This is a genomic window from Novosphingobium gossypii, from assembly GCF_050433305.1.
Taxonomy (GTDB): domain Bacteria; phylum Pseudomonadota; class Alphaproteobacteria; order Sphingomonadales; family Sphingomonadaceae; genus Novosphingobium; species Novosphingobium gossypii.
In genome coordinates, this window is the sequence record NZ_JBNPXM010000005.1 from 54,488 (window position 1) to 111,143 (window position 56,656).

At 66.8% G+C, this 56,656-nt stretch carries 50 protein-coding genes and 2 tRNA genes (2 of these 52 cut by a window edge); 35 read left to right on the plus strand and 17 right to left on the minus strand.

What is annotated here, in order from left to right; all coding sequences use genetic code 11:
* The 3 genes in view from GGR40_RS11135 to GGR40_RS11145 are tightly spaced (at most 22 nt apart) and all read left to right on the plus strand, a layout consistent with a single transcriptional unit that may run on beyond the window.
* On the plus strand, nt 1-148 hold the 3' end of the coding sequence (locus GGR40_RS11135; RefSeq protein ID WP_429276311.1) for a hypothetical protein. The gene continues 530 nt to the left of window position 1, outside the view; the window shows 148 of its 678 coding nt (coding positions 531-678); the start codon falls outside the window, past its left edge; it ends in the stop codon at nt 146-148.
* Nucleotides 149-170: 22 nt separating this feature from the next.
* Complete coding sequence (locus GGR40_RS11140) at nt 171-809, plus strand: MarC family protein (protein ID WP_429276312.1); 639 nt, start codon at nt 171-173, stop codon at nt 807-809.
* A 10-nt stretch (nt 810-819) separates the two neighbouring features.
* Complete coding sequence (locus tag GGR40_RS11145) at nt 820-1,149, plus strand: YnfA family protein (protein ID WP_429276313.1); 330 nt, start codon at nt 820-822, stop codon at nt 1,147-1,149.
* Nucleotides 1,150-1,160: 11 nt separating this feature from the next.
* On the opposite strand, the gene GGR40_RS11150 is transcribed toward GGR40_RS11145, so the two are convergent.
* Together GGR40_RS11150 and GGR40_RS11155 are read right to left on the minus strand one after the other, a co-directional pair.
* Nucleotides 1,161-2,231, minus strand: a complete 1,071-nt coding sequence (locus tag GGR40_RS11150) for a glycosyltransferase family 4 protein (RefSeq protein WP_429276314.1) — start codon at nt 2,229-2,231, stop codon at nt 1,161-1,163.
* Nucleotides 2,228-3,127, minus strand: a complete 900-nt coding sequence (locus GGR40_RS11155; RefSeq protein ID WP_429276315.1) for a UDP-2,3-diacylglucosamine diphosphatase — start codon at nt 3,125-3,127, stop codon at nt 2,228-2,230. The genes GGR40_RS11150 and GGR40_RS11155 overlap by 4 nt, the downstream gene beginning before the upstream one ends.
* A 252-nt stretch (nt 3,128-3,379) precedes the next feature.
* Here GGR40_RS11155 and GGR40_RS11160 point away from each other — a divergent pair, with 252 nt between their 5' ends.
* A complete protein-coding gene (locus GGR40_RS11160; protein WP_429276316.1) occupies nt 3,380-4,054 on the plus strand; it encodes a response regulator transcription factor in 675 nt (224 codons plus the stop codon).
* A gap of 6 nt (nt 4,055-4,060) precedes the next feature.
* Here the strand turns inward: GGR40_RS11160 and GGR40_RS11165 are convergent, their stop codons facing one another.
* On the minus strand, nt 4,061-4,669 hold the full coding sequence (locus GGR40_RS11165) for an LON peptidase substrate-binding domain-containing protein (protein WP_429276317.1): 609 nt from the start codon (nt 4,667-4,669) through the stop codon (nt 4,061-4,063).
* A 5-nt stretch (nt 4,670-4,674) separates the two neighbouring features.
* Complete coding sequence (locus tag GGR40_RS11170) at nt 4,675-5,577, minus strand: tetratricopeptide repeat protein (RefSeq protein ID WP_429276318.1); 903 nt, start codon at nt 5,575-5,577, stop codon at nt 4,675-4,677.
* Nucleotides 5,578-5,792: 215 nt separating this feature from the next.
* Here GGR40_RS11170 and GGR40_RS11175 point away from each other — a divergent pair.
* The 3 genes from GGR40_RS11175 (at nt 5,793) to GGR40_RS11185 (ending at nt 6,484) form a co-directional block, all read left to right on the plus strand.
* Nucleotides 5,793-5,867, plus strand: a tRNA-Gly gene (locus GGR40_RS11175).
* A 98-nt stretch (nt 5,868-5,965) separates the two neighbouring features.
* Nucleotides 5,966-6,310, plus strand: a complete 345-nt coding sequence (locus tag GGR40_RS11180) for a VanZ family protein (protein WP_429276319.1) — start codon at nt 5,966-5,968, stop codon at nt 6,308-6,310.
* Nucleotides 6,311-6,409: 99 nt separating this feature from the next.
* Nucleotides 6,410-6,484: transfer RNA gene (locus tag GGR40_RS11185), tRNA-Gly, on the plus strand.
* An 18-nt stretch (nt 6,485-6,502) separates the two neighbouring features.
* On the opposite strand, the gene GGR40_RS11190 is transcribed toward GGR40_RS11185, so the two are convergent.
* The 3 genes from GGR40_RS11190 to GGR40_RS11200 form a co-directional block, all read right to left on the minus strand.
* Nucleotides 6,503-7,351, minus strand: a complete 849-nt coding sequence (locus GGR40_RS11190) for a class I SAM-dependent methyltransferase (RefSeq protein WP_429276320.1) — start codon at nt 7,349-7,351, stop codon at nt 6,503-6,505.
* Nucleotides 7,352-7,431: 80 nt separating this feature from the next.
* Nucleotides 7,432-8,778, minus strand: coding sequence for a TldD/PmbA family protein (locus tag GGR40_RS11195; protein ID WP_429276321.1), 1,347 nt, complete (start codon nt 8,776-8,778; stop codon nt 7,432-7,434).
* Between the two features lie 103 nt (nt 8,779-8,881).
* Nucleotides 8,882-10,126, minus strand: coding sequence for a polyhydroxyalkanoate depolymerase (locus tag GGR40_RS11200; protein ID WP_429276322.1), 1,245 nt, complete (start codon nt 10,124-10,126; stop codon nt 8,882-8,884).
* Nucleotides 10,127-10,345: 219 nt separating this feature from the next.
* Here GGR40_RS11200 and GGR40_RS11205 point away from each other — a divergent pair, with 219 nt between their 5' ends.
* The 14 genes from GGR40_RS11205 (at nt 10,346) to GGR40_RS11270 (ending at nt 24,967) form a co-directional block, all read left to right on the plus strand.
* Nucleotides 10,346-12,190, plus strand: coding sequence for an ABC transporter transmembrane domain-containing protein (locus tag GGR40_RS11205; RefSeq protein ID WP_429276323.1), 1,845 nt, complete (start codon nt 10,346-10,348; stop codon nt 12,188-12,190).
* A gap of 166 nt (nt 12,191-12,356) precedes the next feature.
* The gene (locus GGR40_RS11210) at nt 12,357-14,492 is read left to right on the plus strand and encodes a M13 family metallopeptidase (protein ID WP_429276324.1); all 2,136 of its coding nucleotides are present in this window, start codon (nt 12,357-12,359) and stop codon (nt 14,490-14,492) included.
* Nucleotides 14,493-14,615: 123 nt separating this feature from the next.
* Nucleotides 14,616-15,428, plus strand: coding sequence for an undecaprenyl-diphosphate phosphatase (locus tag GGR40_RS11215; RefSeq protein WP_429276325.1), 813 nt, complete (start codon nt 14,616-14,618; stop codon nt 15,426-15,428).
* Nucleotides 15,429-15,444: 16 nt separating this feature from the next.
* On the plus strand, nt 15,445-16,233 hold the full coding sequence (gene ppk2 / locus GGR40_RS11220) for a polyphosphate kinase 2 (RefSeq protein ID WP_429276326.1): 789 nt from the start codon (nt 15,445-15,447) through the stop codon (nt 16,231-16,233).
* 156 nt (nt 16,234-16,389) lie between these two features.
* Entirely contained in the window at nt 16,390-16,557 is a 168-nt protein-coding gene (gene rpmG, locus GGR40_RS11225) for a 50S ribosomal protein L33 (protein ID WP_068089980.1), read from the plus strand.
* Between the two features lie 42 nt (nt 16,558-16,599).
* Nucleotides 16,600-17,256: a LolA family protein gene (locus GGR40_RS11230; RefSeq protein ID WP_429276327.1), complete on the plus strand. Its 657-nt coding sequence runs from the start codon at nt 16,600-16,602 to the stop codon at nt 17,254-17,256.
* Between the two features lie 297 nt (nt 17,257-17,553).
* A complete protein-coding gene (xth, locus tag GGR40_RS11235) occupies nt 17,554-18,342 on the plus strand; it encodes an exodeoxyribonuclease III (RefSeq protein WP_429276328.1) in 789 nt (262 codons plus the stop codon).
* A gap of 26 nt (nt 18,343-18,368) precedes the next feature.
* Nucleotides 18,369-19,400: a GTP cyclohydrolase II gene (gene ribA / locus GGR40_RS11240; RefSeq protein WP_429276329.1), complete on the plus strand. Its 1,032-nt coding sequence runs from the start codon at nt 18,369-18,371 to the stop codon at nt 19,398-19,400.
* Nucleotides 19,401-19,439: 39 nt separating this feature from the next.
* Nucleotides 19,440-20,252: a bifunctional DNA-formamidopyrimidine glycosylase/DNA-(apurinic or apyrimidinic site) lyase gene (gene mutM / locus GGR40_RS11245; RefSeq protein ID WP_429276330.1), complete on the plus strand. Its 813-nt coding sequence runs from the start codon at nt 19,440-19,442 to the stop codon at nt 20,250-20,252.
* A 143-nt stretch (nt 20,253-20,395) separates the two neighbouring features.
* Nucleotides 20,396-20,656 carry a 30S ribosomal protein S20 gene (rpsT, locus tag GGR40_RS11250; protein WP_429276331.1) on the plus strand — a complete coding sequence of 87 codons (261 nt, stop codon included), beginning with the start codon at nt 20,396-20,398 and terminating at the stop codon, nt 20,654-20,656.
* A 561-nt stretch (nt 20,657-21,217) separates the two neighbouring features.
* A complete protein-coding gene (dnaA, locus tag GGR40_RS11255; RefSeq protein WP_429276533.1) occupies nt 21,218-22,654 on the plus strand; it encodes a chromosomal replication initiator protein DnaA in 1,437 nt (478 codons plus the stop codon).
* Between the two features lie 223 nt (nt 22,655-22,877).
* The gene (locus GGR40_RS11260; protein WP_429276332.1) at nt 22,878-23,729 is read left to right on the plus strand and encodes a GGDEF domain-containing protein; all 852 of its coding nucleotides are present in this window, start codon (nt 22,878-22,880) and stop codon (nt 23,727-23,729) included.
* Between the two features lie 69 nt (nt 23,730-23,798).
* On the plus strand, nt 23,799-24,203 hold the full coding sequence (locus GGR40_RS11265) for a DUF983 domain-containing protein (RefSeq protein ID WP_429276333.1): 405 nt from the start codon (nt 23,799-23,801) through the stop codon (nt 24,201-24,203).
* Nucleotides 24,200-24,967 carry a HesA/MoeB/ThiF family protein gene (locus GGR40_RS11270; RefSeq protein ID WP_429276334.1) on the plus strand — a complete coding sequence of 256 codons (768 nt, stop codon included), beginning with the start codon at nt 24,200-24,202 and terminating at the stop codon, nt 24,965-24,967. Before GGR40_RS11265 ends, GGR40_RS11270 begins: the two co-directional genes overlap by 4 nt.
* 19 nt (nt 24,968-24,986) lie before the next feature.
* Here GGR40_RS11270 and GGR40_RS11275 read toward each other — a convergent pair whose 3' ends face one another.
* A complete protein-coding gene (locus GGR40_RS11275) occupies nt 24,987-25,697 on the minus strand; it encodes an NAD-dependent deacylase (RefSeq protein WP_429276534.1) in 711 nt (236 codons plus the stop codon).
* Nucleotides 25,698-25,792: 95 nt separating this feature from the next.
* Here GGR40_RS11275 and dapB point away from each other — a divergent pair, with 95 nt between their 5' ends.
* From dapB to GGR40_RS11290, 3 genes are all read left to right on the plus strand, one after another.
* A complete protein-coding gene (gene dapB / locus GGR40_RS11280; protein ID WP_429276335.1) occupies nt 25,793-26,521 on the plus strand; it encodes a 4-hydroxy-tetrahydrodipicolinate reductase in 729 nt (242 codons plus the stop codon).
* On the plus strand, nt 26,521-27,180 hold the full coding sequence (gene nth, locus GGR40_RS11285) for an endonuclease III (protein ID WP_429276336.1): 660 nt from the start codon (nt 26,521-26,523) through the stop codon (nt 27,178-27,180). Before dapB ends, nth begins: the two co-directional genes overlap by 1 nt.
* Before the next feature lie 83 nt (nt 27,181-27,263).
* Nucleotides 27,264-27,650 (plus strand): hypothetical protein, encoded by a 387-nt coding sequence (locus GGR40_RS11290; protein WP_429276337.1) that lies wholly within the window; start codon nt 27,264-27,266, stop codon nt 27,648-27,650.
* A 36-nt stretch (nt 27,651-27,686) separates the two neighbouring features.
* Here the strand turns inward: GGR40_RS11290 and GGR40_RS11295 are convergent, their stop codons facing one another.
* Together GGR40_RS11295 and dapE are read right to left on the minus strand one after the other, a co-directional pair.
* Entirely contained in the window at nt 27,687-29,006 is a 1,320-nt protein-coding gene (locus GGR40_RS11295) for a dicarboxylate/amino acid:cation symporter (RefSeq protein WP_429276338.1), read from the minus strand.
* Nucleotides 29,007-29,200: 194 nt separating this feature from the next.
* Nucleotides 29,201-30,358: a succinyl-diaminopimelate desuccinylase gene (dapE, locus tag GGR40_RS11300; RefSeq protein WP_429276339.1), complete on the minus strand. Its 1,158-nt coding sequence runs from the start codon at nt 30,356-30,358 to the stop codon at nt 29,201-29,203.
* Nucleotides 30,359-30,463: 105 nt separating this feature from the next.
* Here dapE and msrB point away from each other — a divergent pair, with 105 nt between their 5' ends.
* Nucleotides 30,464-30,859, plus strand: coding sequence for a peptide-methionine (R)-S-oxide reductase MsrB (gene msrB / locus GGR40_RS11305; protein ID WP_429276340.1), 396 nt, complete (start codon nt 30,464-30,466; stop codon nt 30,857-30,859).
* Between the two features lie 118 nt (nt 30,860-30,977).
* Nucleotides 30,978-33,218, plus strand: a complete 2,241-nt coding sequence (locus GGR40_RS11310) for a PBP1A family penicillin-binding protein (RefSeq protein ID WP_429276341.1) — start codon at nt 30,978-30,980, stop codon at nt 33,216-33,218.
* Between the two features lie 680 nt (nt 33,219-33,898).
* Here the strand turns inward: GGR40_RS11310 and GGR40_RS11315 are convergent.
* The 3 genes from GGR40_RS11315 to hflK form a co-directional block, all read right to left on the minus strand.
* Nucleotides 33,899-35,437, minus strand: a complete 1,539-nt coding sequence (locus GGR40_RS11315; protein WP_429276535.1) for a Do family serine endopeptidase — start codon at nt 35,435-35,437, stop codon at nt 33,899-33,901.
* Between the two features lie 169 nt (nt 35,438-35,606).
* Nucleotides 35,607-36,461 carry a protease modulator HflC gene (gene hflC / locus GGR40_RS11320; protein WP_429276342.1) on the minus strand — a complete coding sequence of 285 codons (855 nt, stop codon included), beginning with the start codon at nt 36,459-36,461 and terminating at the stop codon, nt 35,607-35,609.
* Nucleotides 36,458-37,630, minus strand: a complete 1,173-nt coding sequence (gene hflK, locus GGR40_RS11325) for a protease modulator HflK (RefSeq protein WP_429276536.1) — start codon at nt 37,628-37,630, stop codon at nt 36,458-36,460. The genes hflC and hflK overlap by 4 nt, the downstream gene beginning before the upstream one ends.
* 258 nt (nt 37,631-37,888) lie before the next feature.
* Between hflK and GGR40_RS11330 the strand changes: the two genes are divergently transcribed.
* From GGR40_RS11330 to GGR40_RS11355, 6 genes are all read left to right on the plus strand, one after another.
* Complete coding sequence (locus GGR40_RS11330) at nt 37,889-38,914, plus strand: Mrp/NBP35 family ATP-binding protein (protein ID WP_429276343.1); 1,026 nt, start codon at nt 37,889-37,891, stop codon at nt 38,912-38,914.
* Nucleotides 38,914-41,184: a xanthine dehydrogenase family protein molybdopterin-binding subunit gene (locus GGR40_RS11335; RefSeq protein ID WP_429276344.1), complete on the plus strand. Its 2,271-nt coding sequence runs from the start codon at nt 38,914-38,916 to the stop codon at nt 41,182-41,184. The genes GGR40_RS11330 and GGR40_RS11335 overlap by 1 nt, the downstream gene beginning before the upstream one ends.
* Complete coding sequence (hemH, locus tag GGR40_RS11340; protein ID WP_429276345.1) at nt 41,181-42,215, plus strand: ferrochelatase; 1,035 nt, start codon at nt 41,181-41,183, stop codon at nt 42,213-42,215. Before GGR40_RS11335 ends, hemH begins: the two co-directional genes overlap by 4 nt.
* Nucleotides 42,216-42,276: 61 nt before the next feature.
* Nucleotides 42,277-43,251 carry a MarR family transcriptional regulator gene (locus GGR40_RS11345; RefSeq protein WP_429276346.1) on the plus strand — a complete coding sequence of 325 codons (975 nt, stop codon included), beginning with the start codon at nt 42,277-42,279 and terminating at the stop codon, nt 43,249-43,251.
* Nucleotides 43,252-43,328: 77 nt separating this feature from the next.
* The gene (locus GGR40_RS11350) at nt 43,329-44,948 is read left to right on the plus strand and encodes an NAD(P)/FAD-dependent oxidoreductase (protein ID WP_429276347.1); all 1,620 of its coding nucleotides are present in this window, start codon (nt 43,329-43,331) and stop codon (nt 44,946-44,948) included.
* The gene (locus tag GGR40_RS11355; RefSeq protein WP_429276348.1) at nt 44,945-46,150 is read left to right on the plus strand and encodes a BaiN/RdsA family NAD(P)/FAD-dependent oxidoreductase; all 1,206 of its coding nucleotides are present in this window, start codon (nt 44,945-44,947) and stop codon (nt 46,148-46,150) included. Before GGR40_RS11350 ends, GGR40_RS11355 begins: the two co-directional genes overlap by 4 nt.
* Nucleotides 46,151-46,156: 6 nt before the next feature.
* On the opposite strand, the gene GGR40_RS11360 is transcribed toward GGR40_RS11355, so the two are convergent.
* The 4 genes from GGR40_RS11360 to GGR40_RS11375 form a co-directional block, all read right to left on the minus strand.
* Nucleotides 46,157-47,809: a hypothetical protein gene (locus tag GGR40_RS11360; protein WP_429276349.1), complete on the minus strand. Its 1,653-nt coding sequence runs from the start codon at nt 47,807-47,809 to the stop codon at nt 46,157-46,159.
* Nucleotides 47,810-47,833: 24 nt separating this feature from the next.
* Complete coding sequence (locus GGR40_RS11365) at nt 47,834-49,540, minus strand: Hsp70 family protein (protein ID WP_429276350.1); 1,707 nt, start codon at nt 49,538-49,540, stop codon at nt 47,834-47,836.
* A 117-nt stretch (nt 49,541-49,657) separates the two neighbouring features.
* Nucleotides 49,658-50,713 (minus strand): LacI family DNA-binding transcriptional regulator, encoded by a 1,056-nt coding sequence (locus tag GGR40_RS11370; RefSeq protein WP_429276351.1) that lies wholly within the window; start codon nt 50,711-50,713, stop codon nt 49,658-49,660.
* A gap of 59 nt (nt 50,714-50,772) precedes the next feature.
* Entirely contained in the window at nt 50,773-52,101 is a 1,329-nt protein-coding gene (locus GGR40_RS11375; protein ID WP_429276352.1) for an MFS transporter, read from the minus strand.
* Nucleotides 52,102-52,284: 183 nt separating this feature from the next.
* On the opposite strand from GGR40_RS11375, the gene GGR40_RS11380 reads away from it, so the two are divergent.
* From GGR40_RS11380 to GGR40_RS11390, 3 genes are all read left to right on the plus strand, one after another.
* Nucleotides 52,285-53,451, plus strand: coding sequence for a glycoside hydrolase family 68 protein (locus GGR40_RS11380; RefSeq protein ID WP_429276537.1), 1,167 nt, complete (start codon nt 52,285-52,287; stop codon nt 53,449-53,451).
* 5 nt (nt 53,452-53,456) lie between these two features.
* On the plus strand, nt 53,457-54,359 hold the full coding sequence (locus tag GGR40_RS11385) for an ROK family protein (RefSeq protein ID WP_429276353.1): 903 nt from the start codon (nt 53,457-53,459) through the stop codon (nt 54,357-54,359).
* Nucleotides 54,360-54,534: 175 nt separating this feature from the next.
* Nucleotides 54,535-56,656 carry the 5' portion of an NAD-glutamate dehydrogenase domain-containing protein gene (locus tag GGR40_RS11390; RefSeq protein ID WP_429276354.1) on the plus strand. It continues 2,636 nt past the right edge of the window, so the window shows 2,122 of its 4,758 coding nt (coding positions 1-2,122); its start codon is at nt 54,535-54,537; its stop codon lies off the right edge, out of view.

The following is a 56,656-nucleotide window of genomic DNA, read 5'->3' on the forward strand; positions in this document are numbered from 1 at the left end:
CTTCACCGGCGGAAACTCGCAGGACGGCACCCTGCGCTGGAATGTCACGGTGCTGGGCGGCAACGATGCCCGTTCGGTCAGCGTACAACTGTGGAACGGCACCAAATTCGACACGATCGTGCAGGACAACGTGGTTCCGCCCCAGTAGAACATGCTCTAGGGTCCGGCGCATGTACGAACTTTTCATCAGCGCCTTCGTCACCCTCTTCGTCGTCATCGACCCGCCGGGCTGTGCGCCGATCTATGCGGGCCTCTCCGCCGGAGCGAGCCGTGCGCAGGCCTTTTCCATGGCTGCACGCGCCTGCATCGTGGCGGCGATCATCCTTGTCGTCTTCGCCCTGTTCGGCAAGAAACTGCTGGGCGCGCTGCATATCGAACTCGACGCCTTCCGCATCGCCGGCGGCATCATGCTGTTCATGATCGCCATCGACATGGTCTTCGAAAAGCGCACCCAGCGGCGGGAGGAACGCGCCGAGAAGATCATCGCCCACAACGCCAGCACGCCCGAGGTGGAGGACGTGTCCATCTTCCCGATGGCGATGCCGATGCTGGCCGGGCCCGGGTCCATCGCCACGATGATGCTGCTGACCAGCCGCGCGCATGGCAGCCAGCAGACGATCACCATCCTGGGCGCGATGGTGGCGGTGATGCTGCTGGCCTTCGCCGCGCTGGCTGCGGCCGGGCCGCTGATGAAGGTGCTGGGCGACAAGGTGGAGGCGGTCATCACCCGCCTGCTGGGCGTGCTGCTGGCCGCGCTGGCGGCGCAGTACGTGATCGACGGAGTCAAGGCCACGCTGCTGCCAGCATGATCGAGGCCGCATGATCCAGACCGCTGCCGTCTATGTGCTTGCGGCGCTGGCCGAGATCGGCGGCTGCTTCGCGTTCTGGGGGTGGCTGCGGATGGACAAGCCGGTATGGTGGCTGGTGCCCGGCTGCCTGTCGCTGGTGATCTTCGCCTGGCTGCTGACGCTGGTGGACACCTCGCAGGCGGGCAGGGCCTATGCGGCTTACGGCGGGATCTACATCACGGCGGCGCTGGTGTGGCTGTGGCAGGTGGAAGGCGTTCGGCCCGATCGCTGGGACATGTTGGGCGCGATGCTGTGCCTGCTGGGTGCGGGCGTGATCCTGCTGGCGCCGCACAAGGCTTGAGCGGACACGGCTCAGGCTGCCGAGCGAAATCCTCCACCAACATTGTCCAGCGCGCTTTCGATGGCGGCAAGGAACTGGTCCGTCGCCCGCTCCCACGAATAGAGCGAGCCGAGCGCAGCCGCGTCCGGCCGCTCGACCGTCAACGCACCCTGAACTGCCCGCGCCAGCGAGGCATCGACGGCGCCTGCGGCCCAGCCCACGCGATGATCCACGCCGCGTCCGTCCGACCCCAGGATGTCGATCGGCCCGGTCACCGGGAACGCCGCCACCGCGGTGCCGCAGGCCAGCGCTTCGATGACGACGAGGCCGAACGTGTCGGTCAGGCTGGGGAATACGAAGCAGTCGGCACTGCGATAGGCGCAGGCCAGCGCCTCTCCGGAAAGCGCGCCGAGGAACAGCACCTGCGGATAGCGGCGGCGCAGCGTTTCCAGCGCCGGGCCATCGCCGACCACCACCTTGCTGCCCGGCACGTCGAGGTCGAGGAACGCCTCCAGGTTCTTTTCCGGGGCCACGCGGCCGACGTTGAGCAGGACCGGCCCTTGCAGCGTCGTCATCTCGGCAAGGCGCGGGCCGTCCGGGCGAAACAGGGCATGATCAATGCCCCGGCTCCACGCCCGCGTCGGCCCGATGCCGCGCGTTTCCAGTTCCGCGGCAAGGCTGCGGGTAGACACCATCACGGCCTGGCTCTGCGCGTGAAAGCGCTGCAGGATCGGCCAGAAGTATTCCGCCGACAGCCCCGTGCGCACCGCACAATATTCGGGAAAGCGCGTGTGGAAGGCCGAAGTGAAGGGCACACCGCGCGCCAGGCACCAGCCGCGCGCGGCCCAGCCGATCGGACCCTCGGTGGCGATATGAACGATTTCGGGTTCGGCCTTGTCCAGCATCCGGCGCACGCCGAAGCGGGGCGCCATGGCCAGCCGGATCGAGGCATAGCCCGGCATCGGTACCGTGAGGAACCGGTCTGGCGTAATCGTTTCCACTGCATGGCCGCGCTGGACCAGGTGATCGACCGTTGAGGTGAGGGAGCGGACGACGCCGTTGACTTGCGGCAACCAGGCGTCGGTTGCCAGCGCCAGCTTCACGCTACGGCCTCCGCTCCGACCTCTATTTCCGCCCCTTCGCCCAGGGTGCGTCCTCCGGTCTCGGCGATCCAGTCCACGATCGCCATGTGGCCGTTGAAATCCTCGGTCAGCGCGGTGCAGCTTTCCACCCAGTCGCCATCGTTGTAATACGTGATGCCGCCAAATTCGCGGATTTCGGCACAATGGATGTGGCCGCACACGACGCCGTCGAACCCGCGCGAGGTGGCTTCGGTGGCGACCGCTTCCTCGTAGCTGCCGATGAACTGGACGGCGTTCTTGACCTTCTTCTTCATGTAGGAGGACAGCGACCAGTACGGCATGCGCAGGCGGCGACGCACGGCGTTGAAGACGATGTTGGCGCGCAGCAGCATCGAATATGCCTGGTCGCCCAGGAACGCGAGCCACTTGTGATAGAGCACAACACCGTCGAATGCATCGCCGTGCGTGACTAGAAGACGGCGGCCATCTGCGGTGGTGTGCACCGCTTCCAGCGCCAGTTCGACGCCGCCGAAGCTCATGCCCGCATAGTCGCGCAACATTTCGTCGTGGTTGCCGGCGATGAAGATCACGCGGGTTCCACGATGCGCCATCTTGAGGATGCGGCGGACGACTTCGTTGTGCGCGTCGGGCCAGTACCAGCCCTTGCGCAGTCGCCAGCCGTCGACGATGTCGCCCACGAGATACAGCGTCTCGCATTCATGGGCGCGCAGGAAGTCCACCAGCATCGCGGCATTGCATCCGCGCGTGCCGAGGTGGATGTCGGAAATCCAGATGGTGCGGCATTTACGCTTGGGGCGAAAGCCCTTGGGGTCGGGAAGATCGAGCCAGGCCGGGATCCTGTTGCCGGGTCCGGTACCGGTTGCTCGTTCGAGAAGGTGTCCGATGTCTTCGCGCATGGCCGTAAGTCCCCGATTCCCTGCGATTGCCGGGCCTATGACAGCGCGGCGTTGCGTGGTGGTGACGGTTGCGGGTCACTTCGATGACAGCGTTCGATCGTCTGTCGATAACCCGGATCGGATGCATCGTTTGATCGTTCGGGGCCTCATTCACCCGCATGTCATCGATATGTCACCGCGTCGTCACACTGGGGAGGCAAAAGCCGCGCCGATACTCAGGGGCACCTCATTCGAAAGGCGGACAACGGGGCGATGCGGCGGATCGACATTTTGCTGGCGAGCGAACTTTCCGGAGGACTCGCTCCGTTTCGGCATGACCAGTTCGAGGTGGTGCTCCATCGCTGGACCGATTTCGCGGAACTGCCGCTGATCGAAGGGGCGCTATGGGTCTTCATCGACTGGGTGCTGCCGGACATGTCTGGCTTTGAGCTCTGCCGTCGCCTGCGGGCAGACAGCCTCACGGCCCACGCGCATGTCACCATGGTGCTGGAAGAGGACAACCAGGAAGACCGCAAGCGTGCCCTGCGCATGGGTGCCGACGACTATATGGTCGGCCCGCTGACGCGCAATGCGCTGCTCGACCGGGTGCTGGGGGCCAACCTGGGGGAACAGGACAACGCCGGGATTCGCCTTGTCACGCAGGGCGAGCTGATGGTGGACGTGGCCGCTTTCCAAGCCCGTTTCCAGGGCAAGCCGATTTCGCTGATGCCCAATGAACTGCGGCTGCTGCGTTATTTCATCGAGCATCCGGGCCGCGTGTTCAGCCGCACCCAGCTGATCGCCGCGCTGGGCAAGCAGGAGCCGCCGGTCGATGAACGCACGGTGGATGTGTGGATCGGGCGCCTGCGCCGCGCGCTCAAGGGCGTGGGCGCGGGTAACCCGCTAAGGACGGTGCGCTCGCTGGGGTATGTCTTCGATACGCTTTGAGGGCGTTTACTGCAGGGTTGCGCCGTCTTCGTCGCCATCGCCCGCGCGACCGAAGAACTGCATCAACTGCACCAGCAGTTCGCACCTTGCGGCCAGCCCTTGCGCTTCCAGCAGGGCCTGCTTGGCGGCCGCGTCGAACGGGGCGATTTGCGACACACCGTTGATCAGCGAAGTGTCGTCCAGCCGCCCAACCTGCTCCCAGTCCACAACGTAGCCTTGCGCTTCGGCAAACCGGCGAGCCTCACGCTCGAAGCTGGCGCGTTCGATGGGGGCAAGGATCTCGTCCGGTTCGTTCAGCAACTCGGCCTCGACCTGCCGAAAGGGGGTGGTGACGTCCAGCTCGCGCAGGATGCGAAAGCGCGTCTCGCCCTCCAGCACGATGTTGAAGCGGCCGTCCTCCAGCGCCTCGACGTCGCCGATGCGGCCAAGGCAGCCGACGGAAAACAGCGGTGCGCCATCGACCGGCTTCTGCGGCTGGATCATGCCGATGCGCCGGTCGCGGGCGAGGGCGTCGCTTATCATGGCGCGGTAACGCGGCTCGAAAATGTGCAGGGGCAGTTGCAGCCCCGGATAGAGCACCGCGCCGGTCAGCGGAAAGATGGTGATCCGCGTCAACCGGGTCAGCCGAACAGGACGGTCGACAGCTTGCGCCGGATGGCCGAAACCCACGGATCCTCAAGCCCGATGGACTCGAAGATCTGCAGCAGCTTGGCGCGCGCGGCGCCTTCGTTCCATTCGCGGTCGGCAGCGATCATGCGCAGCAGCGTCTCGGCGGCGGCATCGCGTTCACCGGCGGCGAAGGCTGCGCCGGCGAAAGCGAACTGTGCCTCAGGATCGGCGGGTCGTTCTGCAGCGGCAGCGCGCAGGGCTGCCAGTTCGCTGTCTTCCGGTTTGTCCTTGGCCAGTGCCAGCGTATTGCGGGCGCGCTCCACATGCGGATCTGTCGACAGCGGCTCGCCCAGCGAATCGAGCACCTGTTCAGCTTCCTCGATCCGGCCCGCCGCCACGAAGGACCGCACTAGCCCGGCCAGAACCTCGCCATTGTCCGGCGCCATTTCGAGAATCTGCATGAAGATGCTGGCGGCGCGTTCACCGTCGCCTTCGGCCAGCGCTTCTTCGCCCATGGCGATCAGCGGAACCACATCGACCTGCGGCTCCGCCCCGGCGGGTTGCACCGGCAGCTTTTCCAGCAACTGGTCGATCAGTCCCTTGAGCTGCGATTCGGTGCGCGCGTTGGTCAGGTCCGCCACCGGCTGGCCCTGGAAGATCGCGTAGACGGTGGGGATGGACTGTACGCGGAACTGCGCGGCGATGAACTGCTCCTCGTCCACGTTGACCTTGGCGAGGACCACGCCCTTGTCCGCGTATTCGGCGGCGACCTTTTCCAGCACCGGCGTCAGCGCCTTGCACGGGCCGCACCATTCCGCCCAGAAATCTAGGATGACCAGCTGGGTCATGGAAGGCTCTGCCACTGCCTTGCGGAACCGGTCCACTGCCTTCTGCTCGTCGAGGTTGAGACCCATGCTGGCCAAGATTCGTGCTCCGCTTTGCGTAAATTCGAATGTCTTAGATTGGCCTTTCGCACGCGTTTGTGAAGGGACAATGCGCCGTTTCGGTGCGTTCTGCGGGCCAAGCAAAAAACTTTGCGTTTTGTGCTTGCGGGGTATGCGACCCGCTGCTAGTGGGCCGCCTCCACCCCGGACGGGCCGCTTTCGCAGCCCTTTTCCGAAGCGCCAGAGCGGGCGTAGCTCAGGGGTAGAGCACAACCTTGCCAAGGTTGGGGTCGAGGGTTCGAATCCCTTCGCCCGCTCCAGTTTCCATACATCGCGACCATCTTCACCTTCGGGTGACTATCCGCACTTGGCGGAACTACGCATTGTGTCCGGTGCTTGCCGCCCGCACAGTCGATGCATGCAGAATGTCTTGCGAATCCTGTTCTGGCTGGCGCTTGTCTTTGCAGTGACGATGGCCGCGCTGCCGCATCCTCCCGATCTTCCCGTACCCGGCAACGACAAGGCGCAGCACATGCTGGCCTTCGCGACACTGGCGGTGCTGGCCGTGCTGGCGTACCCGCGTGTGCACAAAGGTTGGGTCGCGGCGGGGCTGGTAATCGTGGGGGCAGGGATAGAGATCGTGCAGATGATCCCGGCACTGCACCGCGATGCCGATGTGATGGACCTTCTGGCAGACAGCCTGGCCATCGGGGTTATGCTGGTGCTGGCGGCCCTGTTCCCGGGGCTTCGCAAGGCGCGTTGAATTTTGTTGCATCGGGGCCTTGCACGCTTCGGGAAGCGCTGCTAGTGGCCCCTCCACCCGATCGGAAGCGGTTATTCGCCCGGTCAACCAAACGCCAGAGCGGGCGTAGCTCAGGGGTAGAGCACAACCTTGCCAAGGTTGGGGTCGAGGGTTCGAATCCCTTCGCCCGCTCCAGTTTGCCTTTCCTTACATCTATGGATTTAGCGCGGACACGATCCACGCGGCGCCCTCTATCATCACCGATCGATCGCCCGGACATGCCGCAAAGGCTGCTCGCACAGCACCGGCTGCCTGCGCGCGCAGATCGTCCGGCTGACCTTCCAGAGCACGCGACAGCGGGCCGACCGCGAATGCCATGTCCAGGGCATCCTCCACCGCATCGTGCCGGTTTGCTCCGGCACCGAAAGGAATGGCGTGGTCGAAGGCGGTGACGGTAATGCCCGTGAACCCTGAGGCGTCCAGGATACGCGTCACGCGCTGGGCATCGCCGAAGGAGAACGGACCGGGCGCTTCAGGGTCAGGCTGGGGAAGCGGCGGCACGATCCCGTGAACCGCGTCCAGCGGCAGGCGGATCCAGTCGTTTTCGCCAGCCCCGCGCCAGCACACGAATACGAGCCGGCCACCGGGCTTCAATGCCCGACGCAAGGCGGCGAAGGCGGCTTCCGGATCGTCGAAGAACATGACGCCGAAGCGGGAGAAGAGCAGATCGTAGCCGGTGTGCTGCGGATCATGGCTGGCGGCGTCGCGGACGGCGAATGCAACCGGGCTGCCAGTCGGAACCAGCGCACGCGCACGCGCGACCAAGGCATGCGAGATGTCGAGGCCAAGCACTTCGCCTGCCGCACCAACGCGATCGGCGAGGGCAAAGCTGCTGGCGCCCGCGCCACAGCCGATGTCGATCACCCGCTCGCCGGGTTGCGGTGCAGCGGCCTCCAGCGCGGCCTCTCCGAAGACGGCGAGCATCGCATCCAGACGCTGCTGGTTGGCGACCCAGCGATCGCCGCTGCGGCCATTCCAGTCTTTTACCTGATGGGCATTCATGCTGTGCGCGACCTCGTTTTTGCGAGTAAATCGCAATAACGAGGTCGCGCGTGAACGACAAGCATCGTCAGTAAGGGTCGTCAGTCGCCCGCGACTGTCATTCCATCGATGCGCAAGGTCGGCACGTTTATCGCGCGATGCCATTCAAGGTCGCTGGCGGGCGTCAGGGCCGCGAACATGCGCAGGAGATTGCCGGCCACCGTAAATTCCGACACAGGTCCGGCCAGTTCGCCGTTGACGATGCGGAAGCCCGCAGCGCCCCGACTATAGTCGCCTGTAACGCCGTTCACGCCCTGCCCGATAAGCTCGGTCACGTAGACGCCGTCAGTGACATCAGCCATCAACTCTGCCGGGGAGAGGGCGCCCGCAGCAAGGTGGACGTTGCCAGTGGATACGCCCGGCGCACCGCCGCCGTTACGCGCCGCATGGCCGGTGGGCATCAGGTTCAGCTGACGGGCCGAGGCCGAATCGAGCAGCCAGCCGGTCAGGCGGCCATCCTCGACGATGTTGCGGGCCGAGGTCGCCAGCCCTTCGCCGTCGAACGGACGCGAGCGCAGGCCGCGCCGGACGTGGGGATCGTCGGAGATGACGATGCCGGGGGCGAAGATCTGCTCCCCCAGCTTTTCCAGCAGGAAGCTGGAGCGGCGGGTGATGGCGCTGCCGGTGATCGCGCCCAGCAGGTGGCCGACCAGCGTGCTGGACACGCGCGGATCGAAGATCACCGGCATTGCGCCGCTTTTCAGCTTGCCGGAGCCGAGCTTGGCGACGGTGCGCTCCCCGGCAAGGCGCCCGATCTCGGCGGGAGAGGGCAAGTCGGCGTGATGATGGGCGCTGCGCCAGGCATTGTCGCGCTGCTTGTCCGAACCCTCTCCACCGACGACCGAGGCGCTCAGCGAATGGCTGGTGGAACCGTAGGCGCCTGAAAACCCGTGGCTGGTGGCGAGCGCGAAGACTCCGTTGCCGAAGCTGGCGGAGCCACCATCGGAATTGGTGACGCCAGCGATGGCGCGGGCGGCATCTTCTGCCTCAAGCGCCGCTTCGCGCAGGGCTTCGGGCGAGGGTTCGTGCGCGTCGATCAGGTCGAGTTCGGGCCAGGGGCCGCGCGTCAGCAGTTCTTGCGGAGCAAGGCCTGCATAAGCGTCTTCCGGCGCGGCGCTAGCCATGTCGATGGCACGGGCGGCCAGTTCGTCCAGCGCGGCAGGCGTGAGGTCGGATGAGCCGATGCTGGCCGAACGCCTGCCGATGAAGACGCGCAGCGCGATATGCTCGCTCTCGGAACGCTCCACATCCTCCAGCTTGCCGAGGCGAACCTGAATGCCTTCGGATGAACTGGCACCATAGACCGCATCGGCAGTATCGGCACCAGCGCGGCGGGCGCGCTCCGCCAAGTCAAGGGCGCGATCCCTTGCCTGATCCGGACTGAGCATTGTTCCTGTAAACTCCTGACCGCCGCGCACGACGACGTGCGGGCCTTAAGCAATCACCGATCCCTCGATGGAATGCCGGACCCGCAGCGCCGTGTGTGCCCTGTCAGGCTACGACTTTCAGCGGCTTGCGCCGGTGCTGCGCGATCCAGTCCTCAAGAACCGGCGCGATTCGCGTGCGCCACTTGCTTCCGTTGAAGATGCCGTAGTGGCCGACGCTTTCGGCGAGGTAATACTTCTTGCGGTCTTCCGGCAAGTGGCTTGCCAGATGCAATGCCGCGCGGGTCTGGCCGATGCCGGAAATATCGTCGTTCTCACCCTCGACGGCAAGCAGCGCAGTGTCGCGGATGCCGGCAAGGTCGATGCGCTCGCCGCGATGGACGAATTCGCCCTTGGGCAGGGAGTGCTTCTGGAACACGTGTTCCACCGTCTGGAGGTAGAAGTCGGCGGTCATGTCGCAGACCGCCCGGTATTCGTCGTAGAAGCGCTTGGTCGCGTCGGCGCTGTCGCCATCGCCGGAAACCATGTGCTTGAACATGGCATAGTGGCTCATCATGTGCGCGTTCAGATTCATCGCCATGAAGCCGGTAAGCTGCAGGAAGCCGGGATAGACCCGCCGCCCGCCGCCCGGATAGGTCATCGGTACGGTGGCGATGACGTTCTGCTCGAACCAGGCCAGCGGCTGCTGGATCGCCACGTCGTTGACGCTGGTGGGCGCTTCGCGCGTGTCGATCGGGCCGCCCATCATGGTGAGCGTGGCGGGGCGGCAGGGGTGCTCCTTCGCGCCCATGATCGCCGTTGCCGCATAGGCCGGGACCGAAGGCTGACACACCGCCAGCACATGGGTGCCGGGGCCGATGTGTTCGAGGAAGGCGATCACGTAGTCGATGTAATCGTCGAGGTCGAAGTGGCCCGCGCTCTTGGGCACCATCTTCGCGTCGGCCCAGTCGGTGATGTAGACCTCTGCGCTTTCCAGCATGCGCGCCACGGTACCGCGTAGCAGGGTGGCATAGTGCCCGCTCATCGGCGCGACGATCAGCAGCTTTGGCGCGTCGGCGGCAAGGCCCGGATGCGTGAAGCGCAGGAGGTTGCCAAAGGGCTTGTGCAGCACGATCGATTCGGTGACCGGGTGAATCTTGCCGCCCACGGTCGTAGTCTCGATGTCGAAAGCGGGTTTGCCGCGCGGGCTTGCCGCATGTGCGAAGACATCCAGCGCCGAGGCCATGATCGGCCCGACGCCCGAATAACCGAACGGTAGCGAGGGGTTGGTCAGCAGTTCCGCACCGACCGAAGCCCATGCGGCGGCGCTGCTGAGCATGGCGCGCTGCAATTCGTAGGCATTGTAGAGCAAGTCGTTTCTCCTGACCTGACCGGACTGGTCGCCGGGGCCTTTAACGGCGGTCCTTATAACAGGATTATGAAAACCCGGTGTTACTGTTGCAACGCGGCATTTCCGATTTCAGGCATGCGATCTTCGCACCACAGGCTCCGTTCGTCGCGAAATGGACAGTGTGTCCATGGCACCAAGGAAGCCTTTTCCTACGCTCCGCAAGCCTGTAAGGCGCGCGGCATGGATCAAGGGACGCAAGGCAATCCTCCCGCAGCGGATACCGTGACTGACGGTGCGGTGGCCGATGGGCCGAAGCGGCAGCGCCGCAGTCTGGGCCCGTTGCGCATGGTCTGGCGCGAAATGCTCAAGTATCCAGGCCGCATGGCCACGGCGGGGCTGGCGCTGGTTACCACGGCGACCTCGACGCTGGCGATCCCCTACGGATTCCGGCAGATCGTGGACCAGGGTTTTGCGCAAGGGGCAGACCCGGCTGCGATCCGGTCGTGGTTCCTGATGCTGCTGGGCGTGGTGGTGGTGCTGGCGATCGCGACCGCCATCCGGTTCTATTCGGTGTCATGGCTGGGAGAGCGCGTCGTCGGCGACGTGCGGCTACGGGTGCAGCGCCATTTGCTGACCCTTGCGCCGAGCTTCTTCGAGGAGAATAGCCCCAAGGAAATCTCCTCGCGCATGACGGCCGACACCGCCATCATCGAGCAGATCGTCGGCACGACCGTCTCCGTGGCCTTGCGCAACATCATCATGGCGCTGGGCGGCGTGCTTTATCTCTTCGCGCTGGAGCCGGGGCTGACGGCGTGGCTGATCGTCGCTATTCCCGTAGTGGTCCTGCCGATCGCCGCTTTCGGGCGCAAGCTGCGGGCCGTTTCGCGCTCCAGCCAGGACCGCGTGGCCGACATCGGCGCGCTGACCGCCGAAGTTCTGGGCGCGCTCAAGGTCGTGCAGGCGTTCAATCAGGAAGGGCGCGAACAAAGCCGCTTTTCCGCCGCGGTGGAGCGCACGTTCGATACCGGAAGGCACCGCATCCTCATCCGGGCAGTGATGACGGCGGTGATCATGTTCCTGGTGCTGGGCGCGGTCGTCACGATCATGTGGCGCGGCGCGATCGGCGTGGCGGAAGGCACCATCACCGGCGGCACCATTGCCGCCTTCGTGGTGACGGCGGGCATCGTCGCAGGCGCGTTCAGTTCGCTGACCGAAGTCTACGGCGACCTTGTGCGCGGTGCAGGCGCCGCCAGCCGTCTTGCCGAACTGCTGAACGAACATCCCGCCATCGCTCCCCCGGCACGGCCGCTGGTGCTGCCCAGCCCGGCGCGGGGCAAGCTGGCGTTCGAACGGGTCACCTTCCGCTATCCTTCACGTCCGGAGCTGCCCGCGCTGCACGACTTCAGCCTGACCGTGGAACCGGGCGAGACGGTGGCCATCGTCGGCCCATCAGGTGCCGGCAAATCCACCCTTTTCCAGCTGGCGGAGCGGTTTTACGATCCGCAGGGCGGCGCCATCAAGATTGACGGCGTGCCTCTCGTTTCCGCCGACCCTGCCGAGATCCGCGCCCGCATCGCGCTGGTCCCGCAGGAAGGCGTGCTGTTCGCCGCCTCGGCGCGCGACAACCTGCGCTACGGCAACTGGGATGCCAGCGACGACGCGATCTGGCAGGCGGCGCGCGCCGCCAATGCCGAAGGCTTCCTGCGCGCATTGCCACAGGGGCTGGACACCTTCCTGGGTGAAGACGGCGCGCGCCTTTCGGGCGGCCAGCGCCAGCGCATAGCCATCGCGCGCGCGCTGCTGCGCGATGCCCCGATCCTGCTGCTGGACGAAGCCACCAGCGCGCTGGACGCCGAAAGCGAGCGGCTGGTGCAGGACGCGGTCGAAACGCTGATGGCCCGGCGCACCACGCTGGTCATCGCCCACCGCCTCGCCACCGTGCGCAAGGCCGACCGCATCATCGTGATGGACGGCGGGCGCATCGTGGAGCAGGGCACGCATGACGCGCTCAGCCGCGCAGGCGGCCTTTACGCGCGGCTGGCCGCGCTGCAGTTCGACCACCCTTCGATCATGCCGCTCGGCTAGCCAGCGCCCGCGGTTGGCAAGTCAAGTTCGGAACGGCTCAGGTTCCGCTCCGTTCGTGGATGTTTTTTCGCTGGCGTTGCGCGCGCGTGTAACTAAGTTACCCGGCATCGCGGGCTGTTCCGGCCCGATCCAAACATCTGTCGCCCCCGTCCGAAAAGGTCACGACATGCTTCGCTTTGCCGGTAAAGCGCTCCTTGCGAGCGCGGCACTTTCCGTTCTCGCCATCGCCGTCCCCGCCATTTCGCAGGACGCTGCAACAAAGCCCGCCCTCGCGCCGTCTGCAGACTGGGGCAAGTTCGGCGTCCAGACCCAGTGGATCGACAGGTCGGTCAAGCCGGGCGACGATTTCGACGCCTACGTCAACGGTGAGTGGAACAAGACCGCTGTCCTCCCCGCCGACCGGACCCGCTGGGGCTCGTTCATCGAACTGAGCGACCTTTCGGAAAACCGCGTCCACGGCATCCTCGACGAACTGGTCGCCGCGAACCCGGCCCCCGGCTCGGACGGCGCGCGCATCGCCGCGGCCTACAAGGCGTTCATGGACGTCGATGCGATCAACAAGGCGGGACTTGCTCCGGCGCGCCCGTACCTTGACGCGATCAAGGCGGCGAAGACGCCTGCCGATCTCGCGACACTGTTCGGCAAGCCGGGCTATGCCTCGCCGATCGGCCTCTATGTCGGCGCGGATGACAAGCAGAGCGACATCTATGCGCTCAACGCCAACATCACCGGCATGGGCCTGCCGGATCGCGATTATTATCTGAAGACCGATGCGCGCTCGGTGGCCCTGCGCGACAAGTACAAGGCCTATCTGACGTTCGTGCTCGGCAAGGCCGGGTACGCCGATCCGGCTGCGTCCGCCGCAGCGGTGCTCGCGCTTGAAACCGAGCTTGCCAAGGCAGACTGGGACCGCGCCGCCGCGCGCAACCCCGACCTCACCTACAACAAGGTGCCGGTTGCCGAGTTCGCGGCGATGGGATCACCGGGCGTCGTCAAGGCGTTCCTCTCCGCCGTCGGCGCGGACAAGGCCAGCTACGTGCTGATCGGCGAAATGCCGCCCACGGCTGAGGAGTTCAAGGCCGCCGGGATCGATCCCGCCAAGGCCGGCACGCAGTTCGGCCCGGGCATGCCCGCCGTGGTCAAGCTGATCCAAAGCACTCCGGTCGCGACCTGGCAGGCCTACCTTGCCGCGCATTTCCTGCGTGACAATGCCTCGGTGCTGCCGAGCGACATCGACGCCGCCACCTTCGATTTCTACGGAAAGACGCTCAGCGGCCAGCCCGAGCAGCGCCCCCGCTGGAAGCGTGGAATCGACGCAGTGGAGGGCATGGCCGGCGAACTGGTCGGCAAGCTCTATGCGGCGAAGTACTTCCCCCCTGCGCAGAAGGCGGCGATGACCGAACTGGTCGCCAACCTGCGCAAGGCGATGGCCGCCAACCTCAAGGATCTGTCGTGGATGAGCCCGGTCACCCGCGAAAAGGCGGAGGAAAAGCTCGACGCATTCACGCCCAAGATCGGCCAGCCCGATGTCTTCAAGACCTATCAGGGCCTGACCTTCTCGGCCACCGATCCGCTGGCCAACGGCATCGCTGCGGGCAAGTGGCAGACCGCGTTCGACATGAACCGTATCGGCGGCCCGGTGGACCGCACCGAATGGGGCATGCTGCCCGAGACGGTGAACGCCTACTACAACCCCGGCATGAACGAGATCGTCTTCCCCGCCGCGATCCTGCAGCCGCCGTTCTTCAACCTCTCTGCCGATCCGGCAGTGAACTATGGCGGCATCGGCGCGGTTATTGGCCATGAAATGAGCCACGGCTTCGACGATCAGGGCGCCAAGTACGACGGTGCCGGCAACCTGCGTGACTGGTGGACACCCGCCGATCAGGCTGCGTTCCAGAAGCTGCAGGCCAAGCTGGCCGCGCAGTACGATGCCCTGTGCCCGTTCGACGACGGCAAGACCTGCGTGAACGGCAAGCTGACGATGGGTGAGAACATCGGCGATCTCGGCGGCCTCAGCCTTGCCTACCGCGCCTACAAGCTGTCGCTGAACGGCAAGCCTGCGCCGGTGATCGACGGATTCACCGGCGACCAGCGTTTCTTCATGGGCTGGGCGCAGGTGTGGCGCTCCAAGGTGCGTGAGGAGCAGGCGCGCCAGTTCCTCGTCACCGATCCGCACTCGCCGCCGCAATACCGCATCAACGGCATCGTCCGTAACTTCGACGAGTGGTACAAGGCGTTCAACGTGAAGCCCGGCGAGAAGCTGTACCTTGCGCCGAAGGACCGCGTGCGGATCTGGTAAGGCCGCCAATTCCTCCCCGGGCCTGTCTCGGGGAGGATGCTGGTCCTCTGCCCACCCGTAAATTCCGCAGCGCGGCACGTCCCCGGTTGACTTGCCAGCCCCGTGCGGCATGACCTCGTGCCCATGGACCTTACCCTAACCGCGATCCTCCTCGGCATTGTCGAGGGCCTCACCGAGTTCCTGCCCGTCTCCTCGACCGGCCATCTCATTCTTGCCACCCGGTTGTTCGGCTACGATTCGAGCCAGTGGGCGACCTTTAACATCGTCATCCAGCTGGGCGCGATCCTGGCGGTCATCGTGCAGTTCTGGCGCACGTTCTGGGCGGTGGGCATGGGGCTGCTCAAGCTCAACCCCACTTCGATCCGCTTCGTGCGCAACGTGCTGCTCGCCTTCATCCCTTCGGCGGTGCTGGGGCTGCTGTTCAACAACTGGATCGAAGGGCTGCTGGGCGAACCCGCCGTAGTCGCCTGGGCGCTGATCATCGGCGGCATTGCCATCCTGGGGATCGAGAAGGTGGCCAAGCCCGGTCCGCTTACCGGCGTCGCCGAACTGCCGGCGTCCAAGTGCATTGGCGTGGGCTTTGCCCAGTGCCTGGCAATGATACCGGGTGTCAGCCGCTCGGGCGCGACGATCATGGGCGCGCTGTCGATGGGCGTTGAGCGCTGCACGGCGGCGGAGTTCAGCTTTTTTCTGGCCGTGCCGACGATGATCGGTGCGACCACGCTGGAACTGCTCAAGCATCACGAGGAACTGATGGCGGGCGCCGGGCCGGTCGGCTGGAACGAGATCGCCGTCGGCTTCGTTGTGTCGTTCGTCGTGGCGCTGGTCGTGATCAAGGCCTTCATGGCTTTCGTCAGCAAGTCCGGCTTCGCACCTTTCGCGTGGTATCGCATCGTCGCCGGTGCGCTGGCGCTGTTCCTGCTGTCGCAGGTCTGAAACAGGGATTTCAAGCATGAGCAAAGAGGAGAAACTCGGCCGCAAGGATTACGAGAGGCTCCTCGAACCGATGGAGCAGGATCTTGTCGGGATGGCGCGCTGGGCGCAGAAGACCGGCGCGCGCATCGTGGTCCTGTTCGAAGGGCGCGACACGGCGGGGAAGGGCGGCGCCATCAAGGCCGTTTCAGGCCAGCTCAACCCGCGCCAGTGCCGCACCGTGGCGCTTGCCGCACCCAGCGACCGCGAAAAGGGCGAGTGGTACTTCCAGCGCTACGTCGATCAGCTGCCCGCCCGCGGCGAGATCGTGCTGTTCGACCGATCCTGGTACAACCGCGCGGGCGTGGAGCGGGTGATGGGCTATGCCACGCAGGCCGAAGTCGAAGCCTTCCTGCGGCAGACCCCGACGTTCGAGAAGATGCTGGTCGACGATGGCATCCTGCTCTTCAAGTACTGGCTGACGTGCGATCAGGACAAGCAGGAGGAGCGCCTGCACGAACGGCTGGAAGACCCGCTCAAGCGCTGGAAGCTGTCGCCCGTCGATGTCGCCGCGCGCGAGAAGTATGCCGACTACACGCTGGCCCGCGAGGCCATGCTGGAGGTCACGCATACCGCCCACGCGCCATGGACGCTGGTGGATTTCAACGACCAGCGGCGGGGAAGGCTGACCCTGATTCGCGACCTGCTCGACCGCTTGCCCGATACCATGGTCGATGCCCCTGAACTGGACCTGCCGCCGCTGGAAGGCGAACCGAAGCGCGAAAAATTCGGCGTTCTGGAGCCCATCCGGTCGTTTCCGCTGGCCTGACGGCCAAGCGAATCGGCGGCCTCCCCTTGACTTTGCGGGGGCAATCCAGCAAGGGGCGCAACCTTGAAGGGCGGCGCCTCGGCTTCGCCCCTTTATGATATGTCGTAACGCCGGCCTGCCAGGGCGGCTGCAACTTAGAAAGTACAGGATACCGCCATGGCGAAGCCCGCAACCGTCAAGATCCGTCTTGTCTCGACCGCCGACACCGGCTTTTTCTACGTCACGAAGAAGAATCCCCGGAACACGACCGAGAAGTTCGTCTTCAAGAAGTACGATCCCGTCGTGCGCAAGCACGTCGAGTTCAAGGAAGCCAAGATCAAGTAAGGTTCACGGTCGGTTCAAGGCTGTGGACCCAACGGGAAAGCCATGAACCACGTGAAAAAGACCTTTCGATCCTGTGTCAGCGCGGCCGCTTTGGCCGCGCTTTCCGTTCCTGCCGTGCTCGCGCCGACGCATGCCGTCGCCGCCGCGGGCGAAGAGGCCAAGCTGCTGGACCAGGCAGTGGCGGCGCTTCGTGGCATCGACACGTTGAAGGCGGACTTCGTCCAGACCGACCGCTCGGGCCAGACTGTCAGCGGCGTCCTGACGATGAAGAATCCCGGCAAGATTCGCTTCCAGTACCAGCCGAGCGCCAAGATGCTGATCGTCGGAGATGGCAAGGCGTTGAACTTCGTCGATTACGAAGTGCGGCAGGTGCAACGCTGGCCCATCAAGAACAGCCCGCTTGGCGCGCTGCTCGATCCCACGCGCGATGTCGCGAAGTTCGGCAAGCTGCTTCAGACCGGCAACCCCAACGTCGTCAGCATCGAAGTGCGCGACCGTTCGCACCCGGAATACGGCGTCATTACCCTGATCTTCACCCGCAAGGCATCGGCGCCCGGCGGGCTTGAGTTGACGTACTGGGTCTCGCTCGATTCGCAGAACAAGCGCACCACCATCAGCCTGTCTAACCAGCGCTATGGCGTGCCCGTCACCGACAACGATTTTCGCTGGGTCGATCCCCGCCCACGCAACCGTCGATGACGAAGGGCGCTTCGGCGCGGAGCGTGTAGCTACAGCGACAGACTGCGACAGTTTTTTGAACTTCGTTCACTTGGCAGTCAGGCGCGGATACCTACATAGGGAGTGTCAGAACGGTTTGAGGCGGGTTTCCCCCCTGTTGCCCGCGCCTCCTGAGTGACCGCTCTGATACTAGCGTGACGAACGCTTACAGGAACCCTCGAGCCTCTGCCCCCGGCTCGAGGGTTTTCTGTTGCTCGGATAGGGAGCCGGTCCGGCGCCCTCTGGCAATTCGTGGGCGCGATGCCTAAAGCCTGCGCCATGAAGATCGCCACCTGGAACATCAACTCCGTCCGCCTGCGCATCGACCAGGTCGAGCGGTTCCTGACCGAGCAGGCTCCGGACGTCCTGTGCCTGCAGGAGATCAAGGTCGCCGAGCCGCTCTTCCCGCACGAGATGTTCGAGCGACTGGGCTATACCCACCGCGCGATCCACGGGCAGAAGGGCTATCACGGCGTCGCCACTGTATCCAAAGTGCCGTTCCGCGATTTCTCGAAGCATGACTGGCAGGATAACGGCGAGGCGCGGCACATCGGTGTCGAACTGCTGGGGCCGGGGCAGGGCATGATCCTGGAGAACGTCTATATCCCGGCGGGCGGCGACGTCGCGGACCGGGACGTGAACCCCAAGTTCGGACAGAAGCTGGACTTCCTCGAACGCATGACCCGCTGGGCCGACCGGATCGAGCGTCCCACCCTGATCGTTGGCGACTTCAATATCGCCCCGCTCGAATCGGACGTCTACGATCACAAGGCGCTGCTCAAGGTCGTCAGCCACACCCCGATCGAAGTGGAGACGCTGAAGCGCCTGCAGGACGCCGCGGGCTTCGACGATCTGGGGCGACGGTTCATCCCGGCGCCGGAGCGCAACTATTCCTGGTGGTCCTACCGCAGCTACTGGCGCCAGAAGGACCAGGGCCGCCGTCTCGACCACATGTGGGCCTCGCCGGACCTTGCGCCGCAGGCACGCGGCCATCACTTCGTCGAGGAAACGCGCCGCTGGGAGCAGCCCAGCGATCACATCCCGCTCGTGACAGAGTTCGAACTCTGAGCCAGCCGCGCGCTTCCACGCGCCGCGTGGCGCTGGCGCTCGATGCGCTGCGCCATGGCTGGCCGGTCGGGATCGCCGGGCAGATCCTGCTCCCTGCGGAGACCGCCTTTGCCGACGGCGTCGCCGCGCCGCGCATGCTGATCTCCGCGGCCCGCGCGGTGACGCTGAAGCTGGCCAACCAGCGCGAAGCAGCGGTGCCCGAGGCGCCGGTCCTGATTCGCGCGGCCGAACCCTTCGACCTCGACACCGCCCGCGCCGTGGCCGACCCGGCGCTGGACCTTGCCTATCCGATGAAGGGTCCGTTTGCCGCAGAGCCGATCACGGACGGCGAATCGGCGCGCACGGCGATGGAACTGGCGCGGCTGGCAGGTATCCTGCCTGCTTTCCTCGTCCTGCCGGGGATCGATGAAGAGCTTCAGGAGGTTTCCGCCGCCGACCTTGCCGAGTGGAAAGACACCCGCCACTTGCGCGTGGCGTCCCGCGCCCGGCTTCCGGTGGAAGCGGCGGAGAATGCCGAGATCGTCGCGTTCCGTGCGCTCGACGACTTGCGCGAACATGTGGCGCTGGTCATCGGCACGCAGGACGGCGCGCGTCCGCCGCTGGTGCGCCTCCATTCCGAATGCCTGACCGGCGACATCCTCGGCAGCCTGAAATGCGACTGCGGGCCGCAACTGAACGCCGCCCTGCGGGCCATGGCGGAAGAAGCCGCGCAGGGCGGCTGGGGCGTGCTGCTCTACCTGCGGCAGGAAGGGCGAGGCATCGGTCTCGTCAACAAGCTGCGCGCCTATAGCCTGCAGGATGCGGGCTTCGATACCGTCGACGCCAACAACCGCCTGGGCCTGCCCACCGAAGCGCGCGACTTTCCGGTGGCGGCGCGGATGCTCGAACTGCTGGGCGTACGGGCGATTCGGCTGATGACCAACAATCCCGCCAAGGTCGCCGCCCTGCAGCATGTCGGCGTAGAAGTGGTGGAACGGGTGCCGCACAAGCTGCCGCCCAACCCGCACAACGCCCGCTACCTCGAAACAAAGCGCGACCGGACGGGGCACATCCTCTGACGCTTGGATGGTGGGGCCTGAGCGCCTATCTATCGCCCCATGCCTGAACTTCCTGAAGTCGAAACCACCGTGCGCGGCTTGGAACGCTTTCTCGATGGAGAGCGGATCGCGCGGGTGACGCTGAACCGTGCCGACTTGCGCCGTCCGTTCCCGCCCGATCTGGTGCAGGTGCTGACGGGCGCGCGGGTGACCGGGCTTGGCCGTCGCGCCAAGTACGGGCTGATCCATACCGACCGTGACCAGACCATGGTGTTTCACCTCGGTATGTCCGGGCGTTGGCGGATCGAGCCGGAGACGCCGGACAAGCACGATCATCTGGTGCTGGAAACCGGGTCCGGCCATGTTCTGGCGCTCAACGACGCGCGGCGGTTCGGTTCGGTCGATCTGGTGCCTACGGCAGGCCTCGACGAATGGGGGGCTTTCGCCGCGCTGGGGCCGGAGCCGCTGGGCAACGATCTCACCCCTGCGCACCTGCGCAAGGCGTTCGCCGGGCGGATCGCACCGGTCAAGCAGATGCTGCTGGATCAGACGATCGTGGCGGGGCTGGGCAACATCTACGTGTGCGAGGCGCTGTTCCGGTCGGGCATCCGGCCGGACAAGGAAGCGGGCCGGGTCAGCCTGCCCGCGCTGACCCGGCTGGTGCCGGCGATCAAGGAGGTGCTGGGCGAATCGATCGCGGCGGGCGGCTCCACCATCAAGGACTATGCCCAGCCCAACGGCGAACTGGGTTACTTCGCGGCATCGTGGCGGGTCTATGGGCGCGAGGGCGGCGCCTGTTCCTGCGGTGCGCTGGTGCAACGCTTCGTGCAGGGCGGCAGGAGCACGTTCTGGTGCCGCAAGTGCCAGAAATAGGCGCTTTCGCACGGTTCCATCGGGTTGACGCAAGGCGGCTCGAACTGTAAGGGGCGCGCTTTCCGGCGAGTCCGTTCGCCGAATAGATTCGTTAGGCAATTGGGGCCGCTCACCGTGTTGGCCGCCCAGACAGAGGAATATCGATGGCCAATACGCCGCAAGCCCGCAAGCGCATCCGTCGCAACGAGCGCCGTGCAGAGATCAACACCAACCGCGTCAGCCGCATTCGCACCTTCCTGAAGAAGGTCGAGACCGCCCTGGCCGGTGGCGACAAGGATGCCGCTGCCGAGGCGCTCAAGGCTGCACAGCCCGAGCTGGCCCGTGGTGTTGCGCGTGGCGTGCTCCACAAGAACACTGCAGCGCGCAAGATGTCGCGTCTGACCAAGCGCGTCTCCGCCCTCTGATTCGAGGGTTGATTCGCGTTCCGGGATAGCACCGGATCGGCTGGATCAGGACGAAACAAGAACGGAGCCGGGGTCGCCAGATCCCGGCTCCGTTCTTGTTTGTGCCGCATTGCAGCATGCTCTGGGTTAAACTCGCGTAAAAGCTGCGATTCGGAGTGCTGCATTGCGCAAGTCCTTGAATTTAAATCAAATTACACTTTGACTACGGATTTTGGGCACTCCGGTTGAGTCAACCTTCATAATTTTTTTTATTTGGGGACCGCCGTCTTGCCTGCGGCGCAAACCGGTTCCTAAAAGGGGTCTCGGCCGTTGCGGAACTGGCCGGGGAAACAGCGATTCAGTGTGAAGCAACAGCCGGGAACATGCGTTCGCGGTTGGGGGAAGTTTTACTCTGCGCCTCGCTGGCGACCCGTTCCGCGCACCGGTGGGATCATAGCGGCTAGGGGGTTCGAAACGATGTCGAATACGTCTTCTGGACAGCCCTCGGCGCATCCTGCAGCGGTGACCGCAGTGGTCGAAGGTGCAAACTTGAATAGGAAGTCGAAGGCGGTGCGAGTGGCGATGGAAGAAGATCAGGAAGCCGTGAATCTGGCGGCGGACTGGGCTGACATCAGTCAGGGCCTGCGCAAGGACCTCGGCCATCAGGCGCACAGCCAGTGGATCAAGCCGATCCAGCCCGGCAACTGGTGCAAGGAAACCGGCACTCTCGACCTGTACTTGCCGACCGAGTTTTCGGCGAACTGGGTGAACGATCGATTCGCCGATCGTCTCTCGCTCGCCTGGAAGATCGCGCGTCCCGACGTGCGTCACGTCCGCATCCTGGTGCACCCCGGTCGTCGCCAGCTGCCCGAACTGCGTCTGGGCGGCGGCAACGGTCGTCCCGCCAGCGCACCTGCGAATGATTCGGCGGTCGGTGCACCCGATCCGCTTTCGGTCGCGCTTGCAGGCGAATCGTTCGCCTCGCTCGGCCAGGGTCCGGCAGGCATCGACGCGTCGCAGACCTTCACCAGCTTCGTGACCGGCACGTCCAACGTGCTGGCCTGCAACGCCGCCCAGCGCATGGCTGCGACGGAATCGCCGCAGTTCTCGCCGCTGTACCTCAAGGCCGCGACCGGGCAGGGCAAGACGCACCTGCTTCACGCGATTGGCCATGCCTACCTTGCGGCGCACCCGCATGCCCGGATATTCTACTGCTCTGCCGAGCGGTTCATGGTCGAGTTCGTGCAGGCGCTGCGCCAGAACCAGATGATCGAGTTCAAGGCGCGCCTGCGCGGCTTCGACCTCCTTCTGGTGGACGACATCCAGTTCATCATCGGCAAGGCTTCCGCGCAGGAAGAACTGCTCTACACGATCGATGCGCTGCTTCAGGAAGGCAAACGGCTGGTGTTCGCCGCCGACCGTGCCCCTCAGGCGCTGGACGGGGTTGAGCCGCGCCTCCTGTCGCGCTTGTCGATGGGCCTTGTCGCCGATATCCAGCCCGCCGACATCGAACTGCGCCGTTCGATCCTGGAAAACCGCCTGCAGCGCTTCGCCTCGATCGAAGTGCCTGCCGATGTCATCGAATTCCTGGCGCGGACCATCAACCGCAACGTGCGCGAACTCGTTGGCGGCCTTAACAAGCTGATCGCCTATGCGCAGCTGACCGGGCAGGCCGTGTCGCTGCAGCTGGCCGAAGAACAGCTTACCGACATTCTTTCGGCCAACCGCCGCCGCATCACCATCGACGAGATTCAGCGCACCGTCTGCCAGTTCTACCGCATCGACCGCACGGAAATGAGCAGCAAGCGCCGCGCCCGTGCCGTCGTGCGCCCGCGTCAGGTGGCGATGTACCTTGCCAAAGTGCTGACGCCGCGCTCCTACCCTGAAATCGGTCGCAAGTTCGGTGGCCGCGATCACTCGACGGTGATCCACGCCGTGCGCCTGATCGAAGAACTGCGCACCCGCGATGCCGACATGGACGGCGACGTACGGTCGCTGCTGCGCCAGCTGGAAAGCTGAGGTTTTGCCGGCATCGTGCCGGACGATCCACGCGTTGTTCGCAAGGTTATCCACAAGGGGTCGGGAAGCATTTGCTTTCCGGCCCCTTGTCTTCTGGACGCAAGATGGAGTGCAGGCACAGGGGAATTAAGAAATTAACTTTTGATAAGGCGCTGCCCGATAAGCGGAAAGGCGGCGCGTCCGCGTCATCCCTGACACTCTAGCAGAAGAGGCATTTCCCCCCATGCGCTTCTACCGGGCCACGACTTTCCTGTTTCCGCATAGTTACGAACGACGCATCCTGTTTTTCTGCTTCGGCGCCGTCCATGTTCCCCTGATCGCCTGCGTGGTGCTTCAGGCCGCGACGGGCCACTGGGCATTCAGCACCCTGCTGACGCTGCTGCTGGCGACGCTGGCCGGCACGATCATGGGCATGGCCGCCATTCACGCCCTGCTGACGCCGGTGCGCGAGGCGACGACGATGCTGCAGGCGATTCAACTGGGCGAGCGCATCGACGCCGTCCCACAAGGCGGCTCCGACCTTGTCGGACGGCTGCTGGACAGCGTGACCAAGGCCGCGAACGAGACCGCCGCCCGCATCGAGACTCTGACCGATGCCGCCGAGCGCGATCCGCTGACCGGCATTCGCAATCGCCGGGGTTTCCTCGATTCTGCGGAGCAGGCGCTGCGAGCCCGGACCAACGCGGTTCTGGCGCTGATCGACATCGACCATTTCAAGCGCATCAACGACGAGTTCGGCCATGCCGTGGGGGACACCGTCCTCAAGTCGCTGGCGACCCGGATCGAGGACCATCTGCGCCGCAGCGACATCGCCGCGCGTTGGGGCGGAGAGGAGTTCGCCGTGCTGCTGCCCGACACCAACCTCGACGAAGCGCGGCTGGTCATGGAGCGCCTGCGCGCGACCGTGGCGCTGGACACGCGGCTGGGCATCGAGGATCGACCGGTGACGTTCTCCTGCGGGCTGGCTTCGGTGCGCGGTTTCACGCATCTTGGCGAAGCGACGAAGCAGGCCGACGCGGCGCTTTATGCGGCCAAGAACGCCGGGCGCAACCAGGTGCATGTGTTGGGCCTGTAAGGAGCGACCGAACCCAGGTTGCATGCTGGCCTCTTCACCCAGGCGGCCCCATGCGCTAGGCAGTTCGGCATGATACCCGCCACGTTCTCGGCTGCCCTGCTTCGCGGCGTTCGCAGCCGCTGCCCGCGGTGCGGCGAAGGTTCGCTGTTTCGCAAGTGGCTGAAGCCGCGCGAACGCTGCCCCGTCTGCACCATGGACCTGACGCCGCAGCGCGCCGACGACTTTCCCGGTTACATCGCCATGATCGTCACCGGCCACCTGATGGCGCCGTTGATCATCGCACTGTCGGTGGACTATGCGATGGGGCCGGTGGGGATGCTGGCGATCGTGGTGCCGCTGGCGATCGCGATGATGATCGGCATGTTGCAACCGGCCAAGGGCGGCGTGATCGCGACGCAGTGGTGGTTCGGCATGCACGGCTTCGTGAAGGAGCGCCTGCCCGAAGTTCCCGCCGAGGACAACCGCGCGGGATGACGCTTTCGCCTGACAGGCTGGCGCGTTTCGCGCGGCATATCGTCCTGCCCGAAGTGGGCGGCGTCGGGCAGGTGGCCCTTGGCGAGGCGCATGTGGTGCTGGTCGGCTGCGGCGGGATCGGCAGTCCTGCCCTGCAGTATCTCGCCGCAGCCGGCATAGGCCGTCTCACTCTGGTGGACGATGACGTGGTCGACGTCAGCAACCTTCAGCGTCAGACGATTTACACGCCGTCTGATGTCGGCAGGCCCAAGGCGGAAGCGGCAGCCGAATGGGTGCGGCGTTTTGATCTTGGCCTCAAGGTCGATCCCGTCGTCGCGAGGCTGGGGGATGACAACACGCGTGACGTCCTATCCGGCGCCGATCTGGTACTCGACGGGTGTGACAACTTCGCGACTCGGCTGACGGTGTCGGATTCCTGCGTGAAACTGGGCATCCCGCTGACCACGGCGGCGATCGGGCGGTTTCAGGGGCAGGTGGCGAACTTCGCCGGGCATCTGGACGGGCAGGCGTGCTACCGCTGCTTCGTGGGCGATGCCTTCGATGCGGTGGACTGCGATACCTGCGCCGCCGACGGCGTTCTGGGTGCGATGGTAGGCATGGTGGGCACGTTTGCGGCGATGCACGCGATGCGGGTGCTGCTGGCGGGCCGGTCGGCTTTGGGCGAGCCGCAGTTCGGCACGCTGCACCTGATCGACGGACTGGCGCCTTCGATGCGGCCTTTGCGGATCGCCAGGGATCCAGCCTGCAAGGGGTGCGGCGGCTAAGCTTACGCGTCGTTCCGAATCAGGTTCGGGGCGGCGACAGCATCTCCTCCACCCACGCCGGCACCAACCCGGTCGCGGGGCCGTGGCGCGCTTCGTCGAACCAGTACGTCCCCTGAGAGGGTTCCAGATTCAGCTCCAGCGTCGGGATGCCAAGTTCGCGGGCGTTGCGCACGAACCCCGCCGCCGGGTAGACCGCGCCCGATGTGCCGATGGAGACGAACAGGTCCGCCTCCTCCAGCGCCGCGAAGATCTCGTCCATGCGGTATGGCATTTCCCCGAACCAGACGATGTCCGGGCGCAGGGCTGCCGCGCCGCATTCGGGGCAGGCGGGGCGGTCGATCAGCGGGCCGGTCCAGCGCGGGCGGGCATCGCAGGCGGTGCACCAGGCGTTGAGGTGTTCGCCGTGCATGTGGAGCACGCGAGTGGCCCCGGCGCGTTCGTGCAGGTCGTCAACGTTCTGCGTAACGATCAGCAGGTCGCCGTCCCATTCGCGGTCCAGCCGGGCCAACGCCAGATGCGCGGCGTTCGGCGCCTTGGTCTGGATGGCCGCGCGCCGCATGTCGTAGAAGCGCAGGACAAGGTCCGGGTCGCGGGCGAAGGCTTCGGGCGTGGCGACGTCCTCCACCCGGTGATCTTCCCAAAGGCCGCCTTCCGCGCGGAAGGTGTCGATGCCGCTTTCGGCGGAGATGCCCGCGCCGGTGAGGATGACGATGTTGCGGATGCCGGTCATGCCGCCACCATAGCCGGTGGGCACCGCTTGTCTAAGCCCCGGCTTTGCGCCATGCGACGCCGACAGGACTTTGAGGCCCGGACGGAGACAGCAGCGTGGCACGAATCGGAATCATCGGCAGCCAGGGGCGCATGGGTCAGGCGATCGCGGCGGCCATCGCGGACGCGGGCGAGGATCTGGCGGGGGGCGTCGACAAGGGCGGCGACGTTGCCTCGGTAGCCGGGGGCGCAGACATCCTGATCGATTTTTCCAGCCCCGCCGCACTGGAGGGTAATCTGGACGCCGCCATCGCCGCGAAACTGCCGATCGTCATCGGCACCACGGGGCTTGAGGAACGCCATCACTGGCTGATCGATTCGGCGGCGGAGCACATTCCGGTGCTGCAGACCGGCAATACCTCGTTGGGCGTCACACTGCTGGCGCATCTGGTGCGCGAAGCCGCTGCGCGTCTGGGCGAGGACTGGGACATCGAGATCGTCGAGACGCATCACCGCATGAAGGTTGACGCGCCGTCGGGCACCGCGCTGCTGCTGGGCGAAGCGGCGGCGAAGGGTCGGGCGGTCGATCTGGCGGACAGCGCCGTGCGCGGGCGCGACGGCATAACCGGTCGGCGCGAGGCGGGCACGATCGGCTTCGCGGCGCTGCGCGGCGGTACCGTCGCGGGCGACCACACTGTGCATTTCCTGGCCGACAATGAACGCCTGTCGCTCTCGCACCTTGCCGAGAACCGCGGCATCTTTGCCAAGGGTGCCGTCCGCGCCGCACAGTGGCTGCTGGGCAAGGAGCCGGGCCGCTACACGATGCCCGAGGTGCTCGGTCTTTGATGAAGAAGGCCGACATCTTCGAGTTCTTTCGCCGTCTGGCAGAGGAAAATCCCTCGCCCGAGACGGAGCTGGAATTCGGCAATACCTATCAGTTGCTGGTCGCCGTCACGCTTTCAGCGCAGGCGACCGACGTCGGCGTCAACAAGGCCACCCGGGCCCTGTTCGCTGAGGTGAAGACCCCCGCCCAGATGGTGGCGCTGGGCGAGGAAGGCCTGAAGCAGCACATCAAGACCATCGGCCTGTTCAACACCAAGGCGAAGAACGTCATCGCCCTGTCGCAGATTCTGGTCGACCGCTACGGCGGCGAAGTTCCGGCGGATCGTGACGCGATGGTGGAATTGCCCGGCGTCGGGCGCAAGACCGCCAACGTGGTGATGAACTGCGCGTTCGGGGCGGAAACCTTTGCCGTCGATACGCACATCTTCCGCGTCGGCAACCGCACCGGGCTGGCCAAAGGCAAGACCCCGCTGGCGGTGGAAAAGCAGCTGGAAAAGAAAGTACCCCAACCCTTCCGGGTCGGCGCACACCACTGGCTGATCCTCCACGGCCGCTACATCTGCAAGGCGCGCACGCCCGAATGCTGGCGCTGCCCGGTGGTGGACTTGTGCGCCTTCAAGGACAAGGTGCTGGCGAAGGGCGGCAGGAAGGTCGCGGCCTAGGCTCTACGTCCTCTTGATGGAGGCGACATTCCGGGAGCCGATCGGGCCTGCCGGGCGTTCGCCGGACAAGAGGTATGGAAATCATGAGAACCGCCGCTGCCCTGCTGATCGCTGCCGCCACTGCCGCCTGCTCGCCGCAGGGGCCGGGCGAAACGCTCCCCGTAGCTCCGGCTGCCGAGGCGACCGGCCCGGCGGTGAACTGCCTGGGGCTGACCCGCTTCAACACCACCCGCATCCGCGACGACCGCACCATCGACTTCGTCGGCGGTGCAGGCAGTCAGGTCTGGCGGGTGACGCTGCCCAACCGGTGCAGCGGACTGAAGGCGGCGGGGACGTTCACTTACGAGACGTCGCTGTCACAGTTGTGCAGCCAGGACATCATCTATCCGCTGCAGCAGATCGGCGGTTCGTGGCAACGCATGGGCGGCTGCGGGATGGGGCCGTTCGTGCCGGTCACGCTGGCGAAGTAGCGCAAACGTGGCCCCGGCCTTCGCCGGGACCACAACTTAGTTATCGTACTGCTCCGGATCGATGTTCAGCCCGCGCCGACCGTCCGCCACGGTGTGGCTGGGGGCGTGCGGGACGTCGGCATCGGGGTCGGTCAACGGCTGGAGCATCCCTTCGGAGCGGGTGATGACCGCCGTTGCCACCGCGTTGCCGACGACGTTGGTGGCCGAACGGCCCATGTCGAGGAAGGTGTCCACGCCCAGCAGCAGGGCGATGCCTTCCACCGGCAGGCCGAACTGCGTCAGGGTGGCAGCGATCACCACAAGGCTGGCGCGCGGCACGCCGGCGATGCCCTTGGAACTGACCATCAGCGTCAGCAGCATCAGGATCTGGGTCAACAGCGGCACGTGGATGCCATAGGCCTGCGCGATGAACATCGACGCGAAAGTCATGTAGATCATCGAGCCGTCGAGGTTGAAGCTGTAACCCAGCGGCAGGATGAAGCCGGAAATGCGGCGCGGCACACCGAAACGGTCCAACTGCTCGAACAGTTTGGGCAGGCTGGCTTCGGAAGAGGCGGTGGAGAACGAGAGCAGCAGCGGTTCGCGGATATAGCGGAACAGCGTGACCACCCGCTTGCCCAGGAACAGCCCGCCCGCGCAGAACAGCAGCACCCACAGCAGCGCCATCGCCAGGTAGAACTCGCTGACCAGCACGCCGTAGGTCACGATTATGCCAAGACCCTGCGTCCCGATCACTGCCGCGATCGCGCCGAACACCGCAAAGGGGGCAAAGCGCATGACGTAGCCGGTGACCTGCAGCATCAGCTCCGAAAGTGCCTCTGCCCCGCGCACCAGCGGCGCACCCCGTTCGCCGATGGCGGTCAGGCCAACGCCGACGAAAACGGAGAACACCAGGATCTGCAGGATGTTGTTCTCTGCCATCGCCGCCAGCGGGCTGGCGGGGAAGATCTCCAGAATGAAGTGGTGCAGCGTCAGTTCGCCGGTCTGCAGGTCGCCCACGCCCTCGGCGGTGTCGAGGCCGACGCCGACGCCCGGCTTGAACAGGTTGACCAGGATCAGGCCAAGGCCCAGCGAGCACAGGCTGGCGGTGATGAACCACGCCAGCGCCTTGCCGCCGATGCGGCCCAGCGCCGCGCTGTCACCCATGCCCGCGATTCCGGTGACGATGGTGGCGAAGACCAGCGGCGCAAGGATCATCTTGATCAGCCGCAGGAAAACGTCGGGCAGCAGGCGGAAGTACCCGGCCCATTCCTTGAGCAGCGGATCGCCCGCCGGAATGCTGGCGTGGAGCACGTAGCCCACCGCGATCCCGAGAAACATGCCGACGAGAATGTAGAGCGTCAGGCGCCTGCCCATTGCGAACCCCTTGATAATGGTGGCGTCATGGCGTGGACCCTAACAGCGTGGCCGGCCCGGTCAATCATGGGCGCTCAATGACGGGTGGTTTGTGAAGAACGCGAGCGACGGACCTGAAACACCCCGTCACCCTGAAACAAGTTCAGGGTGACGAGGGGACAAAAGAATAGGTGATGTGAAAGGCAGTCCGCCGCTCAGCCGGCCAGCGCCGCCAGCGTGACGCGGCGGTAGATCCGGGCGAGCGCTTCGAGGTCGGCCACGGCGACAGCCTCGTCGCGCTTGTGCATGGTGGCGTTACACAGGCCGAACTCGATCACCGGCGACAGGTCTTTCAGGAAACGCGCGTCCGACGTGCCGCCGCTGGTCGACATTTCCGGTTCCACGCCGGTCTCGGCCCGGATCGCCTCTGCCAGCAGGGCGGAAAAGGCGCCGGGCTGCGTCAGGAACGCTTCGCCCGAAATCACTGCGCGGGCAGTGCCGCCGTGGCGCTTCGCAATTTCGGCTACGCGGGCAGCCAGCCCTTCACCGGTGTGCAGGTCGTTGAAGCGGATCGAAATGCGCGCCGATGCCCGCGCCGGAATGACATTTGTGGCGGGGTTGCCGCAGGACAGGTCGGTGATTTCGAGATTGCTGGCCTGGAACCAGTCGGTCCCTTCGTCCAGCACGATGGCGTCCAGTTCGGCCAGGATCGCGACCAGCCTGGTGATCGGGTTGTCGGCCAGATGCGGGTAGGCGACGTGGCCCTGCACGCCGTCCACCTCAATCCAGATGTTGACCGAACCGCGCCGGCCCACCTTCATCATGTCGCCCAGCCGGTTCACCGAGGTCGGCTCGCCCACCAGGCACAAGTCGGGGATTTCGCCCTTTTCGCGCATCAGGTCGATGAGGGCGAGAGTGCCGAAGCGGGCCGGTCCTTCCTCGTCGCCGGTGATGACGAAGCTGATCGTCCCGGCTTCTGCGGGAATGCCGGCGACGGCGGCGACCATCGACGCGATCGAACCCTTCATGTCCACCGCGCCGCGTCCGTAAAGCAGTTCCTGCCCTTCGGGGCCGCGGCGTTCGGGAAGGAACGGTGCGCTGGTCCAGCCTTCGCCCGGCGGCACCACATCGAGGTGGCCTGCGAAGGCGAAGTGGCGCGATCCTGCGGGGCCGCGGCGGATGGCGAACAGGTTCTCCACCGGGCCGTCCGGCGCTTCTCCCGCCAGAAATCGGGTCACCTCGAAGCCGAGCGGCGCCAGCTGTCCTTCGAGGCAGTCGAACACCATGCCGGTGGCCGGGGTGACGCTGGGGCAGGCGATCAGCGCTTCGGCGAGGTCGGCGGCACTTGCGGCGATAGGGTCGGTCTGGGACATAAGGCCAGCGCCATCGCACAACACGCGCACCATGACCATAGGTCAGTGCATCTGGAATTGTGCCCGCCTTTTCCCCATATCGGCGCCAAAGGAGAGCCTCCCCAGATGACCGAGAAGATCCACCTTACCGACGCCGAGTGGCGCGAACGCCTGAGCCCGGAGCAGTATCATGTCCTGCGCGAAGCCGGCACCGAGCGCGCCTTCACCGGCAAGTACGACCAGAACAAGCAGGAAGGTCTCTATACCTGCGCGGGCTGCGGCGCGCCGCTGTTCGAATCCGATGACAAGTTCGCCTCGGGCTGCGGCTGGCCCAGCTACACCGCCCCGGTGGACGAGGCCGCCATCGACGAACACCGCGACATTTCGCACGGAATGATCCGCACCGAAGTGCGCTGCTCCAAATGCGACGGGCATCTGGGCCACGTCTTCCCGGACGGTCCGGCACCCACCGGCCTTCGGTACTGCATCAACAGCGCCTCGCTGGACTTCGAACCGAAGTGAACCGGTCCCTCCCCGGGCCTGCCTCGGGGAGGATATGTTCACGTCGGGTTACAAATCGTCATGCAAGGTGTAGGAGCGACCCGACACATCCGTCGTTATTGGGGTTTGCATCCTACCCATGGCCAACAATTCCGGCCCCAAGAGTTCCGGGGCCCGCCGCAGCGCACCTTCCCCGGTACAGAAGAAGCCCCTTTGGCGCCGCATCCTGCGCGGCACCCTGATCTGGGGCAGTGCGCTGGCACTGCTCGGCGCGATCTTTTTGGGCACCGCCGTGTTCTTCACGATGCGCGAGCTGCCCGATTATTCCGCGCTCAAGAGCAGCCAGAACGGCCAGATGATCGTTGTGCGCGCACGGGACGGGCGTGAACTCGTCTCGCTGGGGCCAAGCTATGGCAAGTGGCTGCCTTACGACCAGATCCCCGCCATCATGCGCGACGCCATCGTTTCGGTGGAGGACCGCCGCTTCCGCGAGCATCCCGGCATCGATCCGATCGGCCTGGCGCGCGCCGTCTACGTTTCGTTGACGACGGACCACCGCGCCAAGGCGACGTCCACGCTGACACAGCAGCTGGCGCGCAACATCTTCCTCACCAACACCCGATCGTGGAACCGCAAGGCGCGCGAAATGGTGCTGGCGCTGGCGCTGGAGCGCAAGTTCAGCAAGGACCAGATCCTCGAACTCTACCTCAACAAGGTCTATTTCGGCGGCGGCGCCTATGGCATCGATGCCGCCAGCCGCAAGTTCTTCGGCCACCCCGCGACCGAGCTGTCCACCGCCGAAGCCGCGATCATCGCGGGTCTGGTGAAGGCGCCGTCGAACTATTCCCCCACTGCCGATGTCGAGGCCGCCAAGGGCCGGGGCCGGGTCGTGCTGGGCCTGATGGCGCGCGAAGGCGTGATTTCGCGCAGCGAGGCGGACGGCGTAGACTTCTCGCAGGTCACCGTCGCCAAGGAAAAGGGCCAGAACTCGGTCCGCTACTTCACCGACTGGGCGCTGCCGCAGCTGGACATGCTGCTGCCCGAGAACAACGAGCCGATCGAGGTGTGGACCACGCTGGACCCGGCGATGCAGGACGCGGCCACGAAATCCATCGACGCCAACGTGCCCAAGGGCGCGCAGGGGGCCCTGGTGAGCATGGACCGCGACGGCGCGGTGCTGGCGATGGTCGGCGGCACCGACTACGTGAATTCCAACTACAACCGCGCCACCAGCGCACTGCGCCAGCCGGGTTCGTCGTGGAAGCTGTTCGTCTACCTCGCCGCGCTGGAGGCGGGCTACACCCCGGGTGACCGCGTGGTGGACGAGCCGGTGACGATTCAGGGCTGGAGCCCGCAGAATGACGGGCGCAACTTCGCCGGCCAGATCGACGTGCGCACCGCCTTTGCCTATTCCAAGAACACGGTGGCGGCGCAGCTGGGCAACGAGGTCGGCTTCGGCACCGTCGCCAGCATGGCCAAGCGCTTTGGCATCACCACCCAGATCAACACCAAGCCCGCCATGGTGCTGGGCACGTCGGAAGTGCGCGTGATCGACATGACCCGCGCTTTCGCGGCGGTGTCGGCGGGCGGCACTTCGGTGGAGCCTTACGGCATCACCAAGGTCACCACGACGTCCGGCGAACTGCTCTATGAGCACAAGTCGGTGCAGGGGCAGGTGCTGGTGCCGCATTACGTCGCGGCGGGCATCACCGATCTGTTGCAGACCGCCGTTGCCATCGGCACGGGCCGCGCCGCGCAGATCGGGCGTCCGGTGGCGGGCAAGACCGGCACCACCAGCTCCAACAAGGACGGCTGGTTCCTGGGCTTTTCCAGCGGCATCACCACCGGCGTGTGGATGGGCCGCGACGATGCGAAGCGGGTGGCCGGCCTCTCGGGTGGCCACGCTCCGGCCCGCGCGTTCTCGGACTACATGAAGGTCGCCGTCGCCAAGCGCCCGGTGGAGCCGTTCGACACCGAGCTGAAGCTGCCCGAATGGCAGCTGGAGCCGGACGACGAAGCCATGCAGGGCAACCCCGAGGACTATTACTACACCGACGAGAACGGCAATCTTGTCCACCCGGACGGCGGGCCGGACCAGCAGCCTTACGGCCAAGGTCAGGTGCCGGAGGGCCCCGGCTACAACGGCGGCGCAGTGCCGCCGGACTACGGACCGCAGGGTCCGCAGCCTCTCAACGGCACGCCGCCCGCTGCCGGCAGCGATTTCCTCGACCGCGCAACCGGGCGCGAGCGTGAGGATCCGGGCTTGCGTCCCGGCCAAGGAGCGGGGCCTTATCCCGGCCCGCGCCCGACGCCCGCTCCGCGCGTGATCCCCATGCCCCGGCCCACCGCCACCCGCATTCCCGGCACGACGCAGCCCTGACGGTTTCCTTCCCCCACGGGGAGGAACGGGGGGGAATGGGCAGGGCTATGCGGTGCGATCTGGCGTCGTCCCGGATCAGGTCCGGGACGACGGACACGCGAAAACGTCCGCTGGCGAATGCGGACCTTACGCCGGGTAGATCTCGACCGAAGGGTAACATCGGGTCGGCGTCGGGGCGTCCCTGCGGGTGTGCGAGGGAGCATGGCACTGCATGATGCGACCGGACGGGTAGTGGCCACCAACACCCCGTCTCGACCCTTGGCGGAAAGCGGTCCGGATCGTCGGCGCGGGCTCGCGGACGGCGACGATCCTGCCTGCCGTGCCGTACTGGACCTCGCAAGGTACAGGCTCAGGCGCGGCAGATTGGGTGGGCAGGCGAGGTTCCACGGAAAGAGCCGGGGAACGGGATCGCATGGCCGGTGAACCGTTTCCGGGAGGACGCTCGTGGCGTGGTCCACGGCTTGACGCTCGTACACCGCCCACGACACCGACCCGATACACCGCTAAAACCGAAGGCCTTCGGTTCGGCGGATGCTGCGGCATATAACCTAAATGGTTCATCAAGTCAAGCCGAAAGTCAGCCTGATCTTATACTGCGGCCTTCGGCCGACCGTCCCACAACGAAAACGCCCGCCGGATCGCTCCGACGGGCGCTTCGCATTGCAACCGAAAGTCCCGTGTCAGCGCAGGCGCACCGGCACGAACGTCGCCTGCTGGCCGCGCGGCTGGACGCGCAGGAGGAGAGCCGAGCGGCCTTCCGCCTTGGCGGCGTTGATCGCGGCGGTGAGGTCTGCGGCGGTGAGAACCGGGCGACCGTTCGCCTGCAGGATGATGAACCCGCGCTGGAAGCCCTTCTGGCCGGCGTCGGAATTCGGATCGACGGCGACGATGACGAGGCCCTTCGTACCGTCCGCCGCGCCCAGCTGGCGGGCGATGGTCGAGGTCAGCGGGGTGACCGTCAGGCCCAGCGAGTTCTCGATGACGCCCTTCTGCTGCTGCGGCGCAGGGTTGTTGAAGGCGTCGTCGTCCCCTTGCTGGCTGGGGTCGAACGACTGCGACAGTTCGTCCTCGCTGGGTCGCTTGGTGACGGTGGCGGTCAGCGTCTGGCGCTTGCCGCTGCGGATCACCTCGATCGGAATGCGCGAGCCCGGCGCCGTGTTGGCGACGATGTAGGACAGCGACTGATCCTTGGTCACTTCCTTGCCGTCGACCTTCATCACGACGTCGCCGGCCTGAATGCCTGCCTTGGCCGCCGGGCCATCAGGCTCGACCAGCTGGATGAACTCGCCCTTGTTGTGCTCGATCCCCAGTGAATCAGCGATGTCCTCGGTCACGGGCTGGATGCGGACACCCAGGTAGCCGCGCTCGATCGCTTCGCCCTTGATCAGCTTCTGGACGAGCGGGGCGGCGGTTTCGGCGGGGATCGCGAAGCCGATGCCGACGCTGCCGCCGGTGGGCGAGAAGATCGCGTTGTTGATGCCGATGACCTGCCCGCTCATGTCGAACATCGGGCCGCCCGAGTTGCCCCGGTTGATCGCCGCGTCAGTCTGAAGGTAACGGTCGTAGGCGCCGCTGGAGCCGGTGCTGCGGTAGACCGCCGAGACGATGCCCGCCGTGACCGTGCCGCCAAGCCCGAACGGGTTGCCGATGGCGACGATCCAGTCGCCCACGCGCGCCTTGCGGCTGTCACCGAACTTGACGAAGGGCAGCGGCTTCTTCGCTTCGATCTTGAGAACCGCGAGGTCCGATGCGGCATCCTTGCCGATCAGCTTGGCGGGGTATTCGGTGCCGTCGGGCATGGTGACGGTGATCGATTCGACCTGTCCCTTGCCCTCGGCGGTGATGACGTGGTTGTTGGTCACCACATAGCCGTCGGCAGAGACGATGAAGCCCGAACCCAGCGACTGCGCCTCGCGCGTCTGGGGCGTGCCGCCGCCACCCTGTCCGCCGAACAGCCCCTCGAACGGGGTGCCCGCGAAGGGGTTGCCGCTGTTGCCGGCGACCTGGACCTTCTGGCGGGTGGAGATGTTGACGACGGCGGGCTGGAGCTGCGCGGTCAGGTCCGCGAAGCCCGAAGGCGCGCCGGCGCGCGGCACCACCCTTGAAATCTCGCTGGCGTCGTTCTGGGCCACCTGCGCACCTGCGGGGTAGCCGGTGACGAGCGATGCGGTTGCGCCTCCGATCAGGAGCGCTGTGGTCAGTCCATAAGCATATCGCACGGGCTTCACGTCCTTTGATTCCTCCGTTTGGCGACTGGCGCCTAAATCCGACCATGGTTCCGGAGCGGTTTCACGCTCCGCCAGCTTAACCGGATTTGAATGATGCGGAAATCCGCCACTTCTACGCAATTTTCGGCTGTTGCTCGCGATGCGCAACGGCTGAAATCGCTTACGGCTCCCTGAAACGGTTCAGATAGGCATTGTCGGGCGAAAGCAGGATCGTCTTCGCGCCGTTGGGATTTTCGGGCGTCCCCTTGCCGAATGCCACCGCATAGCTCTGCATGCTGCGGTAGAAGTCGTAGAACTGCGCATCCTTGCCGAAGCTGTCGGCATAGATCTTGGCGGCACGGGCATCGGCATCGGCGCGGATGATCTGCGCATCGCGCTGTCCCTGCGCTGTGATCGTCTTGGCTTCTTCCTGACGGCCCGCCTCCATGCGCACGAAGGCGGCGGCCAGCGCGCCTTCGGGCAGGTCGGCGCGCTTGATCCGCACGTCCACCACCTGCGCGCCGTATTCGGCGGCTTCGCGGTCGAGCAGCTTGCGGATGTTCTCCATCGCCGCGCCGCGTTCAGCGGTCAGCAGCGACTGGAACGTGCGCTTGCCCAGTTCCTGGCGCACGACCGAGGACAGGATCGGCTCAAGCTGCTGCGTCACCCGTTCGGTATTGCCGGCAGAGCGCACCATCTTCACCGGATTGACGATGCGATAGCGCGCATAGGCGTCCACGTTCAGCCGCTGCTGGTCGGTGGAGAGTACCTGCTGCTGCTGCATGTCGACCGACAGCAGCCGCTTGTCGATGCGGATTACCTGTTCCACCAGCGGGATGCGCCAGTGCACGCCCGCGCCGGTCTGGCCGTAATCGGCATTGGCGACGTAGGGGTTGTAGACGCGCACCGGGCGACCGGTCTGGACAATCACGGCCTGTTCGTCCTCGGGCACCACGATGGCGCTCATCAGAACGCCCACGACGACGACGCCCGCCGCGATCCACGCGGCCTTGTAATCCTGCCACAGGCTCATCACTGGCCTCCTGCAGGGTTTGTGGAGGTGGGGGCGGCAACCGATATGTCACCGGGCGCTACGGGCACGCGGCGCTGCATCGGCGGCAGCGGGAGGACGGCATTGGCGCCCTTTTCGCCGACCACGGTATCATTGTCGGACAGCACGCGTTCCATCGTCTCGTAGTACATCCGGCGCTTGGTCACCTCGGGGGCGAGCCTGTATTCCTCATAGACCTTGTCGAACGCGGTTGCCTCGCCCTGAGCGCGGGCGATGACCTGCTGCGCGGCGGCGCGCGCCTGCGACCGGTCGCGCTCGGCGTTCTGCTGGGCGACGTTGACGTTGTCGAACGCGTCCTTGGTCTTGGCGGGCGGATCGGCCTTCTTGATCTCGACGCCCTGGATGGCGATGCCCGAACGGTAGAAGTCGAGGATGCGCTGCATCCGCTCCGACACGTCCTGTTCTACCTGCGCACGGCCCGCGCCCGAAAGCGCCTGCCCCAGCGTAACCTGCGCGATGGATGCGCGCATCGCGGCCTCCGCCACTTCCTGCACGGTTTCGTCCGGGTCGGCGAGGCGGAAGGTGTAGTCCTTCAACCCCTTGATGTTCCAGCGCACCAGATAGCTGAGATCGACCAGCGACTTGTCGCTGGTGAGCATCAGCTTCTCGTTCTCGTTGTCGGGGATCATCACCACCTGAAACGAGCTGGTGTCGATCACGTTCACCTGCTCGATCGGCCAGGGCAGGGTCAGGCTGACGCCGGAATCGATCGTGCGCGAATACTTGCCCAGCGTGGTGACGACGCCCTGTTCCTTGGGGCCGAGCATGTGGACGCTGGAAAAGCCGAGCACCACCACCACGGCAGCGGCGATCCCCAGCGGCAGCCAAGATTTGCCGTCCGGGCGCTGCGGGAACTGCGGGAAGCCGCCGGGCACGCGCGGTCCACCGCCACCGCCGCCGGGGCGCCGCTGTTCGCCGCGCTTGAAGATGTCCTCGATGCTGGCGGAGCGGCGCGGCGGCGTGCCGTCTCCGCTGGGAAGCCAGGGATTGCGCGGGCCCTTGCGTTCGGGCGTTTCGGACGCGGGTTCGTCGGGCCGGGCGTCGGGCGTCTCGCCGTCGGAACCATCGCCGCCGTCCGAGCCGTCCCCGCCATCACTGCCGCCGCCGCCCCAAGGGCTCTTGCGGCCTGCCATCCGGGAAATTCCCGTTTCGTCCCCCGGCACGCCCGAGGGCATGTCTGTACCACCGATAGCTTTCATGAGCCTATCTATAAGTACCCGTCCGCCAATTAATAGGCCCTCTCTTGCCCTTTTTCCCTGCGTGCGCCACCTGAGCGGCGACGGGGTTACGCGAGTTACCCCTCTTTCTCCGTCATCCCTGCGCGGGCGGGCATCCATCCGGAGGTCTCGCACGCGGCACTGGTCAGGAGACGGGTTTCCGCCTGTGCGGGAATGACAGGGTTTTTGCATCAAGGAGGCAGTCAAGTGAGCAGCGGTACGGCAAGCGACGGCGAAGACCTGAAAGCCCTGCTGCCGCCCGCGGCTGCTGCCCGCCTGCAGTCGTTGCGCAGCGCAGACGGCACCGCCACGCTGGTCCTCGACGCCAGCGCACTGGACGCCGCGGCCCGCGCCGCTCTGGAAGCGCAGGTTCGCAGCGCGCTGGGTGCCAGCGTCTCCGAAGTGCGCGTCGCCATGATGGCCGACAAGGCAGAGCCGGAAAAGCGCAAGGGCCCGCGCATCCTTGCGGTGGGGTCGGGCAAGGGGGGCGTGGGCAAGTCCACGCTGTCCGCCAACCTTGCCGTCGCGCTGGCGCGGATGGGGCGGCGTGTGGGGCTTGTCGATGCCGACATCTACGGTCCGTCGCAGGCGCGGCTGCTGGGCACCGAAGGCCAGCGCGCCACGGCGCACGAAGGCAGGCTTGTCCCTGTCGAAAGCCAATGGGGCGTGCCCGCGCTGTCGATGGCGCACTTGTCCGCTTCGGGTCAGGCGATCGCGTGGCGCGGGCCGAAGATCTCGGGCGCGCTGCTGCAGCTGGTCGAAGGGCACTGGGACGGGGCCGAGGTGCTGGTCGTCGATCTGCCGCCCGGCACCGGCGACGTGCAACTGACGATGCTCCAGCGCTGCAAGCCGGCGGGCGCGGTGATCGTCTCCACCCCGCAGGATCTGGCCCTGATCGACGCCACCCGCGCGGTGGAGCTGTTCACCAAGGGCGGCGTCCCCATCGTCGGGCTGGTGGAGAACATGGCCGGTTACGCCTGCCCGCACTGCGGCGAGGTGAGCGACCCCTTCGGCTGCGGCGGCGCGGAAAGTTCGGCGCGTGAAATGGACGTGCCGTTCCTGGGCCGCATCCCGCTGGACATCGCCATCCGCCGCGAAGGTGACGCCGGAACCCCCACCGCAGCCGGCACCGGGCCGCAGGCAGAAGCCTTCACCGCTGTTGCCGCGCAAGTGGCGGCGTGGCTGGACGCGCATCCCTGATGCCCCTCAGCCGACGCGGCGTGCTGATCGGGGCACTGGCGGGCGGCGGTCTGGCGCTGGGCTACATGCTGCGCCCCCGCAGCTATCCGCTGCCCCTGCCCGCGCGCGAGGGTGAGTTCGCCTTCGACGCGTGGATCAGGATCAGCCGCGAAGGCGTGGTCACCGTCTCGGTCCCGCAAGTGGAGATGGGGCAGGGCGTCACGACGCTAATCCCGCAGGTCGTCGCGCACGAACTGGGCGCGGACTGGCGACAGGTGGGGGCAGAGCCCGCGCCCGTCAGCCCTGCCTATGCCAACCTTGCGCTGGCGGCGAAGTGGGCGCCCCTGTGGTTGCCGCTCGTGCCGTCGCTGGCCGACGATGCGGACGACCTCATCACGCGGCGCTGGGCCGAAGGGCAGGTCTTCACCGTCACCGCCGACGGCACCGAGCTGGCCGCCTACGAAGGGGCCGCGCGCGCCGCCGCCGCTTCTGCCCGCGCGATGCTGGCGCAGGCCGCCGCCGCCCGCTGGAGCGTTGCCTGGGAAGAGTGCGAGGTCGCCGACGGCTTCGTCACGCACGAAGGCAAGCGGCTGCCCTTTGGCCCGTTGGTAGGGGAGGCCGCGCGCTACTCTCCCCCCGCAACGCCGCCTCTGCGGCCGCAGCCGATGGCCGAAAGGCCGGGCGAATTTCCCCCCGGCGCGCCGCTGCGTTATCCCCGGCTGGACCTGCCTTCCAAGGTGGACGGGACGTGGACGTTCGCGGGCGACGTGCGCCTGCCGGACATGGTCTTCGCCGCGATCCGCCACGGCCCGATCGGGCGCCGCACCTTCCTGTCCGACCTCGACGAGGGCACGGCAAAGGATATGCTCGGCTACCTGCGCACCGTGCGCAGCCCCGAAGGCGAAGCCGCGTGGGTCGCCGCCGTCGCCACCAGCGGCTGGACCGCAGAACAGGCGCTCGCCCGCATGGAGCCAGGCTTTCGCGTCGCGGCGGGCGTGGAGTCCGATGCGGTCGACGCGGTCATGGACGAGGCGCTGCACAACGCCGACGCGCATCGCATTCACGCGGCGGGTGACGCATCGCTGGTAACCGGGCGCCTGCCGCTGCAGCTGGGTTATGAAGTCGCGCCCGCGATCCACGTCACCATCGAAACCGCCGCTGCCACCGCGTGGCTGCACGACGGCAGGCTGGAGGTGTGGGTGGGCACGCAGGCCCCGGAAGCGACGCGGCAGGCCGTCGCCCGCGCGCTGGGCATGAACGTGCGCGACGTCGTGCTCTATCCCGTCGCCATCGGCGGCAGCTTCGACCGGCGGCTGGAATACGGCCACGCGGTGGAAGCCGCGCTGATCGCCCGCGAAGTGGGCAAGCCGGTCCAGCTGACATGGTCCCGGCGCGAGGAGTTCCGCGCCGGCCTTCCCCGCGCGCCGGTGATGGCGGTCATGGCCGCGCGCCCCGATACCGCTGGCCAGATCGCCGGATGGCGGGCGCGCATCACCGTGCCCGCAACCGCGCGGGAGTTCGGGCGGCGCCTGTTCCACCACGAAGCACCCTTCGACGCGCTGGAGGCGGTGGCGGGCGATGCCGATCCGATGGCGCTGGACGGCGCGATCCCGCCTTACGCCATTCCCAACGTTGCGATCGACCATGTGCCCGTCCGCGTCGGCCTGCCCACCGCCCGGATGCGCGGCAACGCCCACGGCTGGACCGCCTTCTTCAACGAGAGCTTCGTCGATGAACTGGCGCACAAGGCGGGGCGCGAGCCACTGTCCTACCGCATGGCGATGCTGGGCCACGACCCGCGCCTTGCCGCCTGCCTCCAGCGCGTGGCGGCGCTGGCGCAATGGGGTGGCGGCAGCGACGCCAGCGGGCAGGGGCTGGCCTGCCATGTGATCGGGACCGGCCGCATAGCCGTCGTCGCCAGCGCCCGGCGCGAAGCCGACGGCGTGCGGGTGGACCGGCTCAGCGCGGTTGCCGACGTGGGTCGCATCGTCAACCTCGACATCGCGCGCCAGCAGGTGGAGGGCGGCCTCGTCTTCGGCCTTGGCCTCGCGCTCGGCTGCTCGGTTCGCTATACAGGGGGGCGCCCCGATGGCGAACGGCTGGCGACGATGGCCCTGCCGACGCTGGCGGACTGCCCCGCCATCGACGTCGATTTCATCGAAAGCGCCGAAGACCCCGCCGATCCCGGCGACCTCGGCACCGCAGCGGTCGCGCCTGCTGTTGCCAACGCCCTCTTTTCGGCGACGGGCCTGCGCCTGCGCCGCATCCCCTTCTTCGCCGAGGACATATGACGCCAACCCCCCAGTTCCCTCAGGGCCATCCCGCCGTCGCCACCGGAAAGGTCGGAGTTCTCATCGTCAACCTCGGCACGCCCGATGCGCCGACGCCCGATGCGGTGCGCCGCTATCTGGCGGAATTCCTGTCCGACCGGCGTGTGGTGGAAATCCCGCCGATCGCGTGGAAGCCGATCCTTCACGGCGTGATCCTGCGCACCCGCCCGGCGAAATCCGCCCATGCTTACCGGCAGGTCTGGACGCCGCAGGGCTCGCCGCTGGCCGCGATCACCGCCGCGCAGGCGCAGGCCCTTCAGGAGCGGCTGGGCGCAGGGGTGCAGGTCGATTGGGGGATGCGCTATGGCAATCCGTCCATCCCGGCGCGGCTGCAGGCGCTGAAGGACGCCGGGTGCGATCGCATCCTGGTGGCGCCGCTCTATCCGCAATATTCGGGCGCGACGACTGCATCCGTGATGGACCGGGTGGGGGAGTCGCTGGCGTCGATGCGCTGGCAGCCGGCGCTGCGCACCCTGCCGCCCTATCACGATGACGACGCCTACATTTCCGCGTTGGAGCAGGACGTTACGGCGCATCTGGCCGCGCTGGGTTTCACGCCGGACCTGCTGCTGCTGTCCTACCACGGCATGCCCGAGCGCACGCTGCATCTTGGCGATCCCTATCACTGCCACTGCCGCAAGACATCGCGCCTGCTGACCGAGCGGCTGGCGAAAAGCGCGCCGGGCCTGCGCATTGAGACCAGTTTCCAGTCCCGCTTCGGCCGGGCAAAATGGCTGGAACCCGCGACCGAGACGGTGCTTCAGGCCGAGGCGAAGGCAGGCACCCGTCGCATCGCGGTGCTGGCGCCGGGCTTTTCCGCAGACTGCGTGGAAACGCTGGAGGAACTGGCGATCCGGGGCCGCGAGGTGTTCGTCGCGGCGGGCGGGGAAGAACTGGCGGTGCTGCCCTGCCTCAACGACCGCGCGCCCGGCATGGCGATGCTGGAAACGCTGGTGCGGCGCGAGCTTTCGGGCTGGGTTGCAGCAATTTAACTGTCCTGCCGCGCGCATCCGTTTCACCCCCGCACCTATACTTAGGGGCGATTCTGTAACGATGCGCGATGCGGACTACCTGCAGCCGGATTTTGCCTACGGCGGCCCGGCTTCCTCGGCGCCTGCCGGCGGCGGCGGCGTGCAACTGGCGATCTACGCCAACCGCGCGCACCTGCGGGCCAGCCTGCGCGAAGATGCCGATGCGGCGGGCTTGCGCATTTCCGCCGCCGCGCCGCTGGCCGATCTCGTCACCCTGGGCGATGGGCTGGCGCAGGCGCGGCTGGCGGACGTTGTGCTGGTGGACTGCCCGCAGGTGGACGCGGGCGTGCTGGCCGCGCTGGCCCGGCTGGACCTGCGCGCTGCCACCGGGACAACACGGCTGATCGTCTCCACCAGCGTCGATGCGCTGGACGATGTGTTCGCCTGCATGGACCAGTCCACGCCGGTCCTGCTGGTCGATCCCAACCGGGCGGAGCGGGTTCTGGCGCTGGGCCGGGTGCTGGCGACGATGCCGTCGGGCGCCGTGCGTGAACTGTCCGAAGACGACCGCCTGATGCTGCTGCGCCTGACTGAGCAGGTGGGCCAGATCGCGGGACGCATGGACCGGCTGGACCCACGCGGCCCCGGTCTCTCCGCCACGCCGCCGCCGCCCGCCCCGCCGCAGCCGGCATCGCTGGCGCCGGGGCAGTTGCCCGATGCGCGGCTGGTGCGCCGGATCATCCGCCAGCGCCAGTTGCGCGCGCGGTTCATGAATGCCGACCTGTTCGCCGACCCCGCCTGGGACATGCTGCTGGACCTCGCGGCATCGCGGCTGGAGGGGAAGCGGGTATCGGTCACGTCGCTGTGCATCGCGGCAGGCGTGCCCCCCACCACCGCTTTGCGCTGGATCGGCCAGATGGTGGAGGCGGGCCTGTTCAGGCGCCTGAACGACGGCACAGACCGGCGCCGCGCCTTCATCGACCTGTCTGAGCGGGGCGTGCAGGCGATGTCCCGCTACTTCGCGGAAATCGCGCTGACGGGGCCGATGCCGATCTGAAACCCCCGATCTGGACTTCGACGCGGCACATGCCGTGCCTGTGGCGCTTGCCCTCGGGACGGTATAAAGGCGCGCGGATGCTTCGCCTTACCGACATTACCCTGCCGCTCGACCATACCCCCGCCGATCTCGACGCGGCGGTGGCGCAGCGGCTTGCCATCGCTCCCGCCGATCTGGAGCGCGTCAGCGTGTTCCGCCGGGGCAACGACGCGCGGCGCAAGAACGCGATCAAGCTGGTCTACGCGCTCGACGTCGTGGTGAAGGACGAGGCCGGGGTGCTGGCCCGCCTTGCCGACGATCCGCACGTCCGGCCCACGCCCGACATCTCCTACAGGTTCCCCGTCCGCGCGCCCGAAGGCTGGGCAGGGCCGCGCCCGGTGGTGATCGGGGCGGGGCCATGCGGGCTGCTGGCGGCGCTGATCCTGGCGCAGATGGGTCTAAAGCCGATCATCATCGAACGCGGCAAGGCCGTGCGCGAACGCACCAAGGATACCTGGGGCCTGTGGCGCCGGTCCGAACTGAACCCGGAGAGCAACGTCCAGTTCGGAGAGGGCGGGGCAGGCACGTTCTCCGACGGCAAGCTCTACAGCCGCATCAAGGATCCGCGCCATCTGGGCCGCAAGGTGTTGACGGAGTTCGTGAAAGCGGGCGCGCCGGAGGATATCCTCACCGAAGCGCACCCGCACATCGGCACCTTCCGCCTCGTCACCATGGTGATGTCCATGCGCGAGACGATCGAGCAGCTGGGCGGTGAATACCGCTTCGGCACCCGCGTGGAAGACTTCGAGATCGCGCAGGAGGACGGAGAGCGTCGCCTGAAGGGCCTGCACCTCTCCACCGGCGAATTCCTGGAGGCCGAACACGTCATCATGGCCGTGGGCCATTCCGCGCGCGACACCTTCGAGGTTCTGCACAATCGCGGCGTCCACATAGAGGCCAAGCCCTTCGCCATCGGCGTGCGCATCGAACACCCGCAGAGCTGGGTGGACAAGGCGCGCTACGGCCCCTGCGCGGGCAACCCGATCCTGGGCGCGGCGGCCTATGCACTGTCATACAAGGCGAAGAACGGGCGCACCGTCTACTCGTTCTGCATGTGTCCCGGCGGGCGCGTGGTGGCCGCCACCAGCGAGGAAGGGCGCGTCGTCACCAACGGCATGAGCCAGTATTCGCGTGCAGAATTCAACGCCAATTCCGGCCTGGTCGTCGACATCAGCCCGGAGCGCGACTTCCCCGGCCATCCGCTCGCCGGCATCGAACTGCAGCGCCGGTTCGAGGAACTGGCCTATGTCGCGGGCGGATCGAACTATCAGGCACCGGGGCAGAAGGTGTCGGACTTCATGGCCGGGCGTCCCTCCACCGAGTTCGGCGAAGTCACGCCCAGCTACCAGCCGGGCGTCCACCTGACCGATCTGGCGCAATGCCTGCCCGACTTCGTGATCGAGGCCATCCGCGAGGCGCTGCCGGTGTTCGGGCGGCAGGTTCCCGGCTACGACCACCCCGATGTCGTCATGACCGGCGTGGAAACGCGCACGTCCTCGCCGGTACGGATCGGCCGGGGCAGGGACTGCCAGAGCCTGAACACGCGCGGTCTCTATCCGGCGGGCGAGGGGGCGGGCTATGCCGGCGGCATCCTCTCCGCCGCCGTCGACGGCATCCGCGTGGCGGAAGCGCTGGCGCTGGAGCTGGTCGGAGCGTGACGGTGGGCGCAAGCGGGCACTCCCCCGCAGCATACGACGTCATCGTCCTGGGCGCCGGGGCCGCCGGGCTGTTCTGCGCTGCCACCGCCGGGCAGCGCGGACGCCGCGTGCTGCTGATCGACCATGCGCCCGAACCGGGGCGCAAGATCGTGATTTCCGGCGGCGGGCGGTGTAACTTCACCAATATCCACACCGCGCCGGATCGCTACCTGTCGAACAATCCGCACTTCGCCAAGTCGGCGCTCAGCCGCTACACGGCGGCGGATTTCCTGGCGCTGGTGGAAAGCCACGGCATCGCCTGGCACGAAAAGACGCTGGGCCAACTGTTCTGCGACGGGTCGGCCAAGCAGATCGTCGCCATGCTGCTGGACGAATGCGCGAAGGGCGGCGTCGATCTGCGGTGCGGCCAGCCGGTGGGAGCGGTCGATCATGCCGACGGCCTCTACCGCATCTCACATGGCGCTCAGCAGGCGACGGCCCCGGCGCTGGTGATCGCCACGGGCGGCCCCTCCATCCCCAAGATGGGCGCGACCGGGTTCGCCTATGACCTTGCCCGCAAGTTCGGGCTGAAGGTGGTGCAGCCGCGCCCCGCGCTGGTGCCGCTGACGCTGCCCGGCGACGAGGCGCTGTTCCGCGAACTGTCGGGTGTCTCTACAGAGGTCATCATGCGCGTCGGCGGCAGCAAGGCTGCGTTCCGGGAGGCGGCGCTGTTCACCCATCGCGGGCTGTCCGGCCCGGCGATCCTGCAGATCTCCAGCTACTGGAAGCGCGGCGACACTCTGACCGCGCAATTCCTGCCCGACCGGCGCGACGGCTGGCTGCGCGAACTGAAGCGCGATCGCCCGCGCCAGTCGCTGCGCAAGACGCTGGGCGAGGGGCTGCCCGAACGACTGGCCGATGCCCTGCGCGAACGGCTGGGACTGGACGGGGAACTGGGTGCGCTGACCGACAAGGCGCTGGCCGCCGCCGAAAACCGGCTGGCGCGCTGGCCTTTCGTGCCCGATGGCTCCGAAGGGTTCGCCAAGGCCGAAGTAACCGCAGGCGGCATCGACACCGCCGAGCTTTCATCCAAGACGATGGAATCGAAACGCGCGCCCGGCCTCTACGCCATCGGCGAAGCGGTGGACGTCACCGGCTGGCTGGGCGGCTACAACTTTCAGTGGGCATGGGCCAGCGCCCGCGCCACGGGGCTGGCGGTCTGAACCCGGTCAAAGCGTCATCAGGATGGCGTGCCGCTCCGCCCCGTTCCAGTCCAGCGTGGCTTTGAGCAGCGCGATGGTGGTGGCACAGCGATTAGCGTCGCCGTCTTCGCGCATGGCGGTCTGCACCTGATCCCCCGTCAGTCCGGTCTGCCTGACCACCTGCCGCACCAGTTCCGCCGGCACCGTCGCGCTTGAGGCCATCGCCTTCGCCGGCGGGCCAAGGGCGGTGCGCTGCGCCAGTTCGGCGGCGAAGCGGCGTTCCTGCGCCCGCATGGGCGGCGGAACCAGCGTCGTCGGCAGCGGGGCGTGGCGTTCCATCATCGCCCGGCAGGCGGCAGGGCCGTTCGCACGAGCCGCTTCCAGCAGGGCAAGGCGAAGGCGCATCGTCGTCTCGAAGTCCGCGCCGGTCAGCCGCCGCCCGTTCAGGTAGATCCGCTCACGCACGAGGGCGAGGCCGGTATCGATGGTGCCCTGCCGGTCCACGTCGCCATCGGCGGAGAAGACGACGTGCTTCGACAGCGTCACCGCCAGATCGGGCTGGTTGCGGCTGAGCCACTTCATGTCGTTGCCCGCGCCGAACACTTCCTCCGCCGTGGCTTGCAGGGCGCTGCGCCGGGCCTCGGGCTTGGGATCGGTCAGGCTGATGAGGAAGCCGAGCAGGAGCAGCCCGCCGAAAATGAGCAGCCCGGTCGGCCAGCCGCGCACTGTCTCCCACGAAGCGACGCGCTGCGGATCGAAGCGATCCTCCAGTTCGGGGAAGTTCCTGCGGATGCCCGCCAGCAGGCCGTGCACGTCGCCGCCCGCAGCGCGCAGATGCCGCGAGAGGCCGGTTTTGCCGGGGCGCGACAGTTCGGTCCAGGCGCGGTGGTAGCGGTGATCGCGGTCCTGCACTTTGGCCGAGAACCTCTGCCCGCGCAGGCGTGCGCCAAGGTAATCGACGGCAGGCCGCGCATCGATACGCCCCCATTCGCGCTCCCACCCCAGCGCGGCGGTGGCCGGTTCGAGCAGCGGCGCGCTGCGTGGCCACGCCTGCACGAGACGGTCCGCTAGCCACTGTTCCAGTTCCGCCTGCCGATCTATCGGCGCCCATTGGATCGCGTCGAGGACGCCGTCCAGCACTGTGTGCGCCGATGCCTCGTCGAGCTCGTGTCCGGCTTCGAGCAGCGCGGCAAGGCGGGCGAAGGGAGATTGCAGCGCCTCTGCACCGATGGCCGGGGCGGCATCGTGTCCGGTGAGCAGCGGCGGTTCCAGCGCATCGTTCAGTTCGGGCAGCAGTGGGGCCGCAGGGCGGTCCGTATCTGCCTGCGTGAAGCCGGGCGTCAGCGGGGCTGCCATAACCGCCGCAGCATCGGGCGCGGGCGTGGTGAGTGCCGGTTCCGGCCCCCCTTCCCCGGCAAGGACGAAGGGGGTAGGGCCGGCGGGCGTGGGACCGTGTTCGGGCTCGGGCTCGTCTTCCGGTTCGGGCCGGCGTTCAGGTTCCGGGCGCATCTTCGCCAGCCGCAGGGCGGTGTCGCGGGCTTCGCGCAAGTCTGCATAGCCCGCGACGTCGGCGTCAAGGTCCATCGCCTTGATCCGGGCGGCATAGGCGCTGCGGATGGCGCGGGCATCGCCCGTCGGCGCGATGCCCAGGACGGACCACGGGAAGCTGTCTTCGGTCACCGCAGGCGCATCACAGCGGGCCCATCATAACGGACTGGCACGGTCGAGTTCGTCCAGCCGCTCGACAAGGAAGTCGCGTGCCTCGGCGATGCGGCGCGGATCCTGTGTGTCGAGCGCGCCGACGAATTCGGTGATCCACTGTCCGATGGTCTGTCGCAAGGCGCCGATATGGTCTTCGTAGCAGCGCTCGGCGCGAGCGATGAGGGCGACGTTGGCGGCTTCTTCGCGCGGGTGGAACTTCAGCTTCGCCAGCGCGGCACGGCGACGGTCGATGTCTTTCGGATCGGGGCGGTCTTCCTCGTCGACGATGACGAGGTTGCGGGTGGTGCCGCTTTCCGGGACGTGAACGTCGATCTCCAGCAGGCCCGAACTGTCATAGGAAAAGCGCACTTCCGCGCTGACTTCTCCGGCCGGGCGGGCGGGGACGGGAACCTGCAGCGTGCCCAGCCTGACATTGCCGGACACTTCGCGCGCCTCGCCCTGATAGATGCCGAACTCGATCTGTTTCTGGCCGTCTCCCATCGTATGATACGTGCTTACGCGGCTGACCGGCACGGGCGTGTTGCGTTCGATGATGGGGGAGAACAGCCCGCGCTGCAGGCCGCCGTAACGGTCATGCTCGGCCACTTCGACGCCCAGCGTGAAGGGGCATACGTCGGTGATGCGGATTTCTTCCAGTGCCGCATCGCGCCCCACCAGGCCCGCCTGCATCGATGCGCCCAGCGCCACCGCATGGTCGGGATGGACGGAGGAATTGGGAAAGCGACCGAACAGGCGCGTGATCGCCTTGCGCACCACCGGCATGCGGGTAGCGCCGCCGACCAGCACGATGTCGGAAAGTTCTGCCGCTTCGATGGAGGAATCGCGCAGGGCCCGCACCACCGGATCGCGCAGGCGGCGCACCAGGCTTTCGCAGGCGCTTTCGAACTCGGCTTCGGTAATCGTTGCGGACAGGCGCGTTTCGTTCACGGTAAGCGCGAATTCGGCCTCGCTCGCGGTGCTCAGGGCGCGGCGGCAGGTTTCGGCGGCGCGCTTCAGCAAGGCGTCGCGGCGTTCGGCGGGCAGGGGGTCCAGCAGTCCGTCCGGGTCCAGCCGCCCGCGCGCGAACGTGCTGAGCGCGTGGTCGAAATCGTCGCCGCCCAGCCGGTTGTCGCCCGCAGAGGCGCGGACTTCGACGATGCCGTCGAACATCTCGACGATGGAAACGTCGAAAGTGCCGCCGCCAAGATCGAAGACCAGGAAGGGTTCACGGTCGCCCTTGTCCTGCAGGCCGAAGGCGAGGGCGGCGGCGGTGGGCTCGTTGATGAGGCGGCGCACGGTCAGGCCCGCCAGTTCACCTGCGCGGCGCGTGGCCTTGCGCTGGCGGTCGTTGAAGTAGGCGGGGACGGTGATGACGGCCTCTGCCGGTTTCTCCCCGGTCAGCGCCTCCACGTCGCGCACAAGGGCCGAGAGGATCAGGGCGGAAAGGTCTTCGGCGGTATAGTCCCTGCCTGCCAGCCGGGCATTGCGCTGGGTGCCCATCAGGCGCTTGAAGCTGGTGGCGGTGTCCGCCGGATGCGCGGCCATGCGGTCCAGAGCCGGGGTGCCGACCCACAGCTGCCCGTCCGCGCCGATGCTGACGGCGGAGGGGGTGAGGAGGCCGCCCAGCGCATTGGGCACCAGCTGCGCCGTACCGTCGCGCCAGATCGCGACCGCGCTGTTGGTGGTGCCAAGGTCGATCCCGATCAGCATCGCGATCCGCCCGTCATGTTGAGAAGCACGCCATTCCCCGAAGATTCAACAAGTCCCGCCAGTTGGTAGCGGGATCGCGGGCGGGGGGTAAAGAGGCTATGGCCGACGCGGCGCGATTTACGACCGCGTCGTCTCGCGCGCGATGAGCGTGGGTGGCATGACCTTGCTGTGGCGCGTTTCGCCTTCGATCAGGGCGCGGATCTTGTCGACCATGACCCTGGCGCCCTGCGCGATTTCCTGCCGCACGGTGGTAAGCGGCGGGGATGTCAGGCGGGCCAGCGGCAGGTCGTCGAAGCCGACGATCTGTATGTCGCCGGGAATGCGACGCCCGCGTTCGTGCAGGATGTGCAGCGCCGACATGGCGATGAGGTCCGAAGCGGTGACGATGCCGTCGTAATTGGCGCTGGTGGCGGCGAAGGCGGCCTCTATCTGCGGCCCCATTTCCGCGTCGGCCAGCTTGATCGGCACATGGGTCAGCGGCACACCGGCGGCTTCTGCGGCGGCACGCGCACCCCGCAGGCGCATGGCGATCTCGATGCCCGCCGTATCGCCGAAGAACGCCAGATTGCGCGCTCCGCAGGAGATCAGGTGTTCGGCGGCAAGGCGACCGCCCAGTTCGTTGTCGGTGCCGACCACGATGTGCTTCTGGCCTTCGCGATGATTGCCCCAGGCCACCAGCGGCCTGTAATGCGCGGCAACCTTGTCGATGATCTCGGACTGGTCGGACTGGCCGATCAGCAGCACGCCGTCCACCATGCCCGACCCGGTGATCCGCTCCAGCCAGTCGGTCGTGCCGTCGGGCAGGGCGCGGCTGAGCATGAGGTCGTAGCCGGCCTCGGTCAGCTGATCGGCCAGATGGCCCAGCAGCGTCAGGAAGAAGGGGTCGGATATGGTCTGGCGCTTTTCATGGCCCAGCGGGATGACCACGCCGATCACCCCGGTGCGGCGTGAACGCAGCTTGCTGGCCATCTGATTGGGGCGGAAGCCGTACTGCCGGGCCAGTGCCTGAATCCGCTCGCGAGTCTCGGCATTGACGAGCGACTTGCCCGCCAGCGCGCGCGACACGGTGCCTGCGGAAACGCCTGCCACGCGCGCCAGATCGGCAAGCGTGCGCACTTCCACGTCCGGCCCGGTCGCATCGGTGCCGGTGGTGTCTTTCGAGCTATCGTCCATCCCTGCCGCCATATTGCAGCAGCCTTAGCACCCGGATCGGCGCGCCGATAGCAACTTGTTCAGTTTGCTGCCGGTTTTGGTTCGGGTTTGCCCCCGGCTTCCACGAAAAGCGTGGCAATGGCGCCCGCCACCATAAGCAATCCCGCGAGTATCAGCGCGTTGCGCGGGTCATTACTCAGTACAGGTCCGTAGATCAGGGGCATTGTCACGCTTTCCACCAACATGGGAATGACGATGAACAAGTTGAAAACCCCCATGTAGATGCCATTGCGCTGCGGCGGGATCGAATCGGCAAGGATGACATACGTGTTGCCCATCATGCCCGCCCAGCCCAGGCCGATCCCCACCATCAGCACGCCCAGCAACGGCAGCTGGCTGGTGGACGGTATGGCCAGCATCGCCAGCCCCGATGCGGCAAGGCACACCACATGGACCCCGCGCGCTCCGAACCGCCCCACCACCGGGATCAGTCCCAGCGCCGCGACGAACGCCACCGCATTGTAGAGCGCGCCCAGTTGCTGCTCGGTCAGCACGGCGTCGCGGAAGCGGGCGGAATGCACGTCTGCGGTCCCGAACAGCGAGCGCGAGATGGCGAAGGCGATGTACTGCCAGTAGACCATCATCGCGTACCATTGGCACAGCATGGCCAGCGACAACTGGCGCATCGCGCGCGGCATCTGGGCGATGGCGTCGCGCACTTCGCGCAAGGTGGCGCGGGGGTTCAGCGGCGCCGCGGCCAGTGCCTCGCGCTCGTCCGGGGTCAGCGGCAGTTCGGGGACGCGGGTGATCGACCATACGATGGTCGAGATCGACAGCACCGCGCCGATCGCAAAGGCCATCCGCACGATCACCGGGATGCCGTTCGGCCCCAGCAGGTCGCGATCGACGGACATCGCCATGACCGATGGTGCCAGGTAGGACAGGGTATGGGCGAGCCCGGTGAAAGCGCTCTGGATCATGAACCCGGCGGCACGCTGGTGCGGCGCCAGCCGGTCGGCGACATAGGCGCGGTATGGCTCCATCGTCACGTTGTTGCCCGCGTCCAGAATCCACAGCAGCCCCGCCGCCATCCACAGCGTGGAGGAATACGGCATCGCCAGCAGGCTGAGCGTGCAAAGCACCGCGCCGATCAGGAAATAGGGTGTGCGCCGCCCCAGCCGGGACCGGGTGCGGTCGCTCATCGCGCCGATCAGAGGCTGGATGACAAGGCCCGTCACCGGCCCGGCCAGCCACAGCAGCGGCATCCGCGCCTCGCTCGCGCCGAGATAGCTGTAGATCGGCCCCATGTTCGCTTGCTGCAGCCCGAAACTGAACTGCAGGCCGAAGAAACCCAGGTTCATCTCGACGATGCGGGGCAGCGAAAGATGCGGCTTGAGGCCGTAAGGCATCCACGTCTCCGAGTGCGACGCGTGGCAGTCTATACGGTGATCTTAGGAGGGGAAACCCGGTGGGAACCGTAAGATGGAACCTGAAACGCAGGTAATTTCGATTGCATCGATCATTCGAAAACGGCGCCAAAAATAGGCAGAATTGATTTGCAGTATTTGCAAACGATTGTAAATTTCCGCACCATGCTGACCCGCCCCACGCCGTTCCGGACGATCACCACCCTGCAATGGACGGCGGCGGACCTTGCCCAACTGGCCGACGCGCCGATCCCGCGCGCGCCGGTCATGGCACCGCGCGACGTGGTGCGGATCGCGCCCTATCTCGACGTGTGGGATGCATGGCCGCTGGCCGATGCGCGGGGGCGCCCGGTCGTCTGGCGCGGGGGTGAGCTGTGGTTTGCGCTGGCTGCTCCCGCCTTCGACGATCCGGAGGAGCGCCACGGTGCAGCGCGCATCCACCATTTCCATCGCCTTAACGGGCGCTTCGTGCATCTGGGCCGGACCTTTCCCGAAGGCTTCACGCCGGGCAGTCGCGAATGGTCCGGTTCGGCGCTATTCGAGGATGGCGCCGTGACTCTCTACTTCACAGCGGCAGGGGAGCGCGGGGAGGATCCGCTCACTTTCCAGCAGCGCATCTTCGGCTGTACTGCGCGGCTGACCGGCGGGGAGGATGTGTTCGGACCATGGTCCAATCCGGTGGAGCAGGTCATCCCCGCCAACATCGTCTACATGAGCGAGCATGACGGCGCCGGAAAGCCGGGCGCGATCAAGGCCTTCCGCGACCCCGCGCCGTGGCGCGAGGGTGGCGGGAACGGCGAATACATGCTGTTCACTGCATCGTCGGCGCGGCACCTCGACCTTTACAACGGCGTCATTGGCTGCGCGGTTCGCGGCGATTCCGATCCCGAAGGCGGCGTGTTCGAAAAGCTGTTGCCGCTGGTCGATGCATCGAGCGTCAACAACGAACTGGAACGCCCGCACATCGTGGCGCATGACAGGCGGCTCTACCTGTTCTGGTCGACGCAGGCGAAAGTCTTCGCGCCCGGCATCGACGCGCCTACGGGCCTCTACGGCGCCGTTGCAGACGACATCGCCGGACCGTGGCGATTGCTGAACGGGCACGGGTTGATCTTCGCCAACCCGCAAAGCGAACCGTTTCAGGCCTACAGCTGGTGGGTGCTGCCCGACTTGTCGGTGACCAGCTTCGTCGATTACTGGGGGTTGAGCGATGCCCAGGCCGTTGCCCTACCGGTTTCCAAACCTGTCGGCAGGGCGCATTTCGGCGGAACCTTCGCTCCCTTCCTGCACTTGCGTCTGGAAGGGGATCGCGCCACTCTGACGGACGGATAGAACCCATGCACAAGCTTGCAGGCATCGAACTGGGCGGTACCAAGACCGTGGTGGTGCTGGGGGCGCCGGGCCGAATCGACGAACGGCTGGAGTTTCCCACCACCGATCCCGAAGACACGCTGGGCCGCGCGATTGAGGCGATCGAGGGCTGGCGCGACGACAAGCCGGTGGACGCTGTCGGCATTGCCAGCTTCGGCCCGATCCGCGTTTCTAGGGAAGCGGCGGATTATGGAACGATGCTGGATACCCCCAAGCTGGGTTGGGCCGGTGCGGAAGTGCGCGACCGCATCGCCGGGGCGCTGGGCTGCCCGGTGGCGATCGACACCGACGTCAACGGCGCCGCGCTGGCGGAGCACCGCTTCGGCGCGGGACAGGGGTGCGAAAGCATGGTCTATCTGACCATTGGCACCGGCCTTGGCGGCGGCGTTCTGATCGGCGGCGTGCCGGCCCATGGGCTGATGCACCCCGAGATCGGTCATGTGCGCCTGCGCCGCGCGCCCGCAGACCGCTTCGAAGGGGCCTGCGCGTTCCATGGCGACTGCATCGAGGGCCTTGTCAGCGGCCCGGCGCTGGCCGCGCGGCTGGGCACGCACCCGTCGCGCGTGGACCCTGAGAACCCGTTGTGGGAACCGGTGGCTCACGATCTGGCGGAACTGCTGGCCACCCTGATCTTCACCGTATCGCCGCAGCGCATCGTCGTTGGCGGCGGTGTCGCCAACCGGCAGCCGCACCTGCTGCCGATGGCAGTGGCGCGCCTGCCCGCACTGCTGGGCGGCTACTTGCGTGACTGCACGCGCGAGCGGTTGGCGGGCATGGTCGTGCCTCCGCTGCTGGGCGACGATGCGGGGCCAATGGGTTCGCTGGTGCTGGCGGCCAAGGCGTTCGAGGGGCAGCCGGTCCCGGCCTGATTGCCGCGAACGAATATTGCGCGCCGATGAAATCGTGTTACATCGCTGCCCGGTCGAAAAAACCTGTCCGCCATCGGGTGCAGGATCGACCCCATCGGCCTATATGGTCACAAAGCTGCAGTTCCGACGCTTCAGAAGCGGGACGTGGCCAAGGAAGCAGATCGCGGAGAAACCAATGAGCGCAGGCGAACCGACCGTCCCCAAGAAGGCTTCGAAGAAGAAGCGCGGGGGCACGACGCCCGCCGCTCTCGACGAAGCGCTCGCTTCCAGACTGGCCCCCAAACTCGCAGACGAACTGCGCGGCGCGCTCTTGCCCGGTGACGACGAAGGGCCATGGGTGGACGAGGCGGTGCGCTTCATCCTGGCAACGGGAGCGACGCGGGAAGCAGGCGAATCCGCCATCGACCTCGCCTCCGCCAGCGAGGAACGCCGCATCCTGCGCATCGCGCTGATCAACGACGACATGCCGTTCCTGGTCGACTCTGCCGCCGCCGTGCTGGCAGAGGCGGGGCTGGTGATCGACAGGCTTGTCCACCCGGTGGTTCTCGTCCGCCGCGACGAGGATGGCCGGCTGATCGACATTCCTGAAGACCCGGCAGAGGCCACCGGGCGCGAGTCGATGATCTACATCGAGACGCCGCGCGGCGATGCCCGCCAGCGCCGCGAACTGCTGCGCGCGCTGGAAGGCGCGCTGGGCGATGTGCGCGCCGCCGTCACCGACTGGCCGCTGATGGTGGAGGCGATGCGCGCCGATGCTGACAGGATCGACGACGGCGAAGGCGCCGAACTGCTGCGCTGGTTCGCGGGCGGCATGCTCACGCAGATCGGCCACGTCACGCGCTTTCGCGACGGCACTCGCCAGCAGCAGCTGGGCATTGCCCGTCGCTGGGAAGAGGACGTGCTGTCCGACGTCAGCTATGCCCGTGCATTCGAAGCGTTCGACGCGGCGCTGGCTGCAGGATCGGTTGCCGCGCCGCTGGCGGTCAAGGCCAACCGCATCGCCACCGTCCACCGCCGCATTCCGGTGGACCTGTTCCTGGTCCCGGTGATCGAAGGCGGGAACGTCGCGGCGATTTCGGTCCATGCAGGGCTTTGGACCAGCGCCGCGCTGGCCACCGCGCCCGACCGCGTGCCGCGCCTGCGCCAGCACCTGTCGACCTTCGCCCGGCGGCTGGAACTGGACCCGCGCGGTCACACCGGCAAGGCGCTGGCTCATGCCCTTACCAGCCTGCCGCACGATCTGGTGCTCAGCCTTGGCGAGGACGAGGTGGAGCGGCTGGCGATGACGATGACAGCGCTGGTCGACCGTCCGCGCCCGCGCCTGCTGCTCACCAGTTCGCCGCTGATGCGCCACCTGTTCGCCTTCGTGTGGCTGCCGCGCGATCTGCTTTCCACCCAGATGCAGCGCCGCATCCAGACCATGGTGGAGGAAGCCGCCGACGCGCCGACGCTGGACTGGAGCCTGCAGGTGGAGGCGGGCAACCTCGCCATGCTGCGCTACACGCTCGACATTCGCGAAGGCGTGCACCAGCCGTCGGAGTCCGATCTGGACAGCCAGCTGCAGACCCTGCTGCGCGGCTGGACCGAAGCGGTGGAGGCAGCGCTGGCGACGATGCTGGAGCCGGGCCGCGCCGCCGCCGTCGCGGGCCGCTATGCCGAAGCTTTCCCGATCGGCTATCGCACCGACTTCGGCGCGCATGAGGCTGCGACCGACATCGCCGCGCTGCGCCGCATCGCCGTGGGCGAAGGCAGCGAAGGGGAAGCCGCCGCGCACCGCGACGTGCGCTTCCACAAGCGCGAAGGCGACCCCGAAACCTGGGTCCATCTGAAGATCTACCAGTCGGAAGGCGGCCTGCCGCTGTCCGACGCGGTGCCCGCACTGGAAAACTTCGGCTTCCGCGTCATGGCCGAAGTGCCCACCGCGCTGGAGAAGGGCAAGCTGGGCGTCATCCACGACTTCCTGCTCGAACCGGTGGATGGCCGCGCACCGCAGGAGGTGCTGGACCAGGCCGCCCCGATCGAGGATGCCCTGCGCGCCGTGCTCAACGGCACCGGTGAGAACGACGCCTTCAACCGCCTCGTCCCCGGCCTTGGGCTGGATAGCGGAGAAGCGAACTGGCTGCGCGCATGGTACAGGTATCTGCGGCAGGCCGGCACGCACTTTGGCATTCCCACCGTGGTCGATGCGCTGCAGGGTGCGCCCGGCGTTACCACCGCCATCATCGCCCTGTTCCGCGCCCTGCACGACCCCTCGTTCGACGGCGACCGCGAAGAAGCGCGCGCCCATGCCGAAGATG

What these genes read in the sequence shown, in the direction of transcription:
- GGR40_RS11335 (WP_429276344.1), top strand. Translation starts at nt 38,914, where the DNA reads ATGCCCCTCAGCCGACGCGGCGTGCTGATCGGGGCACTGGCGGGCGGC.
- GGR40_RS11205 (WP_429276323.1), top strand. Translation starts at nt 10,346, where the DNA reads ATGGATCAAGGGACGCAAGGCAATCCTCCCGCAGCGGATACCGTGACT.
- GGR40_RS11210 (WP_429276324.1), top strand. Translation starts at nt 12,357, where the DNA reads ATGCTTCGCTTTGCCGGTAAAGCGCTCCTTGCGAGCGCGGCACTTTCC.
- GGR40_RS11310 (WP_429276341.1), top strand. Translation starts at nt 30,978, where the DNA reads ATGGCCAACAATTCCGGCCCCAAGAGTTCCGGGGCCCGCCGCAGCGCA.
- GGR40_RS11375 (WP_429276352.1), bottom strand. Translation starts at nt 52,101, where the DNA reads ATGCCTTACGGCCTCAAGCCGCATCTTTCGCTGCCCCGCATCGTCGAG.
- GGR40_RS11370 (WP_429276351.1), bottom strand. Translation starts at nt 50,713, where the DNA reads ATGGACGATAGCTCGAAAGACACCACCGGCACCGATGCGACCGGGCCG.
- GGR40_RS11265 (WP_429276333.1), top strand. Translation starts at nt 23,799, where the DNA reads ATGATACCCGCCACGTTCTCGGCTGCCCTGCTTCGCGGCGTTCGCAGC.
- GGR40_RS11170 (WP_429276318.1), bottom strand. Translation starts at nt 5,577, where the DNA reads ATGGGTCTCAACCTCGACGAGCAGAAGGCAGTGGACCGGTTCCGCAAG.
- GGR40_RS11195 (WP_429276321.1), bottom strand. Translation starts at nt 8,778, where the DNA reads ATGCTCAGTCCGGATCAGGCAAGGGATCGCGCCCTTGACTTGGCGGAG.
- GGR40_RS11270 (WP_429276334.1), top strand. Translation starts at nt 24,200, where the DNA reads ATGACGCTTTCGCCTGACAGGCTGGCGCGTTTCGCGCGGCATATCGTC.
- xth (WP_429276328.1), top strand. Translation starts at nt 17,554, where the DNA reads ATGAAGATCGCCACCTGGAACATCAACTCCGTCCGCCTGCGCATCGAC.
- GGR40_RS11190 (WP_429276320.1), bottom strand. Translation starts at nt 7,351, where the DNA reads ATGAATGCCCATCAGGTAAAAGACTGGAATGGCCGCAGCGGCGATCGC.
- GGR40_RS11385 (WP_429276353.1), top strand. Translation starts at nt 53,457, where the DNA reads ATGCACAAGCTTGCAGGCATCGAACTGGGCGGTACCAAGACCGTGGTG.
- rpsT (WP_429276331.1), top strand. Translation starts at nt 20,396, where the DNA reads ATGGCCAATACGCCGCAAGCCCGCAAGCGCATCCGTCGCAACGAGCGC.
- GGR40_RS11365 (WP_429276350.1), bottom strand. Translation starts at nt 49,540, where the DNA reads ATGCTGATCGGGATCGACCTTGGCACCACCAACAGCGCGGTCGCGATC.
- GGR40_RS11295 (WP_429276338.1), bottom strand. Translation starts at nt 29,006, where the DNA reads ATGGGCAGGCGCCTGACGCTCTACATTCTCGTCGGCATGTTTCTCGGG.
- dapE (WP_429276339.1), bottom strand. Translation starts at nt 30,358, where the DNA reads ATGTCCCAGACCGACCCTATCGCCGCAAGTGCCGCCGACCTCGCCGAA.
- GGR40_RS11215 (WP_429276325.1), top strand. Translation starts at nt 14,616, where the DNA reads ATGGACCTTACCCTAACCGCGATCCTCCTCGGCATTGTCGAGGGCCTC.
- GGR40_RS11275 (WP_429276534.1), bottom strand. Translation starts at nt 25,697, where the DNA reads ATGACCGGCATCCGCAACATCGTCATCCTCACCGGCGCGGGCATCTCC.
- GGR40_RS11350 (WP_429276347.1), top strand. Translation starts at nt 43,329, where the DNA reads ATGCTTCGCCTTACCGACATTACCCTGCCGCTCGACCATACCCCCGCC.
- hemH (WP_429276345.1), top strand. Translation starts at nt 41,181, where the DNA reads ATGACGCCAACCCCCCAGTTCCCTCAGGGCCATCCCGCCGTCGCCACC.
- GGR40_RS11380 (WP_429276537.1), top strand. Translation starts at nt 52,285, where the DNA reads ATGCTGACCCGCCCCACGCCGTTCCGGACGATCACCACCCTGCAATGG.
- GGR40_RS11230 (WP_429276327.1), top strand. Translation starts at nt 16,600, where the DNA reads ATGAACCACGTGAAAAAGACCTTTCGATCCTGTGTCAGCGCGGCCGCT.
- dnaA (WP_429276533.1), top strand. Translation starts at nt 21,218, where the DNA reads ATGGAAGAAGATCAGGAAGCCGTGAATCTGGCGGCGGACTGGGCTGAC.
- GGR40_RS11145 (WP_429276313.1), top strand. Translation starts at nt 820, where the DNA reads ATGATCCAGACCGCTGCCGTCTATGTGCTTGCGGCGCTGGCCGAGATC.
- GGR40_RS11155 (WP_429276315.1), bottom strand. Translation starts at nt 3,127, where the DNA reads ATGCGCGAAGACATCGGACACCTTCTCGAACGAGCAACCGGTACCGGA.
- GGR40_RS11330 (WP_429276343.1), top strand. Translation starts at nt 37,889, where the DNA reads ATGACAGGGTTTTTGCATCAAGGAGGCAGTCAAGTGAGCAGCGGTACG.
- msrB (WP_429276340.1), top strand. Translation starts at nt 30,464, where the DNA reads ATGACCGAGAAGATCCACCTTACCGACGCCGAGTGGCGCGAACGCCTG.
- GGR40_RS11290 (WP_429276337.1), top strand. Translation starts at nt 27,264, where the DNA reads ATGAGAACCGCCGCTGCCCTGCTGATCGCTGCCGCCACTGCCGCCTGC.
- mutM (WP_429276330.1), top strand. Translation starts at nt 19,440, where the DNA reads ATGCCTGAACTTCCTGAAGTCGAAACCACCGTGCGCGGCTTGGAACGC.
- nth (WP_429276336.1), top strand. Translation starts at nt 26,521, where the DNA reads ATGAAGAAGGCCGACATCTTCGAGTTCTTTCGCCGTCTGGCAGAGGAA.
- GGR40_RS11345 (WP_429276346.1), top strand. Translation starts at nt 42,277, where the DNA reads ATGCGCGATGCGGACTACCTGCAGCCGGATTTTGCCTACGGCGGCCCG.
- hflK (WP_429276536.1), bottom strand. Translation starts at nt 37,630, where the DNA reads ATGGCAGGCCGCAAGAGCCCTTGGGGCGGCGGCGGCAGTGATGGCGGG.
- rpmG (WP_068089980.1), top strand. Translation starts at nt 16,390, where the DNA reads ATGGCGAAGCCCGCAACCGTCAAGATCCGTCTTGTCTCGACCGCCGAC.
- ppk2 (WP_429276326.1), top strand. Translation starts at nt 15,445, where the DNA reads ATGAGCAAAGAGGAGAAACTCGGCCGCAAGGATTACGAGAGGCTCCTC.
- GGR40_RS11260 (WP_429276332.1), top strand. Translation starts at nt 22,878, where the DNA reads ATGCGCTTCTACCGGGCCACGACTTTCCTGTTTCCGCATAGTTACGAA.
- GGR40_RS11160 (WP_429276316.1), top strand. Translation starts at nt 3,380, where the DNA reads ATGCGGCGGATCGACATTTTGCTGGCGAGCGAACTTTCCGGAGGACTC.
- GGR40_RS11140 (WP_429276312.1), top strand. Translation starts at nt 171, where the DNA reads ATGTACGAACTTTTCATCAGCGCCTTCGTCACCCTCTTCGTCGTCATC.
- GGR40_RS11180 (WP_429276319.1), top strand. Translation starts at nt 5,966, where the DNA reads ATGCAGAATGTCTTGCGAATCCTGTTCTGGCTGGCGCTTGTCTTTGCA.